Genomic DNA, 43,855 nt, shown 5'->3' on the forward strand with positions numbered 1-43,855 from the left:
GGCCGTCCCGGCCAGGGCGGCGCCGATCGCGACACCGTGCGGGGCGGCGTGGGCGGTGCCGTTGCCGTTGGTGGTGCCGTTGCCGGCGCCGTGGGTCGTGCCGTTGAGGGGGCCGGTGACGCCGTTGCCGCCGTTGGTGACGCCGTTCGCGGTGCCGTCGGCGCTGCCGGTGCCGTTCGGCGGGGCCGTGCCGGTGGTGCCGGTGACGCTGTTGGCGGTGGTGCCGAAGTCGAGGTCGGCGGGCTCGGACCCGGAGCCGTCCCCCGCCGAGGGGTGGCCGTCCGCCGGGGTGTCCAGCCCGTAGTAGCGGTAGAGCTGGAGCTCCTGGGCGGGCGACAGGTGCTGGCCCACGCCGAAGTCCGGTGAGTCCTTCACCAGCGACTTGTCGTACGGCACCCGCAGCTCCTCACCGGAGAACTCGCTCGTGGTCAGGGGGACGAAGGCGTCCCGGCCGAAGATGCCGGTCCGGACGGCGGCCCACTCGGGCCGGCCGGTGGCGTCGTCCAGGTACACCTCGTCGATGGTGCCGATCTTGTCCCCGTTTCGGTCGACCGCCTTGTGGCCGATGAGGTCCCGGGGGTCGATATCGGTCTGCACTCTTTCCTCCCGTGCGCTGATCCCTGTGTGATCCTGCGGAACCCCCAACGGAACTCCCACCGGACGGCGGCCGGACCGTCCGTCCGGTCGGCCACTTCATATGAAATGCCATGAACCGGACGCCCGGGAGCGGTACTGGGCCGGTCGAGCCCGAAGTTGCGCCGTCCGGGGCGCCGGTCCGGTCACGGGTGAAGCGGTCGAGTGACCTGACGCACCCGTGATCGGCGGGCCTCCCGCTGGTACCCTGGGCGCGACCGCCGAGCCCGCTCGGGAGAGTCCTCGGCAGCGGAAACCGCTGGTCGGGGCGCCGAAGGAGCAACTCCTCCCCGGAATCTCTCAGGCATCCGTACCGTGTGGGATAGGTCACTCTGGAAAGCAGGGCAGGACCGCGGGCGAGGGAGCCGGCGGACACCATCCTCACCGACGGTGCAAGCCGGCGGGGCGTCCCACGGCGCCCCGTGCGGGCGAAGCTCTCAGGTCCCGATGACAGAGGGGGAGGCCTGTCGGGTTCGTCCGACCGGGTCACTCCGCTGTTGTCCGCAGCGGCGAGTCCGGCGTGCGCACCCCCGCCGGTCCGTGACCAGGAGGCCTCGACCACCATGAACGCCCAGCCGAACTCGGGACGCCCCACCACCCCCGCGACCCTCACCGAGCTCGAACAGGCCAGCCCCTTCGAGAACCGGCACATCGGCCCCGACGCCGCCGCGCAGGAGAAGATGCTGGCCCAGGTCGGTTACGGCTCGCTGGACGAGCTGGCCACCGCCGCCGTTCCCGAGGCGATCCGCTCGATCACCGCGCTGGACCTGCCCGCCGGCCGCAGCGAGGCCGAGGTCCTCGCCGAGCTGCGCGAGCTGGCCGGCCGCAACACCGTGCTCCAGCCGATGATCGGCCTGGGCTACTACGGCACCTTCACCCCGCCGGTGATCCTGCGCAACGTCATGGAGAACCCGGCCTGGTACACCGCCTACACCCCGTACCAGCCGGAGATCTCGCAGGGCCGCCTGGAGGCGCTGCTCAACTTCCAGACCCTGGTCGCCGACCTGACCGGCCTGCCCACCTCCGGCTCGTCCCTGCTGGACGAGGGCACCGCGGCCGCCGAGGCGATGGCCCTGGCCCGCCGCGTCACCAAGGTCAAGGGCGGTGTCTTCCTGGTCGACGCCGAGACCCTGCCGCAGACCATCGCGGTGATCAACACCCGCGCCGTGCCGACCGGTGTCGAGGTCGTCGTCGCCGACCTGTCCGCGGGCATCCCGGCCGAGATCGCCGAGCGCGGCGTCTTCGGCGTGCTGCTCCAGTACCCCGGCGCCACCGGTGTGGTCCGCGACCTCGCCCCGGTGATCGAGCAGGCCCACGGCCTGGGCGCGATCGTCGCGGTCGCCGCCGACCTGCTCGCGCTCACCCTGCTGAAGTCCCCGGGCGCGCTCGGCGCCGACATCGCCTGCGGCACCTCGCAGCGCTTCGGCGTCCCGATGGGCTTCGGCGGCCCGCACGCCGGCTACCTCGCGGTGCGCGCCGAGTACGCCCGCTCGCTGCCCGGCCGTCTGGTCGGCGTCTCCGTCGACGCCGACGGCAACCGCGCCTACCGCCTGGCCCTGCAGACCCGCGAGCAGCACATCCGCCGCGAGAAGGCCACCAGCAACATCTGCACCGCCCAGGTGCTGCTCGCCGTGATGGCCTCGATGTACGCCGTCTACCACGGCCCGGACGGCCTGGCCGACATCGCCCGCCGCACCCACCGCTACGCCGCCGCGCTCGCCGAGGGCCTGAAGGCCGGCGGCGTCGAGCTGCTGCACGGCGAGTTCTTCGACACCGTCACCGCGGTCGTCCCCGGCCGCGCCGCGGAGATCGCCGCCGCCGCCCGCGCCAACGGCGTCAACGTGTACCAGGACGGCGCGGACCGGATCTCGGTCTCCGCCGACGAGACCACCACCCGCGAGCACCTGGCCGCCGTCTGGGCCGCGTTCGGCGTCGAGGGCGTCGAGGTGGCGGAGGGCGCCGACGCGCTGCCCGCCGCGCTGCTGCGCGAGGACGAGTACCTGACCCACCCGGTCTTCCACAGCCACCGCTCGGAGACCGCCATGCTGCGCTACCTGCGCCGCCTGTCGGACCGGGACTACGCGCTGGACCGCGGCATGATCCCGCTGGGCTCCTGCACCATGAAGCTCAACGCGACCACCGAGATGGAGTCGGTGACCTGGCCGGAGTTCGGCCAGCTGCACCCCTTCGCGCCGGTCGACCAGGCCGCGGGCTTCCTCACCCTGATCCGCGGGCTGGAGCAGCAGCTGGTCGAGGTGACCGGCTACGACGCGGTCTCCATCCAGCCGAACGCCGGTTCCCAGGGCGAGCTGGCCGGCCTGCTGGCCGTCCGCGCCTACCACCACGCCAACGGCGACACCCAGCGCGACGTCTGCCTGATCCCCTCCTCGGCGCACGGCACCAACGCCGCCTCCGCGGTGATGGCCGGCATGCGCGTGGTCGTGGTCAAGACCCTGGTCGACGGCGACGTCGACGTCGAGGACCTCAAGGCCAAGATCGAGCAGCACCGCGACAGCCTCTCGGTGCTGATGGTCACCTACCCGTCCACCCACGGTGTGTACGAGACCCAGATCACCGAGATCTGCGGCCTGGTGCACGAGGCCGGCGGCCAGGTGTACGTCGACGGCGCCAACCTGAACGCGCTGGTCGGCCTGGCCAAGCCGGGCAAGTTCGGTGCGGACGTCTCGCACCTGAACCTGCACAAGACCTTCTGCATCCCGCACGGCGGCGGCGGCCCGGGCGTCGGCCCGGTGGCGGTCCGCGCGCACCTCGCGCCGTACCTGCCGAACCACCCGCTGCAGGCGGAGGCCGGTCCGGCCACCGGTGTCGGCCCGATCTCGGCCGCACCGTGGGGCTCGGCGGGCATCCTGCCGATCTCCTGGTCGTACGTCCGACTGATGGGCGGCGAGGGCCTCAAGCGCGCCACCCAGGTCGCGGTGCTGAACGCCAACTACATCGCCAAGCGGCTGGCCCCGCACTTCCCGGTGCTCTACACCGGCCCCGGCGGCCTGGTGGCGCACGAGTGCATCATCGACCTGCGCCCGCTGACCAAGGACACCGGCGTCACGGTGGACGACATCGCCAAGCGCCTGATCGACTACGGCTTCCATGCCCCGACCATGTCCTTCCCGGTGGCCGGCACGCTGATGATCGAGCCGACCGAGTCCGAGGACCTGCACGAGATCGACCGCTTCTGCGACGCGATGATCGAGATCCGCGGCGAGATCGACAAGGTCGGCTCGGGCGAGTGGGCCGCCGAGGACAACCCGCTGCGCAACGCCCCGCACACCGCCGCCACCCTGGCCGGCGACTGGGCGCACGGCTACTCGCGGCAGGAGGCGGTCTTCCCGGCCGGCGTGAACCCGGCGGACAAGTACTGGCCGCCGGTCAGCCGGATCGACGGCGCGTACGGCGACCGCAACCTGGTCTGCTCCTGCCCGCCGCTGGACGAGTACGGCGTCTGAGCACATCCGTCCGCCTGAGCGCGGACACGGCAGGGCCCCGGCGGATCTCCCGCCGGGGCCCTGCCCGCTGTCGGTCCCCCGTGCGCGGCCGCGCGCCGCTCGGCGGGGGGTCAGACCGCGCTGACGGCCGGGCGGCGCGGGGCGATCACCCGGCCGTCGGGCAGCAGCTCTCCGGTGTCCTCGAACAGCAGGACGCCGTTGCAGAGCAGGCTCCACCCCTGCTCCGGGTGGCAGGCCACCGGGACGGCGGCCTCGCGGTCCTCGGACTCGGCCGACGGACACTCAGGACGGTGCTGGCACATGGGCGTACCCTCGCTTCGCTCTGCGATCCTCCCCGTGACGCGGTGCCGGCGGATGACCGTCGGGCGCCGCCGCGGTGGTCGGATTCTGCCCGGCGCCGGGCCAGGTGTGGTCCGGCGCTCAAGTGGGTAGGACAGGAGGTCCTTCCACGCTGGTTCCCAGTGTCGGCATCCGGGGACGCGTGCGCAGCGATTTCGTGACATGCGCCACAACCCCCGGGTAGAGATCACCCGTTCAGGTGGTCCGGGGCCGGAAACGGCACCGGACGGGTCATCCGGCGGACGGCCCGTTCGGGCCATGCCGGATGACCCGCCCGGGTGGCGGCCGGTCGGGCGGCGCGGGTTCGCGGTTCGGGAGCCGGGGGTCAGGGCTCGGAGGTCAGGACCCGGGCTCCGGGGCTCGCGGCCCGGCGATCAGGGGGAGCCGAGCAGCAGCGGGCGCGCGATCGGGGTCCGGGCCAGCACCGGCAGCAGCTCGGCGGCCGGGTGGGCGCGGTGCGCGGTGACCCCGAGCGGCGCCGGCGCCAGCGGGATCAGCAGGTCGCCGCCGGGTCCGCCGTCCGGGCTGTGCAGCCACAGGGCCGTCGCGTACTGGCCCGGGAAGGTCAGCAGCCGGGGCTGGCAGCGGGACCGGCTGGACTGGGCGAGCTGCCAGGCCTGGCGCAGTGCCCGGACCGTCGAGTCCAGGTAGGGCCCGGCGGTGAAGTGCGAGAAGGTGTGCCCCTCGGACCCCTGCACCACCTCGGCCGCGGCGGCCACCTCGGTGCCGTCCTTGACGAGGAAGCGCCAACCCGTCCGCCGGGCGGCGGCGAGGTCGGCCCGCGGCCCGTCCAGCACGTGGACGGCCAGCGGATGTGCGGGGAGCAGCGGCCCGGTCGGATGGCGCAGCGCGGCGGCGGCGGGCTGGCGCAGCGCGGTCTCCGAGTCGAGCGCGGCGAGGACCGCGCGCAGGGCACTGGGCGGGGGCTGGGGGGTCTGCAGAGTCATGGCAAGGTCGCCTCTCCGTGCGAGATCGGCGTGCGAGTGCGCGGCATACCGGCATGGCGTGGTGCGTCGGCGGTGACGGGACCTGGGCCTTGTCCGGTTGGGCAGGATCGCGGTGCCGGCGCGGCCTTCGTCGTCGTTGACGGTGGTCTCGCGGCGATGGCGGGCCGGGCCGTGGCGCAGTGCGAATTCTACTCGAACAGGTGCACAGGGTGACCTGTTTATCACAGGCGGTGGCGCCGGGCAAGTCGGCAGATGAGCTGAAACGGCATCAGTTTCCTTGCAATGCAAGCCGTTCGAAGCGTTCGGGTATCGATCTTCGGGGTGGGCATGATGCTTGCACGGTCGCTCGGCCGGGCGGCCGAGGAGGAGGGGACCATGGGCGAGAAGGTCGTGGCGACTCGGGCTGAGCTGTCGGACCGGCAGATGTACCGCCGCAAGCTCCAGTCCTGCCTGGACGCGCTCGGCCGGATGCTGCGGGAGGACCGCTTCGACCGTCCGAGGGCCGTGATGGGCCTGGAGATCGAGCTCAACCTGGCCGACGAGCAGGGCCTGCCGGTGATGAACAACGCACAGGTGCTCACCGCGATCGGCTCCAGCGACTTCCAGACCGAGCTCGGCCGGTTCAACATCGAGGTCAACATCGCGCCGCACCCGCTGCGCGGTCATGTCTTCGAGGACCTGCGCGAGGAGATCGACACCGGGCTGCGCTACGCCGACCGGCGGGCCGGCGAGGCCGGCGCGCGGATCGTGATGGTGGGCATCCTGCCGACCCTGGAGCACGACCACACCGGGCTCGACTCGATGTCCCACAACCAGCGCTACAGCCTGCTCAGCGACCAGATCCTGGCCGCCCGGGGCGAGGACATCGCGCTGGACATCGAGGGGGTGGAACACCTCCAGCTGGAGTCGGTCACCATGGTCGCCGAGGCCGCCGCGACCTCGCTCCAGCTGCACCTCCAGGTCACCCCCGAGCGGTTCTCCTCGGTCTGGAACGCCGCCCAGGCGATCTGCGGGCCGCAGCTGGCGCTCGGCGCCAACTCGCCGTTCCTGTTCGGACGGGAGCTGTGGCGGGAGACCCGGCCGGTGCTCTTCCAGCAGGCCTGTGACACCCGTTCGGCGGAGCTCAAGGCGCAGGGCGTGCGCCCGATCACCTGGTTCGGCGAGCGCTGGGTGGACTCGGCGTACGACCTGTTCGAGGAGAACCTGCGGTACTTCCCGGCGCTGCTGCCGATCTGCGACGACGAGGACCCGGCCAAGGTGCTGGCCTCCGGCGGGGTGCCGCGGCTCGCCGAGATGCGGCTGCACAACGGCACCATCTACCGCTGGAACCGGCCGGTCTACGACGTCAGCGGCGGGGTGCCGCACCTGCGGGTGGAGAACCGGGCGCTGCCGGCCGGGCCGACCGTCGCCGACACGCTGGCCAACGCGGCGTTCTACTACGGCGTGGTGCGGGTGCTGGCCGAGCAGTCCCGGCCGATCTGGACCAGGCTGCCGTTCGAGCGGGCCGACGAGAACTTCCGGCAGGCCGCCCGGTACGGCGTCGACGCGGTCTTCCAGTGGCCGCGGCACGGCCGGGCCGGGCGCGGCGGCGGGCTGGGCACGGTGTCCGCGGTCGACCTGGTCCTCAACGAGCTGCTGCCGATGGCCCACCAGGGGCTGGACGCGTGGGGCGTGGAGCCGGCCGACCGGGACCGCTACCTCGGCATCATCGAGCAGCGCTGTCTGCGCCGCACCAACGGCGCCGCCTGGCAGAGCGCCACCTTCCACCGGCTGCGCGAGCAGTACGGGATGGACCGGCCGGCCGCGCTCGCCGCGATGACCCGGCGGTACATGGAGTACTCGCGCGGCGGCGAGCCGGTGCACACCTGGCCGGTGGGGTAGCGCGCGCCCTGGGGGAGGGTGGGCGGCGGTCCTGTGACAGGATGACCGCTCCGCCCGCCCACCGTCCGTGCTGGAGCACCCCGTGAGCACCGTCCCGACCGCCCCGGAGACCGCGCGGCCGAGCCGCCGGCTGCTCGGGGTGGAGCTGCTGACCGTCCTCGGCCTGTCCCTCGGGGCGAGCGGCGTCGGCGCGCTGATCAGCTTCGCCGGCTCCCTCACCGAGCCGCTCAAGCTGGGCCAGCAGGTCGCCACCCTGAACGGCTCGCGCGCGCCCGGCCGGCCCTGGCTCGACCTGGTCTGGCAGCTCTACTACATCGGCCGCGGGCTGATGCCGGTCGTCCTGGTCGGCTACCTGCTGGTGCGCGAGGGCGTGGCGCTGCGGGTGCTCGGCTTCGACCTCGGGCAGAAGCTTCGCGACCTCGGCCGGGGCGCGGCCGTCGCGGCGGCGATCGGCGGCTCGGGGCTGGCGCTGTACCTGGCCTCGCAGGCGGCCGGCTACAACCTGACGGTCGCGCCGTCCGGGCTGCCGGACGTCTGGTGGCGGATCCCGGTGCTGCTCGCCTCGGCCTGGCAGAACGCGATCCTGGAGGAGGTGGTCGTCCTCGGCTACCTGCTGCGCCGGCTGGGGCAGCTGGGCTGGTCCTGGCCGGCGATGCTGGTGGCGAGCTCGCTGCTGCGCGGCTCGTACCACCTGTACCAGGGGGTCGGCGGACTGGTCGGGAACATCGTGATGGGCGCGGTGTTCTGCCTGCTGTACCGGCGGTGGGGGCGGGTGATGCCGCTGGTGGTGGCGCACGCGCTGATCGACACGGTGGCGTTCGTCGGGTACGCGCTGCTGGCCGGGCACGTCAGCTGGCTGCCCACCGGCTGAGCGAGGACACCGCGCTTGGGCGCGGCGGGCGGGCCAGCAGCCGGTCCACGTGGTGGCGTTCGAGGCCCTGGCCGGGGTCGATCGGCAGCAGCAGGCGGTCCCGGCGCCAGAGCGCGTTGCGTCGCAGCCGCGGGGTGATGACGTCGTCGACCCAGGCGAACGGCCGGCCGGCCGCGTACCGCAGCAGGGGCGCCCACTTGGCGGCCGAGAACAGTTCCATCAGCGGGACGCGCGGATCGCCGGGCTGGGGGACGTAGCCGGCGAACCGGACCACCGGCAGCTCGGGCAGGCCGATCGCCGGGGCGATGTGGGTGTTGGCGTCCGCTTCCCAGGTGGTCGCCCAGGTGAGTTCGTAGACCTCGGCGAGTTCGCGCAGCCAGTCGCCGTGGCGGGTGGAGAGCAGCACGGTGTAGCCGAGCAGGGTGTGGGTGTCGAAGTCGTCCCCGGGGCCGGGGCAGACCGGGTTGAGCACCCCGTCGACGTCCAGGAACAGCAGTGGCTTCGGCATTCGGGCGCTCCCCGGGTCTCACGCGTCGTCACCTGGTCGGACGAGCCGCGGCCGCCGGTGGTTGCCCACCGGAGGGCGCGGACCGGGGCGCGCGGGGGCGCCGGGGCGGGTGGCGGCGGTCCGGGCGCCGGGTCAGCCACGTCAGTCGTGTCCAGTCAGTTCAGCCGGTTCAGCCGGTCGCGGCGGGGGCTGGGAGGGCTGGGGCCGGGGCGTCGGCGGGGCGCCGGGCGAGCCGGCGGACCTGCGGTTCCAGCAGCACGGCGGCGCTGAGCAGCAGGGAGACCACCGCGCAGGACCAGAGCGCGCCGGAGAGGCCGAGCAGGTCGGCGGCCGGGCCGGCCAGCGCGGTGCCGAGCGGGGCGAGTGAGAGCGAGCCGAGCTCGTCGTAGGCGGCGACCCGGGAGAACGCCTCGGCCGGGATCTCCTGCTGCAGCGCGATCATCCAGTTGACGCCGAAGACGGTGACCCCGACGCCGGACAGGAACATCGCCGAGGCCAGCACCGGCAGCGGGGCGGCCACCGCCAGCGCCAGCGCGGGCACGCCGAACAGGAAGACGCCCCAGTTGCCGACCAGCAGGATCCGGCGCGGCTGCCAGCGGGCCATCAGCAGGCCGGTGACGACCAGGCCGACGCCGAAGGCCGCCATCGCGAGCCCCCAGTCACGGGCCCCGCCGAGCCGTTCCTTGGCGACGGCCGGCCCGTACACCGACTCGACCGCGCTGACGCAGGCGACCAGCACCGAGAACTGGAGCACGATCACCCAGAGCCAGCGCCGGGAGGCGAACTCCTGCCAGCCCTCGCGCAGGTCGCGCAGCATGCCGCCGCCCTTGGCGGCGGGGGCGGTCGGGTCCTGCGGCTGGGGAGCCTGCGGTTCCAGCAGGAAGCGCAGGGCGGCGGCGGCCAGGAAGCAGACCGAGTCCAGGGCGAGCACCCAGCCGGGGCCGAGCCCGGCGGTCAGCGCGCCGCCGAGCGCGGCGCCGCCGATCTGCGAGCCGTTCAGGCCCATCCGGTACACCGAGAAGGCGCGGGCCGCGTGCTCCGGGGTGACGCTCTCCAGGATCATGCCGCCGGAGGCGGGGGAGAAGAAGGCGTAGCCGGCGCCGGCGCCGGCCGAGAGCAGCATCAACTGCCAGAGCGACGGTTCGCCGGCCAGCACGACGGCGGCCAGGGCGGCCTGCGAGACGGCGCTGAACAGGTTGGCGGCGACCATGACGTGGTGGCGCGGCAGCCGGTCGGCGAGCGCGCCGCCGATCATCAGGAGCAGGATGGTGGGCAGCAGCCGGGCGGCGGTGACGTAGCCGACGTCGGCGGTGGAGCCGCCGCCGTCCAGGATGGCGAAGGCGGTGGCGATCGGGGCGCCGGCGTTGCCGAGGCCGCTGATCACGGTGGCGGCGGTCTGGATCCGGAAGTTGCGGCTCGCCCAGGCGAAGCGGCCGGTCGGCGGGGGTGGGGGTGGGCTCTGCACCCCGTGACTATGCCGGGGCAGGTGGCCGGTGTCCATCCGATAAACGGACCGTGGTGTGGGGTGGGGCCGGAGGTGTCCCCGGTTCAGCCGAGGTGCGCCCAGAGGAAGGCCAGGGTGCGCCGCCAGGCGATCTCGGCCTGCAGCGGGTCGTAGGTGCCGAGCAGGTCCTCCTCGTTCATGAAGGCGTGCCCGGCCGGGTAGAAGTGGATCTCCGGGCGGACGTCGGTGGCCTCGCCGATCCGGATCGCCGCCTCGTCCACGGCGGCCATCGGGATCCAGCGGTCGTCCTCGCCGTAGTGGCCGAGCACGTGGGCGGTCAGGCCCCGGTACTCGAAGTCCGGGTCGGACGGCAGACCGTAGAACGGCACCGCGGCGGCCACCCGGTCGCCCTCGGCGGCGGCCAGCAGCAGGGCGAAGCCGCCGCCCATGCAGAAGCCGACCACCCCGACCGCGTCGCCGACCACGCCCTCCAGGCCGAGCAGCAGGTCGACGGCGCCGCGCAGGTCCCGGACCGCCTGCTCGTCCGGCAGCTCGGCGCGCAGCCGGGCGCCCTCGGCGCTGTCGTGGGTGGTGACGCCGCCGAACAGGTCCGGCGCGAGGACGGTGAAGCCCTCGGCGGCGAACCGGTCCGCCACGCCGGCCAGGTACGGGGTCAGGCCCCACCACTCCTGGATCACCACCAGGCCGGGGCCGACGCCCTGCGGCGGGCGGGCCAGGTAGCCGTGGGCCTGCCGGCCGTTGCTCGGGAAGGTGACGTTCTGCCGGGAGCCGCCCTGGTCAGGCATGGCTTCCTCTCGGGGGACGGGCCGCGGGGCGCGGCGGCGGGGGCGTCGGGTGCGGGGGCGGCGGGTGCCGGGGCGTCAGGGTGGGGGAGTCGCGGGGGTCAGCCCATCTCTTCGAGGGCGCGGCCCTTGGTCTCCTTGATGCAGAGGGCCACGAACGGGATGGAGAGCAGCGCGAAGACGGTGTAGATGACGTAGGTCGCCGACAGGTTCCAGTCGGCGAGGTCGGGGAAGCTGACGGTGATCGCCCAGTTGGCGATCCACTGGGCGGAGGCGGCGACCGACAGGGCCAGCGCGCGGATCCGGTTCGGGAACATCTCGCCGAGCAGCACCCAGACCACCACGCCCCAGGAGAAGGCGAAGCAGAGCACGAAGACGTGCGCGGCGACCAGCGCGACCGTGGCGTGGGTGTCGTCCAGGGTCGCGGTGTCGCCGGTGCCGTGCCGGTAGGAGAACGCCCAGGCGGCGGTGGCCAGTGCGGCGGCCATCCCGACCGAGCCGGCCAGGGCCAGCGGCTTGCGGCCGATCCGGTCCACCAGGGACATCGCGATCACCGTGCCGACCACGTTGACGATCGAGGTGGAGAGGCTGATCAGCAGCGAGTTGGACTCGTTGATGCCGACCGACTGCCAGAGGAAGGAGGAGTAGTAGAAGATCACGTTGATGCCGACGAACTGCTGGAAGACCGAGGCGCCGATGCCGACCCAGACGATCGGCAGCAGACCGAACCGGCCGCCCAGCAGGTCCTTGAGCCGCGGCTTGTGCGCCGAGGCCAGCACGGCGCGGATCTCGGCCACCCGGGCGTCCAGGTCGACGTCCTCGCCCTCGACCTCGCGCAGCACCTTGCGGGCCTGCTCCTCCCGCCGGTCGGCGATCAGGTAGCGCGGCGACTCCGGGATGGCCAGCGCCATCAGCCCGTACACCAGGGCCGGGACGGCCTCCACGCCGAGCATCCACTGCCACGCCTGGACGCCGCCGAGGTGGCCGGTGGACTCGCCGCCGGCGGCCTGGTTGAGCGCCCAGTTGGCCAGCTGGGAGACGGTGATGCCGAGCACGATCGCCATCTGCTGGAAGGAGGCCAGCCGGCCCCGGTACGCGGTCGGGGCGACCTCGGCGATGTAGGTCGGCGCGATCACCGAGGCGATGCCGATCGCCACCCCGCCGACCACCCGCCAGGTGGCCAGCACCTGGATGTTCGGCGGGAACATCGAGCCGACGCCGCTGACCGCGAACAGGCCCGCGGCCAGCAGCATGGTGCGGACCCGGCCCAGGTGGTCGGCGAGCCGCCCGGCGGCGACCGCGCCCGCCGCCGAGCCGAGCAGCGCGATGGCGACCACGAAGGCGGTCTCGCCGTTGCCCACCCCGAAGTGCTTCTGGATGCCGGTCACCGCGCCGTTGATCACCGCGCTGTCGTAGCCGAACAGGAAGCCGCCCATCGCCGCGGCGGCCGAGATGAAGACGACGTGTCCGAGGTGCGCCTCTCCGGCGGCCGGGTGGGTCTGGGTTCTGGACACGCGCGCTCCCCGGGTGGACGGTCCCGCCCGCACGGCCGAGGGGGCAGGGTTCGCCTCACATTCGATCAGCGCCGTGGGCGATCCGCCCCGGTGGGCGGGCCGATCGGGTGAGCGCGCGTCAGGTCCGCGCGCCGCTCCCGGCTGCCGCGCGCCCGTCGGCTCCGGCTAGCGCGGGTCCGCCGGCCGCGGTGCGCGCCCCGGTTCCGGTGCGGTGCGCCGGGCGTGGCGGCGCAGCAGCTGGGTGCGTACCCCGGCGTCCAGGCCCTCGCCGCGCTCGGCGAGGCGGTCGGCCAGCGCGTACTGGTCGGCCGGCGCCTTCTTGTCGTCGTACTTGAACTTGGCGCGGACCTCGCGGACCGTCAGCCGCAGCCCGCGCAGGCCGGGGAGCAGCTTGCCGAACGCGCCCTCGCCGGCGCGCACCCGGACGTCGGGGGTCTCCGGCTGGAAGTGGGCCAGCTGGCGGTTGAGGATCGCCGCCTTGCCGGCCGCGTCCTCGACGATCTCGGCGGTGGCGTGGAACTGCACCGAGGCGTAGTAGCTGGTCGGGGTGCCGGGGGCGCCGCGCCAGTGGCCGGGGGCGAAGGCGTAGTCGTCGGTCACCGCGAGGGTCACCGCCGGGTCGGCCCGGACGGCGGCCAGCAGCGGGTTGGGCGCGGCGAGGTGGAGCAGGATCTCGCCGCGCTCGACGTCCAGCAGGAAGTGGGTGGGGACGAGGACGGGGCCCTGGCCCGGCCCGCCGTTGGCGGCGAGCAGGCCGAAGTCGCGGCCCTCGGCGAGCCAGGCCCGCCACTCGGCCTCGTCGCCGCGGTCCCAGGAACGGATCAGCATCGGGGGCTCCGGTTCAGGCGGTGCGGTCGGCGGCGGGGCCGGTCGCCGGCTCGGCGGTGGCGTCGGCGGGGCCGGCGGTGAGGGCGCGCAGGTTGGCGGGGAGCGGGACGGTGGTGGAGACGTCCGGGACCGGCGTGCCGTAGCCGCCGGTGACCGGGACGACGCCGGCCCAGTACGGCAGGTCGAGGTCCTCGGGCTCGTCCTCGGCGAGGTCGGCGCGGGTCTTGGCGGAGACCTCGTCCAGGTCGAGGCGGATCACCGCGGTGGCGGCGAGTTCCTTGGCGTTGGCCGGGCGGACCTCGGCGGAGCGGCCGGGCACGCACTGGTCGACCAGGGCGTCCAGCGCGACGGTCAGCTCCTCGGGGTCGGTGACCTGGTGGGCGGTGCCGTGGGCCACCACCGAGCGGAAGTTGACCGAGTGGTTGAACGCCGACTTGGTCAGCACCAGGGCGTCGACCAGGGTGACGGTGATGCAGACCGGCATCCCCTGCTCGCCCCTGGCGCCGCGCAGCGGCCGGCTGCCGGTGGAGCCGTGCACGTAGAGGCGGTCGCCGACCCGGGCGTGGATGGTGGGCAGCACGACCGGCGCGCCGTCGACGACGAAGCCGAGGTGGCAGAGGTAGGTGGCGTCGAGGACGGCGTGGATGGCCTCCCGCTCCCAGGTCGCGCGATCCTTGTAGCGGGTCGGCGTGGTGCGCGCGGTGCGGGGGTAGGACGTGCCGCCGTCCGGTATCGTCGACATGACAACCTCTATGTACTAGTGCATACTCTGTTTTGTGCTAGGAGACTATCGGATCACCGGTCGGCGTGCCAGCGAGATCGCGGCCGATGTCGAACAGGGGGTCAGCAGCGGGCGGCTCGCCCCCGGGACGCCGCTGCCCCCGCTGCGCGAGCTCGCCGGCGAACTCGGCGTCAACCCCAACACGGTGGCCGCCGCCTACCGGCTGCTCCGCGACCGCGGGGTGATCGAGACCGCCGGCCGCAAGGGCAGCCGGATCCGTCCGCGCCCCGCCCACACCCCGCGCGACCAGATCCGGCTGCCCGTCCCGCCGCACGCCCGCGACCTCTCGCACGGCAACCCCGACCCGGCCCAGCTGCCCGACCTCACCCCGGCGCTTGCCGCCGCCGCCGAGGCCGCCCGCCGCGACCCGGTCCAGTACGGGCGCCCCGCCGCCGACCCCGGGCTGCTCGCCCTGGCCGGCGCCGCCTTCGCCGCCGACGGCCTGCCCGCAGGCCCGATCGCCATCGCCTCCGGCTCGCTGGACACCATCGAACGGATCCTGGTCACCCGGCTGCGCCCGGGCGACGCCGTGGCCGTCGAGGACCCGGGCTGGGGCAGCCTGCTCGACCTGCTGCCGGCCCTCGGGCTGCGCACCGTGCCGGTCCCGCTGGACGACGCCGGCCCGCTGCCCGGGGCGCTCGCCGAGGCGCTGGCCGACGGGGTGCGGGCGCTGGTCGTCACCAACCGGGCGCAGAACCCGACCGGCGCCGCGCTCACCGCCGACCGGGCCGCCGAACTGCGCGCGGTGCTGGCCGGCCACCCGGACGTGCTGCTGATCGAGGACGACCACGGCCACGGCATCGTCGACCAGCCCTACCAGTCGCTGGTCGGGCCCGCCACGGCGCACTGGGCGGTGGTGCGCTCGGCGGCCAAGGCGTACGGGCCGGACCTGCGGCTGTCGGTCGCGGTCGGGGACCGGGACACCGTCGGGCGGGTGCTCGGGCGCCAGCGGCTCGGCGCGGGCTGGGTCAGCCATCTGCTCCAGCGCACGGTGGCCGAGCTGTGGCGCGCCGACGCGGCCCCGGCGGACCGGGTGGCGGCAGCCTACCGGGCGCGCCGGGAGGCGCTGATCGGCGAGCTGGCCGCGCGGGGGGTCGCGGCGTACGGGGCGAGCGGGCTGAACGTCTGGGTGCCGGTGCCGGACGAGACCACCGTGCTCGCCGCGCTGGTCCAGCGGGGCTGGGTCGCGGCGCCCGGCGCGCGGTACCGGCTGCAGTCGCCGCCCGGGCTGCGGATCACCGTCACCGGGCTCGACCCGGCCGACGCCCGGCGGCTGGCCGAGGACCTGGCGGCGGTGCTGGGGACGATGCCGGGGGCGGACGGCCCCGGCTCGCGGTTGGTCTGAGCGCCGGGTCGGGAGCCGGGGTGTGATCGCTTTGAAACGATGATCAGTTGAACCGATGAACTGAACCTGTCGGTAACAAAGCGAGAAATCCGCTGCAGATACCTAGCGGTAACAAGCGCGAGCATGTCATGTTCTTCGCGCCACCGGCCGGCGGCTCACCCTCACCTCCGCGTCTCCCCGTCCCCAAACATCACGGGCGAGACCGACCGCAGGAGTTCCGCCGTGCCCGAAAGCCGTTCGAGCATCACCCGCAGAACCACCTCCTGGAGCCGACGGCTGTTCGCCGCCGCCCTCGCACTGCCCCTGGCCGCGGCCGGGCTGGTCGCCGGCACCGCCGCACCGGCCCGGGCCGCCGCCCCCGCCGGGCCGACCGCCAGCGTCGCCCTCGGCGACAGCTACATCTCCGGCGAGGCCGGCCGCTGGAAGGGCAACTCCGTTGTCACCGGCGGGAACCGCGCCGGTACCGACCGGGCCTGGACCGGCAGCGCCTACGACCCGAGCCGGGTCTACGGCACCACCTACGCGAGCGGCTGCGACCGCTCCGACACGGCCGAGGTGCGCAGCGCGCCGACCGTGGCCCAGACCCAGATCAACCTGGCCTGCTCGGGAGCCGTCACCGCCAACGTCTTCCGCGCCGCCAACGGCGGCCAGTCGCTCAAGGGCGAGGCCCCGCAGGCCGACCAGCTCGCCGCCGTGGCCGGGCAGTACAACGTCAAGCTGATCACCCTGTCGATCGGCGGCAACGACCTCGGTTTCGGCGATGTGATCGAGACCTGTGTGAAGGACTACCTGATCTGGTACTCCTACTGCAACGATGACCAACAGTCCGCGGTGGACGCCCGGATGGCGGGCGCGATGGCCGGGGTCGGCAAGGCGCTGGACGAGATCCGCGCCGTGATGGCGGGCGCCGGGTACGCGGCCGGCGACTACCGGATCGTGCTGCAGTCCTACCCGTCGCCGATCCCGCGCGCCGCCGAGATGCGCTACCCGGAGAGCGGCTGGAGCCGCTCGGACACCGGCGGCTGTCCGTTCTGGGACGGTGACGCCACCTGGGCGCGGGACTCGCTGGTCCCGCAGATCTCCCGGTCGCTGGCCGGGGTCGCGGCCGCCAAGGGCGTACAGTTCCTGGACCTGAGCGACATGCTCCAGGGCCGCGAGGTCTGCTCGAAGGCGACCAGGCAGGCCACCTCGACCACCGCCCCGTCCGCCACCACCAGTGAGTGGGCGCGGTTCCTGGACGGCGGGCTCAACACCTCGCAGGGCACCGTGCAGGAGTCGATGCACCCCAACTACTACGCGCAGCTGGGGCTCGGGCGCTGCCTGACCCTGCTGTTCGGCAAGGCGAGCGGCGACTGGGCGTGCCGCAACACCGCCGGGCAGGACGCGAACGGGATGTACCTGACCGCGAAGTAGCCCGCGGCACACGGCCGGTGCCCCCTCCTCGGGGATCCCGAGGAGGGGGCACCGGCGGTCCGTCCGGGCCGGTCAGCCCTTCGCCAGCAGGGCCTGGGCGTGCTCCTTGACCTGATCCTTCGTCAGATACACGTCGGTGTACTCGAAGTCGCGCAGCCGGGCGGGCTGGCGGGCCAGGAAGCCGGTGCGGACGAAGTCGTCGCCGGCGGTCGCGTTCAGCAGCCAGTTGGCGCCGACCCGGAACTTGGCGGCGTTGGTGCGCATCGCCATCAGGTGGTAGCCGCGGGCCACCACCTGGGCCGGCACCCCGCGCAGCTCCACGCCGATCGGCTTGGACACCGCGTCCTTGCCGCCGAGGTCCACCACCAGGCCCAAGTCCTTGTGGTAGTAGGGCTCCAGGGGCTGGTTGCGGAGCGCGGCCATGACGTTGTCGGCCACCGCGCGGCCCTGGCGGGCGGAGTGCTGGGCGGTCGGCGGGCAGACCGCGCCGTCGCCCTTGGCGAGGTCCGGCACGGCGGCGGCGTCACCGAGCGCGAACACGCCCTCGAACTGGGGCACCCGCATCTCCGCCGTCACCGCGATCCGGCCGCGGACCGTCTCCGCGTCCAGGGTGCCGATCAGCGGGCTGGCCGCGACGCCCGCCGTCCAGATCAGCGTCCGGCAGGGCAGCACCCGGCCGTCGGTGAACTTGACCGACTCGGCGCCGACTTCGGCCACCGAGACGCCCAGCGAGACCTCGATGCCGCGGCCGCGCAGCACCTCCAGCGCGGCGGTGCCCAGGGCGTCGCCCAGCTCCGGCATCAGCTTCGGGGCGATGTCGATCAGGTGCCACTTGATCTGCTTGGCGTCCAGCCGCGGGTAGCGGAAGGCGGCCGCCGTGGTGAGCCGCTGCAGGCAGGCGGCGGTCTCGGTGCCCGCGTAGCCGCCGCCGACCACCACGAACTGCAGCCGGGACTCGCGCTCCTTCTGGTCCAGGGTGGCCGAGGCGAGGTCGAGTTGGGCGATCACGTGGTCGCGGACGTAGGTCGCCTCGGCGAGCGTCTTCATGCCGCGCGCGTAGTCCGTCAGACCCGGGATGTCGAAGGTGCGGGTGACGCTGCCGGGGGCCAGCACCAGGTAGTCGTAGCGCTGCGCCACCACCTCGTCGGTGATCTTGCGGACCACGCAGACCTTGGACTGCGGGTCCACGCCGATCGCGCCGCCGGGCACGATGTGGGTGCGGCGCAGCGTCCGGCGCAGCGAGACGGCCACCGACTGCGGGGTGAGCACGCCGGCCGCCACGTGCGGCAGCAGCGGCAGGTAGAGCTGGTAGCTGAACGGGGTGACCAGGGAGATCTCCGCCTCCGCGGGGGAGAGCTTGCGCTCCAGGCGGCGCGCGCACTCCAGCCCGGCGAAGCCGCCGCCCACGATCAGGATCCGGGGTCGTTCCATCGTGCGTCCCTCACAGTGCAGGTCGTTCCGTCACGGCGCAGGCGTATCGGTGCGGATGGTGGTGGGGCTCTGGCTACTGTCCGCCACACTCGCACGGAGCACCGGGTGCTGCCACCGGGACGACCCGGGCGGGCGAGCGGGGCCGACCGGCCCAGCGGGGGAGCGGGGCGACCGAGCGGGGCGACCGACACCCGCCCCGTGCATATGCCCGATAGGCTGTCGGCCGTGCTCCCCGAGGTGACGGCGGTCCGTTATGTGACCCCACTGCGAGAAGGCGGCTCGATGCCGGGCCTGGTCGAGGCCGACGACCGGCGGCTCTACGCGCTGAAGTGGGTCGGTGCCGCGCAGGGCCGCAAGGCGCTGGTCGCGGAGGTGCTGGCCGGTGAACTCGGCCGGCGGCTCGGCCTGCCGGTGCCCGAGCTGGTGACGGTCGACCTGGACCCGGTGCTGGCCCGCAGCGAGCCGGACCCGCAGATCCAGGACCAGATGCGCGCCAGCGGCGGGCTCAACCTGGGCATGGCCTTCGTCAGCGGCGCCCTCAACTTCGACCCGCTCTGCTTCGAGGTGGACGCCGGGCTGGCCGGGCAGGTGCTCTGGTTCGACGCGCTGATCGGCAACGTCGACCGCTCCTGGCGCAACCCCAACCTGCTGGTCGCCACCGGCGGGCTGCGGCTGATCGACCACGGCGCCAGCCTGATCTTCCACCACCACTGGGCCGGCGCGGCCGCCTGGGCCCGCCGCCCGTACGACGCCTCCGACCACGCGCTGCTGCGCGCCGAGCCGGACCTGGCCGCGGCAGACAAGCTGCTCGCCCCGCTGGCCGAGGCGGCGATCGGGGAGGCGGTGGCGCGGATCCCGGACGTCTGGCTGGCGGACGAGCCCGGGTTCGACTCGCCCGAGGCGGTGCGCGCCGCGTACCGCGCCCAGCTGACCGAGCGACTGGCCGGTCCGCGCGACTGGCTGCCGGAGGTGTCCGCATGACCGGGCCGTTCCGGTCGGCGCCGCCGACCGCCGAGCTGCACGACTACGAGTACGCGGTGATCCGGGCGGTGCCCCGGGTGGAGCGCGGCGAGTGCGTCAACGTCGGCGTGCTGCTGTACTGCCGGCAGAGCTCGCACCTGGCCGCGCGCACCCACCTGGACCAGGCGCGGCTGCTGGCGCTGGACCCGGTGGCCGACGTGGCCGGGGTGCGCCGGGCGCTGCACGGGATCGAGGCGGTGTGCCTGGGCGGGCCGCAGGCCGGTCCGGCGGCGGCGGACAGCCCGGGGCAGCGGTTCCGCTGGCTGACCGCGCCGCGCAGCGCGGTGGTCCAGCCGGGGCCGGTGCACACCGGGCTGACCGGGGACCCGGAGGCCGAGCTGCGGCGGCTCTTCGACCAGCTGGTGCTCTGACCGCTGCGGGGCGCGGACGGTCCGGCGGTCCGACCGATGACCCTTGCCGTGCTCAAAGCTTGAGTTACTGAAGCACCGGGTCGTACGCTGACCCCATGGGTTCGACAGCGACCACGACCGTACCGACCAACGCCGAGTTGATGGAGGCGCTGGCCGCCGTCGGCGCCGCGTACTTCCAGGACTTCGCGGCCGCCGCCGCCCGGCACGGTCTCTCCTCCTCGCAGGCCAAGGCGCTCGGCGCCGTCCAGGAGCCGGTGCCGATGCGCGCGCTGGCCGGCCGGCTCGGCTGTGACGCCTCCAACGTCACCGGGATCGTCGACCGGCTGGAGGCCCTGGGCCTCGCCCGCCGGGAGGCCTCGGCGGGCGACCGCCGGGTCAAGATCGTGGTGATCAGCGACCAGGGCCGGGAGATCCTGGGCCTGGTCCGCGGCGAGATGCACCGCACCCACCAGTCCTTCGAGGCCCTGGACGACGAGCAGCGCAGCGCCCTGCACTCGATCTGCGTCCAGGTCCTCCCGGTCCTCAGCGGGCGTCCGGTCTAGCTGCCGGGGGGATGGGGCTCCGGGGTCCTGCGCGTCGCGGTCCGGGGCGCCGCGGCCGGCGGCCCCGGGGCCGCCGCGTTCCGGCTGACCTCGGCTGTTAGGCTTGCGAAGCGTGAGCGCGAAGCCCCAGATCCCCAATGTCCTGGCCTCCCGGTACGCCTCGGCGACCCTGGCCCAGCTGTGGTCCCCCGAGCACAAGGTGGTCCTTGAGCGCCACCTGTGGCTCGCCGTCCTGAAGGCCCAGCAGGACCTCGGCGTCGAGGTGCCCGCCACCGCCGTCGCCGACTACGAGCGGGTGATCGACCAGGTCGACCTCGGCTCCATCGCCGCCCGTGAGCGGGTCACCCGGCACGACGTGAAGGCCCGCATCGAGGAGTTCAGCGACCTCGCCGGCCACGAGCAGATCCACAAGGGGATGACCTCCCGGGACCTGACCGAGAACGTCGAGCAGCTGCAGATCCGGCAGTCGCTGGAGCACGTGCGCGACCGTGTGGTGGCCGTGCTGGTCCGCCTGGGCCGGCTCTCCGCCGACCACGCCGAGCTGGTCATGGCCGGCCGGTCGCACAACGTGGCCGCGCAGGCCACCACCCTGGGCAAGCGCTTCGCGACCGTCGCGGACGAGCTGCTGGTCGCCTTCCACCGCCTGGAGGAGCTGATCGCCCGCTACCCGCTGCGCGGGGTGAAGGGCCCGGTCGGCACCGCCCAGGACATGCTCGACCTGCTGGGTGGCGACACCGACAAGCTCGCCGAGCTGGAGCGCCGGGTCGCCGCGCACCTCGGCTTCGAGAACGTGCTCACCAGCGTCGGCCAGGTCTACCCGCGCTCGCTGGACTTCGAGGTGTTGACCGCCCTCGTCCAGCTGTCCGCCGCGCCGTCCAGCCTGGCCAAGACCATCCGCCTGATGGCCGGCCACGAGCTGGTCACCGAGGGCTTCAAGGAGGGCCAGGTCGGCTCCTCCGCGATGCCGCACAAGATGAACACCCGCTCCTGCGAGCGCGTCAACGGCCTGGCCGTCATCCTGCGCGGTTACGCCTCGATGACCGCCGAGCTGGCCGGCGACCAGTGGAACGAGGGCGACGTCTCCTGCTCGGTGGTCCGCCGGGTCGCGCTGCCGGACGCCTTCTTCGCCTTCGACGGCCTGCTGGAGACCTTCCTGACCGTCCTCGACGAGTTCGGCGCCTTCCCGGCCGTGATCGAGGCCGAGCTGGACCGCTACCTGCCGTTCCTGGCCACCACCAAGGTGCTGATGGGCGCGGTGCGCGCGGGCGTCGGCCGGGAGACCGGGCACGAGGTCATCAAGGAGCACGCGGTCGCCTCCGCGCTCGCGATGCGGGCCGGCGCCCGGGAGAACGAGCTGCTGGACCGGCTCGCCGACGACGAGCGGATCCCGCTGGACCGGGCCGCGCTGGACGCGCTGCTGGCCGACCGGCTCTCCTTCACCGGTGCGGCCGGTGCCCAGGTCGCCGAGGTCGTCCGGCAGATCGAGGCCGTCGCGGCCGCCCACCCCGAGGCCGCCAAGTACGCCCCGGGCGACATCCTCTGACGGATCGTCGGTCGTGACGAGGGCCCCGCTGCCGGGAGGCGGCGGGGCCCTCGTCGTCGTCGGCGGGCGTGGGGCGGGGTGGGTCAGACGGCCGGGTGGCCCGGGTCGAGGGGCGGGGCGTTGGTGCCGCAGGAGTAGCGGGTGTCCGGCTCGGCCACCGGGTGGTCCGCCGGGGCCAGGACGTTGCCCCGGACGGTGGCCAGCGCGGTCAGCCCGCCGGCCGTCAGCAGCCCGGCGCAGATCAGCATCGCGGTCCGGAAGGCGGAGTCGACCGCGTCCGGCACCCGGTAGGCGTCGCCGCTCAGGCCGGCCAGCGCCGGCAGCGCGGCGACCGCGAGCAGGCCGGCCGCCCGGGCGGCGGCGTTGTTGACGCCGCTGGCGATGCCCGCGTGCCGGACCTCCACCGCCGCCAGCACGGTCGCGGTCAGCGGCGCGACCAGCAGCACCATCCCGCTGCCCATCACCGCGACGGCGGGCAGCACGTCCGTCCAGTACGAGGCGCCGGACCCGATCCGCAGCATCAGCAGCACGCCCGCCGCGCAGAGCAGCGGGCCGACGGTGAGCGGCAGCCGCGGCCCGATCCGCTTGCCCAGCCGGCCGGCCCGGGCGGACAGCGCCAGCATGATGACGGTGATCGGCACCAGGGCCAGCCCGGAGACCAGCGGGGAGAAGCCGGAGACGATCTGCAGCTGGACGACGAGCAGGAAGAAGACGCCGCTGAACGCCGCGTAGACGGCGAGCGTGACCAGGTTCACCGCGGTGAACAGCCGGGAGGAGAAGAGGCCGAGCGGCAGCATCGGCTCCGCGGTGCGGCGCTCGACCAGGACGAAGGCGACGCCGAGCGCGAGTCCGGCCGCCCCGGTCAGCCAGACCCCGGGGGAGAGGCCGTCCCCGGCGGCGGTCAGCGCGTAGGTGACCGCACCGAGCGAGAGCGCGGCCAGCACCGCGCCGAGCACGTCGAAGCGGCCGGTCGAGGACTCGTCGCGGCTCTCCGGGACGTGCCGGGCGGCCACCGCCAGCACCAGCGCGGCGAGCGGCACGTTCAGCAGGAAGATCCAGCGCCAGCCGGGCCCGTCCACCAGCCAGCCGCCGAGGAAGGGACCGACCGCCGCCGACACCCCGCCGAGCCCGGACCAGAGGCCGACCGCCGCCGAGCGGTCGTCGGGGTGGAAGACCGCCTGGAGCATCGCCAGCGACCCCGGGGTCAGCAGCGCCCCGCCGATGCCCTGCACGGCGCGCGCGGCGATCAGCACCTCGATGGTGGGCGCGGCGGCGCAGGCCGCCGAGGCGACGGCGAACCAGACCACGCCGAGCAGGAAGACCCGGCGCCGTCCGTACCGGTCGCCGAGTGCTCCGCCGAGCAGGATCAGGCCGGCCAGGGTGAGCAGGTAGGCGTTGAGCGTCCATTGCAGGGCGGCGAGTTGGGCGCCCAGATCGGTGCCGATCCGGGGCAGCGCGACGTTCACGACGGTCCCGTCGAGCATCGCCATGCTGGAGCCGAGCACCGTCGCCAGAAGTACCCGGCGACCCTGCGCGGTGCCCAACCGCAGGGTGCCGGCCTCGGAGGTGTCCACCGCCCGATGGTCCGCCCCCGGGGGCTACGTGACAAGGCTCACCGGGGGTGTGTCGGTGGATGCCTTTCCGTGAGTGATCGTGTGCGTACTGGTGGGGAAATCAGCGGAGGGGAGTGGATCACGTGCGCGCAGTGAATGGATTGTGTACGTACTGTGCATGCCTCTCATGCGGAGCGTCACGGCATTCCGGACTTTGGTCCCTGGTTCGGGAGATCGACATTGCTTCACCCGAACGGATGGGTTTTAGTTCAGCGACCGCCCGGCGTCAGCCCGGGTGGCCACCGGGTGGAACGCCTAGTCCTGCCGCTGCCCGGTGGTACGCAACGAACTCTGTACGGCAGGAGCGGGGGACCCACAGGTAAGTCGCCGGACCGGAATTCGCGGTCCGGCTTGGGGTGAAGCCGCCTTCATGCGGCCGGGCAACTCCAGCCCGAACCCGACAGCTCACCTCGCAGGCGTCGGAGAGGACATTTCCCATGCCCGCACAGGCTCGTCGTATCGCCCTGCCCCGCGCCGCCCGCATCGGCATCGCCACCGCCGTCACCGGCGCCGCGTTCGCCCTCCCGCTGGTCACCACCCTCACCGCCGCCCAGGCCCACGAGGGCCCGGCCGCCGGCCACTCGCAGCAGACCGGCACCTGGACCGGCGCCACCAGCGTCGACGCCGCCCCGGCCGCGACCCCGATCGCCGCCCCGGCCGTCGAGAGCTACAAGGTCATCGGCGGGGACACCCTGTCGAAGATCGCCGACGCGAAGAGCGTCGAGGGTGGCTGGGAGGCCCTGTACGGCTTCAACCGTGCCGTCGTCGGCGCCGACCCGAACCTGATCTACCCGGGTCAGCAGCTCGCGCTCGGCACCGAGGCCGCGAAGCCGGCTGCTCCGGCCGCGCCCGCCGCTCCGGCTGCTCCGGCCGCCCCGGCCGAGAAGCCGCAGGTCTCGCAGGACGCGGCGAAGCCCGCCGCTCCGGCCGCCCCCGCCGCTCCGGCCGAGAAGCCGGCCGCCCCGGCCACCAAGCCGGCCGCGCCCGCCGCGAAGCCCGCCGCCCCGGCCGCCAAGCCGTCGGCCCAGGCCGTCCAGGCCGTCCAGATCGCCAAGCCGGCCACCCCGGCGCCGACCCCGGTCGCCGCCGCCACCGGCTTCGTCGCCCCGCTGGCCAACCCCAAGATGGGCACCGCCTACGGCGTGGCCGGCTCGATGTGGGCCTCCGGTCACCACACCGGTGTCGACTTCGTCGCCTCCACCGGCACCCCGCTGCGCGCCGTCGGCGCCGGCACCGTGGTGAAGGCCGGCAACGGCGGCGCCTACGGCAACGAGGTCGAGATCAAGCTCGCCGACGGCAAGTACGCCGAGTACGCGCACCTGTCCTCGATCGGCGTGTCGGTCGGTCAGACCGTCACCGCCGGCCAGCAGATCGGCCTCTCCGGTGCGACCGGCAACGTGACCGGCCCGCACCTGCACTTCGAGATCCGCACCGGCTCGGAGTACGGCTCGGACGTCGACCCGATCGCCTACCTCCGGGCGCACGGCGTCGCGGTCTGACCTGCGGTTTGACCGTACGGTCGGCTCAACTGCCACCGCTGGGTGCGGGGCGAAGACGACCTCCCGGGATGGTCATGTCGGGTGACCGCTCGACCGGGTGGTGACCGCACCTCCAGTGGATCGACGGGCGCGGGACACGCCCGTCCGGCCGGCCCGGTTCGCGAGACCTCCTCTCGCGAGCCGGGCCGGCCGTTTGTCGTTGTCTGGGGGACCCGGGGTCCGCATTTCGCGGCCGTTTCCGTTCGAACGTGGCCGGTTTCCAACCGAACAGAGCGTCAACTTCCTGGGCTTGATGCCTGACGACCTGTCGGTTGCGGGCGTGATCACCGCGCCCCGATGCTGTCGGGCAGTCAACGCCCGACCGGTCCGGCGGGCGGCACAGTCACGGCAGGCGAAGGGGACCGGATGGCCATCCAGAGCGGGGACGCGGTCGGTGGGGGAGCAGGGAGAGCGGATGCGGTCGATCCGGCTGCGGAGGCCGGAGTCGGCGTCGACCGGCTGAAGGCGAACTCGGTCGGGTTGGTGGGCGTGGTCTTCATGGCGATCGCCACCGCGGCGCCGATCACCGCGATGACCGGCAACCTCCCGATCATCGTCGGCCAGGGCAACGGCGCGGGCGCGCCCGCCGCGTACGTCTTCGCGACCCTGGTGCTCACCGTCTTCTCGGTCGGCTACGTGGCGATGGCCCGTCACATCACCGCGGCGGGCGCGTTCTACGGCTACATCTCGCACGGGCTGGGCCGGGTCGCCGGCATGGCCTCGGGGCTGCTGGCGGTGCTCGCGTACATCGTCTTCGAGGCCTCGATCATCGGCTTCTTCGCGTACTCGCTGCGCGGGCTGGTCGCGGCGCAGCTGGGGCTGGAACTGGCCTGGGGCTGGTACGCGCTGTTCGGGCTGGTGGCGATCGCGCTGATGGCCTGGTTCGACCTGCACCTGACCGCGCGGGTGCTCGGGGTGGCGCTGGTGCTGGAGATCACCGTGCTGAGCGCGGTCTCGCTGGCGGTGCTGTTCACCGGCGGCGGCCCGGACGGGCTCGTCGGCGAGGCGCTCGACCCGCTGAACGCCTTCCGCGGCGTCGGCGGGGCGGGGGCGGCGGCCGCCGGACTCGGGCTGTTCTTCGCCTTCTGGTCCTGGGTCGGCTTCGAGTCGACCGCGATGTACGGCGAGGAGTCCCGGGACCCGAAGCGGGTGGTGCCGCGGGCGACGCTGATCTCGGTGGTCGGGGTCGGGCTGTTCTACGTCTTCGTCTCCTGGATGATCGTCTCCGGCAACGGGGTGCAGCACGCCGTGGACGTGGCCAACGGCCTGGTCCCCGGCAAGGACGGCAACAGTCTGTTCTTCGACCCGCTCGGCGCGCACCTCGGGGCGTGGGCGGTGAAGGTGTTCCAGTGGCTGGTGGTGACCGGCTCCTTCGCCTGTGCGATGGCCTTCCACCAGTGCGCGGCCCGGTACCTGTACGCGATCGGCCGGGAGGGCTTCATCCACCCGGCGCTCGGACGCACCCACCCGCGGCACGGTTCGCCGTACGTCGCCTCGCTGGTCCAGTCGGTGATCGCGGTGCTGCTGGTGGTCGCGTTCCTGCTGGCGGGGATGGACCCGTACGTGCACCTGTACACCCTGCTGGCGCTGCTCGGGACGATGGCGATCCTGATCGTGCAGACGCTCTGCTCGTTCGCGGTGGTCGGCTACTTCCACGTGCAGGGACGGCACCCGGAGACCAGGCACTGGTTCCGGACGCTGGTCGCGCCGCTGATCGGCGGGGTGGCGATGGCGGGGGTGGTGGTGCTGCTGGCGATCAACAAGGACACCGCCGCCGGGGCGGCCGCCGACACGCTGCTCTTCCGGCTGATCCCGTACCTGGTGATCGGCACCTTCCTGGGCGGGATCGGCCTGGCGCTCTACATGAAGAACCGCCGGCCGGACCGGTACGCCCGGATGGGGCGGGTGATCCTGGAGGACGCGGCGGAGCGGCCCGCCGCTGCCTGACCAGTCGTCAGGAAAGGTCGCCCGTCCGCCGGTTCAGAGCCGGTGGGCGGGCTGCGCCTGTCGGGCGGCGGTCAGCAGCTGGTGCATCCGGTGGCCGAACTCGTCGGCGTCGCGGGCCGGTTCGAGGAAGACCAGGCGGACGTCGCGGTGGCCGTGCGGGTGGTCGAGGCGGAGCACCAGGCCGTAGCGGTCGAGGGCGAGCGGCCGGACGTCGGGGTGCGTGGCGAGCAGTTCCGGGTCGAGCAGCCGGGTGAGCACGGCGAGCGCGTCCGGGTGGTCGTCGGCGAGGTGGGTAAGCAGGCCGGCCTCGAAGCGGGCGAGCGGGTCGGGGGCGGCGAGCGCGAGGTCGGCGCCGGTGATCGCGGTGGTGCCGTACGGGGTGGAGAGCACGGCGTGCGCGACGTCCAGCCGGAGGTGGACGCTGAGGCCGTCGTCGGCGAGGTGGGCGAGGCGGAGCCGGCCGGCCAGGGTGAGGCGGCCCCGGACCCGGTCGCGGACGGCCACCGGGGCGACGTCGGTGAGGTCGAGGACGACGGCGAGGCCGTCCTGCTCGTGGGTGACGGCGAGGGTGAGCGGCGCGTCGAGCGGGGCGCGCAGCCGCAGTCGGGAGCCGTGCACCGAGACGGGGGTGGCGAGTTCGTGCTGCTCGCCCCCGGCGCGGATGACCACGGAGGAGGTCGCGGTGAGCAGGCTGCCGATCCGTTCGGCGGCGGTGGGCTCGGGGATTTCGGCGCTCTGGCTCACGGTGACCTCCGACGGGCTGATAGTTAGGTGAGCCTAACCTAATGAGTCGGCGGTCGGAGGGCAAGACGATCGGCGGCGGGAGGGCAGCGGCGGGGCGGACGGCGGCGGGGCCCGGACGGAGAACGTCCGGGCCCCGCCGCGCAGGTGGGCGTGCGCCCGGTCAGCCGATGACGGCCTGGGCGTCGATCTCGACCAGCATCGGCTCCTGCGGCAGCTCGACGAAGATCGTGGTGCGGCACGGCTTCACGCCGCCCGGCTTGACGTTCTCCTCGATGAACTCGGCGTAGACCTCGTTCATCAGCGGAAAGTCGGCCCGCTTGGTGAGGTACACCCGGAACATCACCACGTCCTCGATGGTGGCGCCGCCGGCCTCGACGATCGCCTTGACGTTCTCCAGCGTCCGCCGGGTCTGCGCCTTCACGTCGCCGTGGTGGAGGTACTCGCCGGTGGCCGGGTCCTGCGGGCCCTGGCCGGAGACCTGGAGGATCGGGCCCTTGCGGACGCCCTGGGAGAACATCCAGGCCGGGGCGGGGGCGCCGTCTGTGCGGATCTCGGTCTTGTCGCTCATGCGGGTGTGGTCGCTTCCTGGTGGTCGGGGTGGTCGGGGTGGTGACGGTCGGGGCGGTGGCGTCGGCTCAGGGGTGGTGCGGGGGTCGGCCGCAGTCGGCGGAGATCGCCCGGGTGACGGCGAGGAGTTGCGGCAGCAGCTCCAGCACCTGCTCGTACGGGAGGACGACGTCCGGAACCGAGATCGAGGCGGCGGCGACCACCCGGCCGCTGGCGTCCCGGATCGGCGCGGCCACGCAGTTGATGAAGGCCTCGTGCTCGGCGTGGTCCTGCGCCCACCCCTGGGCGGCGACCTTCTCCAGCTCGGCGAGCAGCGCCTCGGGCGTGGCCAGGGTGCGCGGGGTGTGCGGGGTGAAGTCGATCTCGGCCACCACCCGGCGGCGTTCGGGCGCGGGCAGGTCGGCCAGCAGCACCTTGGAGACCGCGGCGCTGTGCAGCGCGGCGCGCAGGCCGATCCGCGAGTACATCCGCACCGGGTGGCGGGAGTCGTACTTGTCGATGTAGACCACCTCGCCGCCCTCGTACGCGGCGAGGTGCACGGTCTGGCCGGTGGCGGCGTTCAGTTCGGCGAGGTGCGGGGCGGCGATCCGGCGGACGCCGCGCTGTTCGAGGGCGAGACCGGAGAGGGCGAAGAGCCCGGCGCCCAAGTGGTAGCGGTAGGCCGCGTCCCGGTAGACGAACCGTTCCGCTTCGAGGCTCTGGAGCAGTCGCAGCACGGTCGTCTTGTGGACGCCGAGCACCTCGGCCAGCTGGTCCAGGGAGCGTTCGCCCTCGCCGAGTTCGGCGAGCAGGCGCAGGGCGCGGGTGACGGTCTGGCTCATCGGGCTCCTCGTGTTCCCAGGACCGGGGCGGTGGACGCGGTGGACGCGGTGAGGTGGGCGGGGCCGGGCAGCACGGGGGAGGTGATGCCGTCCGCCGCGACCCGGGTGGCGGCCCAGGCCGCGGGCGAGGCGTCGAGGAGCGCGCCGACCACCGGTCCGGGCGGCAGTTCGGCCTGGTCCCCGTGGGCGGTCAGCGCGCAGGCCGCGCTCAGGTGGCCCAGTCGCAGCCGGCGCCGCTGGTCGAGGCCGCGCACGGTGCCGGCCAGGTAGCCGGCGGCGAAGGCGTCCCCCGCGCCGGTGGCCTCCACCACCTCGACGGCCAGGGCCGGTTCGGCGACCGCCGTGCCGTCCCGCTCGACGGCGGTCACCAGCCGGGCGGCGTCCTTGACCACCAGGGTGGCGGGGGAGGGGAAGCGGCGGCGCAGTTCGCGCGGGTCGCCGGTGCCGAAGGCCGTCTCGGCCTCGTCGGCGCCGAGCAGCAGCAGGTCGGCGGCGTCCAGCAGCGGCGGCAGCACCGCCGGGTCGCGGTCGCGCCACAGGGCCGGCCGCCAGTTGAGGTCGAAGCTGACCAGCCGGCCCGGGCGGCGCTCGGCGAGCAGGGCGCGCAGCAGCGCCAGGCAGTCGTCCGAGAGGGCGGCGGTGATCCCCGACAGGTGCAGCAGCCGGGCGCCGGCCAGTAGCCGGGCGGCCGCCGGGTCGGCGAGCAGGGCCGGGGAGAGGGCGGCGGCGGCTGAGCCGCGCCGGTGGTAGTGGAGCCGGCTGCGGCCCGGACCGAGGTCGTGGCGGTCGCCGGTGGTGCCGCCGACCTCTTTGAGGTAGAGGCCGGTGGGCCGGTGCGGGTCGACGGCGACGGCGGAGACGTCCACCCCGCGGGCGGTCAGTTCGCCGAGCAGGCGGCGGCCGAAGCCGTCGTCACCCACCCGGCTGATCCAGGCGCTCGGCACGCCCAGCGCGGCCAGGGCGCCGGCCACGTTGGACTCGGCGCCGCCCACCCCCAGCCGGAAGGTCTCGACGGACTCCAGCGGGCCGGGCCGGTCGGGGAGCAGTACGGCCATCGACTCGCCCACGCAGACGGCGGTCGGCAGCGCGGTGGGGAGTGCGGTCGGCAGCGCGGCGGGGAGCGGGGTGGCCGCCGGTGATGCGGACGGGGGCGCCGTCGGGGTGCCGAGCGGTGGGGTGCCCGGGCTCGCGGCGGCGTCCTGGCGTGGCATCTGCTGGGCTCCTCGGGGTGCTGCGGCCGGCCGGGTGGGGACGGGGGGCGTGGGGGCGGTGGCGATCCGGGGTGGTCCACGTGCTGAGGACGGCTGTCGTCGACCTTCGTCCGTCGTTGACCTTCGTCCGGCGCCGATGCTAGAACCGTGCTGCCAGCATGTGCAACCCTCGTTGCACATGTTGCAACACGACGGATGGAGGAAGACGGTGGACCAGACCTTCGCGAGCAGCGGCGCCGCACCGGGCATCGACACCGACGCGGTGGCGGCCCTCGCCGACGAGGTGCTCGACTGGCGGTTCAAGGCACTGCCACCCGCCGCCGCGGGCCTGACCGTGCGCGACTACCTGGCCACCGGCCCGGCCCTCGCCGACCTCGGCACCCCGCTGCTCACCCTGGACGCCGGCGCGCTCGACCACAACCTGCGCACCATGGCCCGCTGGTGCGCCGACGCCGGCCTCGCGCTCGCCCCGCACGGCAAGACCACCATGGCGCCCGCGCTCTGGCAGGCCCAGCTGGCCGCCGGCAGCCACGGCATCACCCTCGCCAACCTGCCGCAGGTCCGGGTCGCGCGCGCCTTCGGCGTCCAGCGGGTGCTGCTCGCCAACACCCTGCTCGACCCGGCCGGCCTCGGCTGGCTGGCCGGCGAACTGGCCGCCGACCCCGGCTTCGCGTTCACCTCCTGGGTGGACTCCGCCGACAGCGTCCGGCTGATGGACGAGGCACTGCGCGCGGCCGGCGCCGAGCGCCCGGTCGAGGTGCTGGTCGAACTCGGCGGCCCGGGCGGCCGGACCGGGCTGCGCACCGTCGACGAGGCGGTCGAGGTCGCCGCCGCCGTCCGGCGCGCGCCGACCCTCCGGCTGGCCGGGATCGGCGGCTACGAGGGCGCGCTGGCGCACGACGCGACCGAGGCCGGCCTCGGCACCGTCCGCTCCTACCTGCACTGCCTCGCCGAACTGCACGGGCGGCTGGCGGGCCTGTACCCCGACGGTTCGGCGCCGGTGGTGACGGCCGGCGGCAGCGCCTACTTCGACCTGGTGGCCGAGGAGTTGGGCGCGCTGCCGGAGGCGTTCGTGGTGCTGCGCTCGGGCGCGTACCTCGCGCACGACGACGGCTTCTACCGGGGCATCTCGCCGCTCGCCCGGGGGGCCGCCCGCTCCGGCGAGCCGCTGCGCGGGGCGCTGCACGGCTGGGCCCGGGTGGTGTCCCGGCCGGAGCCGCAGCTGGCGCTGCTGGACGCGGGCAAGCGCGACCTGCCGTTCGACGAGGGCCTGCCGGAGCCGCAGCTCGTCCGGGGCGGCGCCGAGCTGACCGGGACGGCGGCCCGGATCACCGCGCTCAACGACCAGCACGCCTTCCTGCGCGACGCGGGCGACCTCGCCCCGGTCGGCGCGGTGCTGCGGCTCGGGGTCTCGCACCCGTGCACGGCCTTCGACAAGTGGACGCTGATCCCGGTGCTGGACGACGCCTCGGCCGCCGAGCCGAAGGTCACCGGGCTGGTCAGGACGTTCTTCTGATGAGCGCGCGGGGCGTGGTGTTCGAGGGCGCCACGGTCGTCGACGGCACCGGTGCCGAGCGGTACCGGGCCGACGTCCGGATCGCCGACGGGCTGATCGCCGAGATCGGCCCGCCGGGCCTCGGCGGTGCGGCGAGGGCCGGTGGGGCGGTGCGCGTGGTGGACGCCGACGGGCTGGTGCTGGCCCCCGGCTTCATCGACATGCACGCCCACTCCGACCTCGCGCTGCTGCTCGAACCCGAGCACCCGGCCAAGGTCACCCAGGGCGTGACCTGCGAGGTCCTCGGCCAGGACGGCCTCTCCTACGCGCCGGTCGACGACACCACGCTCCCCGCGCTCCGCCGCCAGATCGCCGGCTGGAACGGCGATCCGGGGGACGGGCCGGGTGACGGGGACGAGGTGGCGGGCTTCCGCTGGGACTGGCGGAGCGTCGGCGGCTACCTGGACCGGCTGGACCGGACCGGCCCCGCCGTCAACGCCTGCTACCTGGTGCCGCACGGCTCGCTGCGGATGCTCGCCATGGGGTGGGACAACCGCGCGCCGAGCGCCGCCGAACTCGACCGGATGCGCGAGCTGTTGGCGCGCGGCCTGGCCGAGGGCGCGGTCGGGATGTCCAGCGGCCTGACCTACCCGCCCGGGATGTACGCCGGAACGGACGAGCTGGTCGAGCTCTGCCGGGTGGTCGCCGCAGCCGGCGGATTCCACGCGCCGCACCAACGCTCCTACGGGGCGGGCGCGTTGGAGGGCTACGCGGAGATGGTCGAGATCGCCCGGCGGTCCGGCTGCCCGCTCCACCTCACCCACGCCACGATGAACTTCGGCGTCAACGAGGGCCGGGCCGGCGAGCTGCTCGCCCTCGTCGACCGGGCGCTCGACGACGGCGTGGACCTCACCCTCGACAGCTACCCCTACCTGCCCGGCTCCACCACCCTGGCCGCCCTGCTGCCCGGTTGGGCCACGGAGGGCGGTCCGCAGGCGACGCTGACGAGGCTCGGCGACCCGGCGGCGTGCGAGCGGATCCGCTACGAGGTGGAGGAGAAGGGCAGCGACGGCTGCCACGGCGTGGTCACCGACTGGGCCACCATCCAGCTCTCCGGCGTCCGCGCCCCCGAGCTCGCCGGGACGGTCGGCCGGACCGTCGCCGAACTCGCCGCCGAACAGGGCCGCACCGGTACCGAGGTCTTCCTCGACCTGCTGCGCCGGGACGAGCTGGCCACCACCATCCTGCAGCACGTCGGCCACGAGGAGAACGTGCGGACGATCATGCGCCACCGGGCGCACACCGTCGGCAGCGACGGCCTGCTCGTCGGTGCCCGGCCGCACCCGCGCGCCTGGGGCACCTTCCCGCGCTACCTGGCCCGCTACGTCCGTGAGTCGGGCGTGCTGACGCTGGAGGAGGCGGTCGCCCGGATGACCGGCCGCCCCGCCGCCCGGCTCCGGCTGGACCGCCGGGGCCGGATCGCCCCCGGCTTCCACGCCGACCTGGTCCTGTTCGACCCCGACCGGGTCCGGGACGCCGCCACCTTCGACCGGCCGCGGCAGCCCGCCGTCGGCATCGAGCACGTCTATGTGAACGGAACCGCCGTCGTCGCGCAGGGCCGCACCACGGGCGCGCGCCCAGGGCGGGCCCTGCGCCGTACCGAACGAGGAACCCGAGCCCTGTGAACCCGTTGAACCCTGTGAACCCGTCGAACCCCGTGCACGAGCCCTCCGTCGTCGAGGCGGCGCGGGCCGCGCTCGCCGCCGAGCCGGTGATCGCGGTGGTCCGCGCCCCCCGGATACCGGACGCCGTCGCGCTCTGCGCCGCGCTCGCGGCGGGCGGCATCACCTGGACCGAATTCACCTTCACCACACCGGATGTGACGACCCATCTGCGGAAGGCCGCGGAGGCCGGCCACCGGGTCGGCGTCGGCACCGTACTCACCGCCGAGGAGGCCGAGCGCGGCCTCGCCGCCGGGGCCTCGTTCCTGGTCACCCCCGGCCTGCGGCCCGAGGTGGCGGAGGCCGCGCACGCCGCCCGGGTCCCGGTGGTGCTCGGCGCGCTCACCGCGACCGAGGTCGCCCAGGCGGTGGACCTGGGCGCCGCCGCGGTCAAGATCTTCCCCGCCCGGGCGTTCGGCCCCGGCTACTTCAAGGACCTGCGCGGACCGTACCCGGACGTCCCGCTGGTCGCCTCGGGCGGTGTCAACGCGGGCAACGCGGCCGAGTTCCTGGCCCACGGCGCGCTCGCGGTCTGCGCCGGGACGGACGTGGTGGCGCCCGAGGCGGTCGCGGCCGGCGACTGGGCGGAGATCACCCGGCGGGCCAGGGCGTTCACGGAGGCCTGCACGACCCGCTGAGAGTGGGCGGCGTGGGGCGGGGCGGTTCGGGGGCGGAGAGGGGGCGCGGGAGGGGCGCCCGGGAGCAGCCCGGGGAGGAGCCCCGACCCGTCCCGTGCGCCCCTCCCGCGCCGCGAGTGGCCGAGGCGGACTGTTGGGGCGGCCGGGATTCGACGAGAATCGATAGCCCCCGGTACCCGGCAGGAGGATCCACCCATGACCTCGACCCGCCCCGGCCCCGACTGGCTGACCGACGCCGTGCTCTACCAGATCTACCCCCAGACCTTCGCCGACTCCGACGGCGACGGCATCGGCGACTTCGCGGGCATCACCGAGCACCTCGACCACCTCTCCTGGCTCGGCGTGGACACGGTCTGGCTCACCCCGTGCTTCGCCTCGCCGTTCCGCGACGCCGGGTACGACGTCAGCGACTACCTCGCGCCCGCCCCGCGCTACGGCAGCGCCGAGGACCTCGCCGCCCTGGTCGAGGCGGCGCGCCGCAAGGGCGTCCGGATCCTGCTGGACCTGGTCGCCGGCCACACCTCCGACCGGCACCCGTGGTTCCGGGCCGCCGCCGAGGACCCGTCCGACCACCGCTACATCTGGTCCGACCACCGGGTGGACGGCTTCGTGGCCTCCCCGGGCGGCCGCCCGGGCTGGTACCGGCCGAACTTCTTCGACTGTCAGCCGGCGCTCAACTTCGGCTACGCGCGGGAGAGTCCGGACGAGCCCTGGCGCCAGCCGGTGGACGCGGCGGGCCCGCGCGCCAACCGCGCCGCGCTGCGCGACATCATGGCCCACTGGCTCTCCCTCGGCGTGGCCGGCTTCCGGGTCGACATGGCGTCCTCGCTGGTCAAGGACGACCCCGGGTTCGTCGAGACCGGCAAGCTCTGGACCGAGCTGCGGGACTGGCTGGACCGGACCCACCCGCAGGCCGCCCTGTTCGCCGAGTGGGGCGACCCGGCCGCCGCCGTCGCCGCGGGCTTCCACGCCGACTTCTTCCTCCAGTTCGGCGGCCCGGACCAGGGGTTGCCGCTGCGCTCGCTCTGGAACAACAACGCCGGGACGGTCGAGGAGTACTGGAACCAGGGCTCCTGCTACTTCGACGCCGAGGGGCGCGGCACGCCGCAGGTGTTCCTCGACGCCTGGCGTTCGGCGGCCGAACTCACCGAGGGCGCCGGGCACATCGCGCTCCCGACCGCCAACCACGACTTCTCCCGGCTCGCCACCGGCCCGCGCACCGCCGATCAACTTGCCCCGGCCTTCGCCCTGTTGCTCACCTGGCCGACCCTGCCGGCGGTTTACTACGGCGACGAGATCGGCATGCGCTACCTGCCGGGCCTGCCGGACGTCGAGGGCAGCGTGCTTGGCCCGCGCTACAACCGGGCCGGCTCGCGCACCCCCATGCAGTGGGCACCCGGCCCGAACGCGGGCTTCTCGAAGGCGGCGGCGGACCGGCTCTACCTGCCGGTCGACCCGGACCCGCACCGGCCGGACGTCGCCACCCAGCGGGCCGACCCGACCTCGCTGCTGCACACCGTCCGGCGGCTGATCGCGCTGCGCCGGGCGCACCCGGACCTGGGGGCGCGGGGGTCGGTCGAGGTCCGGCACGCCGGGTACCCACTGGTGTACACGCGGGCCGGGCGGTACCTGGTGGCGGTCAACCCGCGGCGGGAGCCGGCGGTGGTGGCGCTCGACCGGTCGGCATCGGGCGGTACCGGCCGGGTGCGGGCGCTGGACGTGCAGGGCGTGACGGTCGTCGACGGCGAGCTGCGGGCGGACGGGTTCTCGTACGGGGTGTTCGAGCTGGGCTGACGGTCGGGGGCGGGCGGGGACGAGCGGGGGGAGGCCGGGGGGAGGCCGGGGGCGGGCTTCGGCCCGCCCCTGCTTTGGTTGTAGACTGCACCCAGATGGTTGCATTTGCCATCCTTTGCCGAACGGCTGACCGAAGGACGGACCGACCCCCCGATGAGCACACCCCAGCCTCCCGCCGCAGCGCCCGCCCCGGGCCACGCGCTCAAGCACCTCGCCGTCCACCTGCTGACCCCGCTGCTGATGTGCCTCGGCATGGCGCTCGCCTACCAGGGCGCCTTCCACCAGCCCGAGCCCAACCACCTGAAGGTCGCCGTCGTCGCGACCACCCCGCAGGCGCCCGCGCTCGCCGGGGCGGTCCAGGCCAAGGCCGGCGACGCGCTGGACGTCGCCGTGCTGCCCGACCGCGCGGCCGCCGAGCAGCGGCTGCTCGACCGCGAGCTGGTCGGCGCGTTCCTGCCGGACGGGCAGCACCCGGAGCTGCTGGTCGCCAAGGCCAACTCGGACACCTCGGCGATGGCCGCCGAGAAGGTGTTCCAGCGGGTGACCGCACAGCAGGGCGTGCCGCTGGCCGTCGCCGACCTCACCACCCCGAGCGAGGGCGACCCCACCGGCCAGGGCCTGTTCTTCCTGCTGGTCGCGCTCAGCATCGGCTCCTACGGGAGCGTCGCGGTGATCGGCGCGGCCGGGGCGGCGCTGGGCATGCGACTGCGGGTCCTGGTCGGACTGGCGGCCTCGCTCGCGGTGAGCGTGATCGGGATCGTCACCGCCGGGCCGGTGTTCCACGTCGTCGACCACGACCTGGCCGGCGTCTGGGCGCTCGGCTGGCTCTACTCGGCCGGGGTGGTCGGGGTCGGGATCGGCCTGCACACCTTCCTCAAGCGGTGGACCACGCTGGTGATGATGGTGCTGTTCGTGATGCTGAACTTCACCAGCTCGGGCGGTGTCTACCGGCCGGACCTGCAGAACGGTTTCTTCGGCGGGCTGCACTCCTTCTGGACCGGCGCGGGCTTCCTGGAGGGCGCCCGCAGCCTGCTGTACTTCGACGCCCGGGCCGGGTTCGCCGGGCACCTGCTGACGCTCGCGCTCTGGCTGGTGGGCGCGGGCGTGCTGGTGGCGGGCGCGGCGCTGTACGAGAAGCGCGGCCGGGTGAGCGCCGCGCCGACGGAGGCGGAGTCGGAGGAGGAGTCGGAGTCGGAGGAGGAGCTGGAGGAGTCGGCCGTCGCGGCCTGATCCCCTCGGGGCCGGGGGACCGACCGGGGGATCCTGTCCGCCGCCCGGCCCGGCGCCACCGGGGCGGCCGGGCCGGGCGTGCTGTGCTGGCAGTCGCCCCGTCCCGGCGCCTCCCACGCCGTCCGTCCAGCGAGGAGTTCCCCCGTGTCCCGATCGTCCCGTCCGGCCCGTCCAGCCTGTCCGTCCCGTCCGGCCCGTCCGTCGCGGCAGTTCCGCCGCTCGCGCCTCGCCCGCGCGCTGGGGGCCGCCCCGGCCGTCGGCCTCGCCCTGGCGCTGCTCGCCGCCACCCCGGCCGTCGCCGTCGCGCCGCCGCTCTCCCAGCCCCGGATCGTCGCCCACTTCGACTTCGCGCAGGGGCTCCAGCCCGAGAACATCGCCGTGGAGCCCGACGGCTCGGTCGACCTCACCTTCCTCTACTCCCACCAGGTCGGCCGGGTCGACCCCGACGGGAACCTCACCATCCTGGCCACCCTGCCCGTCCCCGCGAACCCGGCCACCCCGGGCGTCGGCGTCCCCGTCGTGACCGGCCTGGCCCGCGCCCACGACGGCACCCTCTACTTCGCCTACGCCACCGGCACCGCGGACCTCACCGGCATCTGGCGGCTCTGCCCGGGCGGCGAGCCCCAGCGGATCGCCGCGCTCCCGGTGGACAGCCTGCCCAACGGCCTCGCGCTCGACGAGCACGCGGGCGTGCTGTACTCCGCCGACTCCGTGCTCGGCCTGGTCCGGGTCGTGCCGCTGGACGGTGGCGCCCCGGCGGTCTGGTCGGACGACGCCCTGCTCAAGCCCGTCATGACCTTCGGCGCGAACGGCCTCAAGGTGCACGGCGGCGCCGTCTGGGTCGGCAACACCGAGCGGGGGACACTGCTGCGCATCCCGATCGGCGCGGACGGCGCGGCCGGGCCGGTGGAGACCAAGGTCACCGGCCTCGACGGCCTGGACGACTTCGCCTTCGTCGGCGTCGGCGACGAGCTGATCGCGGCGCTCAACCTGAGCAGCAAGGCCGTGTACATCGCCGCGGACGGCAGCCGCCACACCGTCCTCGACGCGGCGGACGGCCTCTCCAACCCGACCTCGGTGGCGGTCTGCGGCGACACGGTGTACGTGCCGAGCGCGGCCTTCTTCACCCGGACCGACCCGAACCTGTTGGCCGCGACGCTGGAGCGGTAGGCGGGGCGGACGGCCCCGGCTCGGTGGCCCCGGCTCGGTGGGTCGGTCGAGTCGGGGCCGGGCGCGGTGGGGCGGGGTGGGTGCGGTGGGCCCCCGTGGTCCGGTCAGCGGGTGGCGGGAGGCCGGCGGCGGGCGGGGCCGGCGGCGCGGGCGGCGAACGCGCGCCGGTAGTCGGTGGGGGAGATGCCCACCCGGGCCGTGAAGTGCCGGCGGAGGTTGGCCGCGCTGCCGAGGCCGCTGCGCTCGCCGACCTGCTCGACCGGCAGCTCGGTCGCCTCCAGCAGGGACTGGGCGAGCGCGAGCCGCTGGTGCAGCAGCCACTGGAGCGGGGTGGTGCCGGTGGCGGCCTGGAGCCGGCGGAAGAAGGTGCGCGGGCTCATCCGGGCGCGCCGGGCCAACTCCTCCACCGTGAGCGGTCGTTCGAGGTTGGCGGTGGCCCACTCCAGGACCGGCGCCAGACTGTCGTCGTCGGCGACGGGCACCGACAGGTCGACGAACTGGGCCTGCCCGCCCGGCCGGTGCGCGGGCACGACCAGGCGCCGGGCGAGCTGGTTGGCGACCTGGGCGCCGAGGTCGCGGCGCACGATGTGCAGGCAGAGGTCCAGCCCGGCGGCCACTCCCGCGCTGGTGAGCACGTCGCCGTCGTCGACGTAGAGGACGGAGTCGTCCACGGTGACCAGCGGATGGCGCTCGGCCAGGTCGGCGGTGTGCGACCAGTGCGCGGTGGCCCGGCGCCCGTCGAGGAGGCCGGCGGCCGCGAGGGCGAACGCGCCGGTGCAGAGCGAGACCATGCGCGCCCCCGCGGCGGCCGCGCGCCGGAGCTCCGCGACGAGCGCGGGCGGTATCTCCCGGTCCCCGGTGACGCAGGCGTCCGGAACCGAGGTGACGATGACGGTGTCCGCGTCGGCGAGCGCGTCCCAGCCGTGCGCGGCGCGGAGCGAGAAGCCGAAGCCGGGGCCGTCGGGGCCGGCGGTTGCGGGGGTGGGCGTCGCGGGGGCGGCGGGGTCGGGCCGTTCGGTGCAGAGGCGCAGGTCGTACCAGCGGGGCGCCAGATCGGGCTGCGGGATGCCGAACACCGCGCAGGCCATGCCGAGTTCGTAGAGGTCCCAGAGCGCGAGGTCGGCGTGGTCGAGGACGGCGATGGCCACGGTGCCGGGGAAGCCGGCCGACGGGGAGGGCGCGGAGGGCGGGGACGGCGCGGAGGGTGCGGAGGGTGCGAACGGGGTGACGGGTGGCGGTGACGCGGTCACGGTGAGGCCCCTCGCGACGGCTTGGCAGGAATGGTGCGGCAAAGGGCAATCCTGCCACTGTCGGGGTGTGCGACCCGCTGCGAGGGTGGGGCTTGTCGATCAAGACCCCTTCCCGCGAACCGTCTGAGCTGGAGAAATTCCGATGTCGCACACTTCTGCCCCCGAGGCCGTCGAACCCGCCGAGACCGCCGAGACCGCCGAGCCCGTCACTGTGCTCGGCCTCGGCGCGATGGGCACCGCGCTGGCCGGTGCCTTCCTGACGGCGGGCCACCCCACCACCGTCTGGAACCGGTCCGCGGCCAAGGCCGAGCCGCTGGCCGTCCGCGGGGCCGTCCCCGCCGCGACGCCGGGCGAGGCCGTCGCGGCGAGCGCGCTGCTCGTCGCCTGCGTGCTCGACTACGCCGCGCTGCGCGAGGTGCTGACCGGCCACGAGGCCGCGCTGGCCGGGCGGACGCTGGTCAACCTCACCTCCGGCTCGCCCGAGCAGGCCCGCGAGTTCGCCGAGTGGGCCGCCGGAATCGGCCTCGGCTACCTGGACGGGGCGATCATGATCACCCCGCCCGGCATCGGCGGCCCCGACGCGATGCTGCTCTACAGCGGCGACCGGGCCGCGCTAGCCCGGCACCGCGGCACCCTCGCCGCGCTGGGCGACCCCGTCGACCTCGGCCCGGACGCCGGCGTCGCCGGCCTCTACGACGCGGCGCTGCTCGGCCTCATGTGGTCGGCGCTCAGCGGCTGGCTGCACGCCGCCGCCCTGGTCGGCGCCGACGGCGTGCCGGCCGCCGATTTCACACCGGTCGCCAACCGCTGGCTGGCCGGCGCGGTCACCGGCTTCGTCTCCCGGTACGCGGCCCAGGTCGACACCGGCCGCTACCCCGGCGACGACGCCAGCCTCGACGTCCACCGCGCCGCGATGGCCCACCTGCTGCACGCCGGCCACGCCCGCGGCCTCGACAACGCGCTGCCCGAACTGCTCGCCGCCCAGGTCGACCGGGCGATCGCCGCCGGCCACGGGGCCGACAGCTACGCCCGCCTGGTGGAGGTGATCGGCAAGTGACGGCTCCGCTGGTTCCGCCGGCGCCGCCGGTCTCGGACGCGGACGGGGCGTCCGTCCCGGGCCCGTTGGACTGGCCCGCCCTGGTCACCGACACCGCCGCCGTCACCACCACCCTGCTGGCCGAGGCCGCCGGGGCGGACTGGACGCGCAGCCCGGAGGGCAGCGAGTGGACCTGCCGGGCCACCCTCGACCACCTCGCCCTCGGCGTCCTCGGCTACGCCGGGCTGCTCACCGCGCGGCCGACCGACCGGTACATCACGCTGTTCGGCTCGCTGGACCCGGCCGCACCCGTCGAACACTGCCTGGAGGGCGTCCGGATCGCCGCCGCCCTGCTGGCCGGCGCCGTACGCGAGGCCCCGGCGGACGCCCGGGCCTGGCACCCGTGGGGCCACTCGGACGGTCCCGGCTTCGCCGCGATGGGCATCACCGAACTCCTCGTCCACACCTGGGACTTGGCCGGTGCGTTCGGCCTCGACCGGACGCCCGACTGGGCCCTGCCCGAACGGCTGGCCGCACCCGCGCTGGCCCGCCTCTTCCCGGACGCGCCGACCGGCTTCGGTGCCGGGGCGACGTTGCTCTGGTGTACCGGGCGGGTCGCCCTGTCGGGGCTCGCCCGGAAGGCGGCCGGGCAGTGGCAGTGGGACGGGAGGGTCGGCGAGGCGGGTTCGCGATGACCGCTCCAGGGGGGCTGGTTCAGGCGGCTGCCCGGTCGGGCCCTGCCCGAACGGCCGGCCGTGCCCGTGCCGGCCCGCCTCTTCCCGGAGGCGCCGGCCGGTTTCGGTGCCGGGGCGGCGCTGCTTTGGTGTACCGGGCGGGTCGGCGAGGGGATTCGCGATGACCGGTGCGCAATGACCGCTCCACGGAGGCCGGTTCAGGCGGGCGTCCGGTCGGGCTCTGCCCGAACGGTCGGCCGCAGCCGTGCTGGCCCGTCTCTTTCCGGAGGCGCCGGCCGGTTTCGGCGTCGGGGCGGCGCTGCTTTGGTGTACCGGGCGGGTCGCCCTGCCGGGGCTCGCCCGGAAGGCGGCCGGGCGGGTCGGCGAGGCGGGCCTGTGACGACCGCTCCACGGCGCCCGGTTCAGGGTGAGCCGGGTGCGGCGGTCGCCTTCCGCCGGCCGCCGTCCGGGCGGCGTGGCGGCCGGGTGAAGCAGCAGTCGCCGCAGACGCCCGCCTGCGGGCCGACGCGGTAGTACAGGCAGCAACTGCTGCGCCGGAACGAGGCGCCGCTGAGGGTGCCGGTCCCGGTCAGGGGCGCGCGGTCGAGGAGGTCCGCGACGAGCGTCCGGGCGAACGCGCGCCCGCCCGCCGGGGCGGCGCCGGCCCGGGCGATGTGGGCGTCGAGCATCCGCAGGGCGCCGGTCAGGGCGGAGGCGGTGTTGCCCCGGAGCAACCCTTCGGAGAGCGGCACGACGGAGCGGACGGCCGCCGCCAGTTCCGCCAACGGCCCGTCGAGGAGGGCCCGGTGGAGGCGGTCGGCGAGCGGACCGTGATCCGTGGTCGCCGAGGAGGGCCGGTCCGGCACCCAGAGGTCGACCGGCCCCTGGGCGGGGACCCGGACCCAGGACCGGTCCCGGTCCAACTCCGGTACGTCGCCGAGCAGGACGGCCGAGCCGAGCAGCACCGAGCAGAACCGGGCGGCCAGCCCCAGGTGCAGGGTCGAGGCCGCCACCCGCGCCTCGGCGGTGCCGATCCGGCGGGCCACCGAGCGGACCCCGTCCGCCAACAGCCCGTCCGGGCCGTGGACGTAGAGCTCCCGCAGCGGCCGGAAGCCCGGAGGCGGGCCCTGGTCGGGGGTCTCGGCCGCGTCCAGGGCGAAGTACGGGCCGACGGCGGTGAGCGGACCGTAGTCGGGCATCGGGCTGGTCCTCCGGTTTGGTTCGGTACTCCTCGGCGCGGTGGCGACGGGCGCCGCACCCCTGGTGCCGGCGCCCGTCCCGGTACGGATGAACGGTACCGTGCCCCGGTGGTCCGGGCCTTAGGCTCGGGCGCATGCCTGCCGAACCGATGACCGATCGATCGTGGGACCGGTTCCGGAGCCGGTCCCGGTCCGCCGTCCTCCGGAGCGCGTCCGGAAGCCGTAGTGCTCCGCGGGCCCGCCGTGTGCTGGCGGTGGTGGGTGCGTCGTCGCTGCTCGTGCCGGTCGTACTGGCCCACTCGGGCGAGCACGCGGCCGCGTTGCTGATCGCCGCCGGGGCCGCCGTGGTGACCCTGGTGGCCGCCCTGCCGTGGCCGTGGCGACGGGTGACGCTCGCGGGTGCGGCCGGCGGGGCGGCGGCGCTCTCGTTGCTGCTCGACCTCGGTTATCAGGGGCCGTACCGGCTGCCGGCGTTCTGGCTGCCCTTCGAGTGGGCGGCGCTGGTGGTGCTGGCCGGACGGGTGGCCCGCCGGGCCCGCGGCCGGTGGGCCGGGGTGGCCGGGACGCTGGTGGTCGTGGCGGCGGTCGCGGTGCCGCTGCGCTTCACCGTCCGGACGCCGAACGCGGGTTGGACCGGCTCGCTGGTCGCCGTGCTGTCCTCGGTGGTGCCGCTGGCCGTGGTGCTCGGCGCAGGCCTCTACCTGCGCGCGCTGGACGCCCGGCGCGAGCGCGCGGTGGCCCGGGCCCGGCGTGAGCAGCGCCTGGAGGTGGCGCGCGGGCTGCACGACTTCGTCGCGCACGAGATCACCGGCATCGTGCTGGAGGCCCAGGCCGGCCAACTGCCGGGCGCGGGGCCGGAGGAGACGGCCGCGCTGCTGCGCCGGCTGGAGGAGTCCGGGCTGCGGGCGCTGGACTCGATGGACGCGATGGTGGGCGCGCTGCGGGAGCCGGGGGACGCCGTGGCCGTCGGTGGTGGCGGCGGTGGGGGTGCGACCGGTGCCACCAGGGTGTACGGGCTGGCGGACCTGCCGGAGCTGGTCGGCCGGTTCACCGGGTCCGGGGCGACCCGGGCCCGGCTGGAGGCGGCACCGGAGGCCGTCGGCCTGCTGTCGGGGGAGGCGGAGGCCGCCGCGTACGCGCTGGTGCTGGAGGCGCTGACCAATGTGCGGCGGCACGCGGCCGGCGCCGCCGAGGCGGTCGTCCGGGTGGAGGTCCGGCCCGGTGGCGCCGGATCGGGGGCCGCCGCGGTGCTCGTGTCGGTGAGCGACGCCGGCGGCGGTGTGCCCGGGAGCGGACGCGGCGTGAGGGGGCTGCTCCGGCGTCGTCCGGGCAGCGGCGGGACCGGGCTGGTGGCGCTCGCCGAACGGGTCGCCGTGCACGGCGGCAGCCTGGCGGCGGGGCCGCTGCGGCCGACGGGCTGGCGGACCGCCTGCGAACTGCCGGTCCGGTAGGGCGGATCGGCGCCGACGGCCACGAATTTTCCCGCGGCGGATCTGCCGAACGGCAGATGGCTGCGGCGCGGCGGGCGG

36 protein-coding genes, 1 pseudogene and 2 riboswitches are annotated in these 43,855 nt (G+C 74.6%); of the genes and pseudogenes, 20 read left to right on the top strand and 17 right to left on the bottom strand.

The window, feature by feature from the left end; translation table 11 throughout:
- Positions 1-291: 291 nt before the first annotated feature.
- A pseudogene (locus tag AB0N76_RS27390) lies at positions 292-597 on the bottom strand (PRC-barrel domain-containing protein); the annotation flags it as partial.
- Between the two features lie 258 nt (positions 598-855).
- Positions 856-959, top strand: a riboswitch (glycine riboswitch).
- Between the two features lie 237 nt (positions 960-1,196).
- On the opposite strand from AB0N76_RS27390, the gene gcvP reads away from it, so the two are divergent.
- Entirely contained in the window at positions 1,197-4,097 is a 2,901-nt protein-coding gene (gene gcvP, locus AB0N76_RS27395) for an aminomethyl-transferring glycine dehydrogenase (protein WP_363561400.1), read from the top strand.
- A gap of 110 nt (positions 4,098-4,207) precedes the next feature.
- Here gcvP and AB0N76_RS27400 read toward each other — a convergent pair whose 3' ends face one another.
- Together AB0N76_RS27400 and AB0N76_RS27405 are read right to left on the bottom strand one after the other, a co-directional pair.
- Positions 4,208-4,399, bottom strand: coding sequence for a DUF5999 family protein (locus AB0N76_RS27400; RefSeq protein ID WP_363561402.1), 192 nt, complete (start codon positions 4,397-4,399; stop codon positions 4,208-4,210).
- 411 nt (positions 4,400-4,810) lie between these two features.
- Positions 4,811-5,383 carry a hypothetical protein gene (locus AB0N76_RS27405; RefSeq protein WP_363561404.1) on the bottom strand — a complete coding sequence of 191 codons (573 nt, stop codon included), beginning with the start codon at positions 5,381-5,383 and terminating at the stop codon, positions 4,811-4,813.
- A gap of 375 nt (positions 5,384-5,758) precedes the next feature.
- On the opposite strand from AB0N76_RS27405, the gene AB0N76_RS27410 reads away from it, so the two are divergent.
- Both AB0N76_RS27410 and AB0N76_RS27415 read left to right on the top strand, forming a co-directional pair.
- The gene (locus AB0N76_RS27410; protein ID WP_363561467.1) at positions 5,759-7,264 is read left to right on the top strand and encodes a glutamate--cysteine ligase; all 1,506 of its coding nucleotides are present in this window, start codon (positions 5,759-5,761) and stop codon (positions 7,262-7,264) included.
- An 82-nt stretch (positions 7,265-7,346) separates the two neighbouring features.
- Positions 7,347-8,135, top strand: coding sequence for a CPBP family intramembrane glutamic endopeptidase (locus tag AB0N76_RS27415; RefSeq protein ID WP_363561406.1), 789 nt, complete (start codon positions 7,347-7,349; stop codon positions 8,133-8,135).
- On the opposite strand, the gene AB0N76_RS27420 is transcribed toward AB0N76_RS27415, so the two are convergent.
- The 6 genes from AB0N76_RS27420 to AB0N76_RS27445 form a co-directional block, all read right to left on the bottom strand.
- A complete protein-coding gene (locus tag AB0N76_RS27420; RefSeq protein ID WP_363561408.1) occupies positions 8,113-8,643 on the bottom strand; it encodes an HAD domain-containing protein in 531 nt (176 codons plus the stop codon). The genes AB0N76_RS27415 and AB0N76_RS27420 overlap by 23 nt on opposite strands.
- Before the next feature lie 169 nt (positions 8,644-8,812).
- Complete coding sequence (locus AB0N76_RS27425; protein WP_363561410.1) at positions 8,813-10,108, bottom strand: MFS transporter; 1,296 nt, start codon at positions 10,106-10,108, stop codon at positions 8,813-8,815.
- Positions 10,109-10,191: 83 nt separating this feature from the next.
- A complete protein-coding gene (locus tag AB0N76_RS27430) occupies positions 10,192-10,893 on the bottom strand; it encodes a dienelactone hydrolase family protein (protein ID WP_363561412.1) in 702 nt (233 codons plus the stop codon).
- 98 nt (positions 10,894-10,991) lie between these two features.
- Positions 10,992-12,404: a sugar porter family MFS transporter gene (locus tag AB0N76_RS27435; RefSeq protein WP_363561414.1), complete on the bottom strand. Its 1,413-nt coding sequence runs from the start codon at positions 12,402-12,404 to the stop codon at positions 10,992-10,994.
- A 165-nt stretch (positions 12,405-12,569) separates the two neighbouring features.
- A complete protein-coding gene (locus AB0N76_RS27440; RefSeq protein ID WP_363561416.1) occupies positions 12,570-13,232 on the bottom strand; it encodes an FMN-binding negative transcriptional regulator in 663 nt (220 codons plus the stop codon).
- A gap of 13 nt (positions 13,233-13,245) precedes the next feature.
- On the bottom strand, positions 13,246-13,974 hold the full coding sequence (locus AB0N76_RS27445; protein ID WP_363561418.1) for a pyridoxamine 5'-phosphate oxidase family protein: 729 nt from the start codon (positions 13,972-13,974) through the stop codon (positions 13,246-13,248).
- Between the two features lie 34 nt (positions 13,975-14,008).
- Here AB0N76_RS27445 and AB0N76_RS27450 point away from each other — a divergent pair, with 34 nt between their 5' ends.
- Together AB0N76_RS27450 and AB0N76_RS27455 are read left to right on the top strand one after the other, a co-directional pair.
- Positions 14,009-15,358, top strand: a complete 1,350-nt coding sequence (locus AB0N76_RS27450) for an aminotransferase class I/II-fold pyridoxal phosphate-dependent enzyme (RefSeq protein ID WP_363561420.1) — start codon at positions 14,009-14,011, stop codon at positions 15,356-15,358.
- A gap of 222 nt (positions 15,359-15,580) precedes the next feature.
- Entirely contained in the window at positions 15,581-16,771 is a 1,191-nt protein-coding gene (locus AB0N76_RS27455; protein ID WP_363561422.1) for a GDSL-type esterase/lipase family protein, read from the top strand.
- Between the two features lie 72 nt (positions 16,772-16,843).
- On the opposite strand, the gene AB0N76_RS27460 is transcribed toward AB0N76_RS27455, so the two are convergent.
- Positions 16,844-18,202 (bottom strand): NAD(P)/FAD-dependent oxidoreductase, encoded by a 1,359-nt coding sequence (locus AB0N76_RS27460; protein ID WP_363561424.1) that lies wholly within the window; start codon positions 18,200-18,202, stop codon positions 16,844-16,846.
- Positions 18,203-18,427: 225 nt separating this feature from the next.
- Here AB0N76_RS27460 and AB0N76_RS27465 point away from each other — a divergent pair, with 225 nt between their 5' ends.
- The 4 genes from AB0N76_RS27465 (at position 18,428) to purB (ending at position 21,678) form a co-directional block, all read left to right on the top strand.
- A complete protein-coding gene (locus tag AB0N76_RS27465) occupies positions 18,428-19,183 on the top strand; it encodes a HipA family kinase (RefSeq protein WP_363561426.1) in 756 nt (251 codons plus the stop codon).
- On the top strand, positions 19,180-19,593 hold the full coding sequence (locus tag AB0N76_RS27470) for a DUF3037 domain-containing protein (RefSeq protein WP_363561428.1): 414 nt from the start codon (positions 19,180-19,182) through the stop codon (positions 19,591-19,593). The genes AB0N76_RS27465 and AB0N76_RS27470 overlap by 4 nt, the downstream gene beginning before the upstream one ends.
- A 95-nt stretch (positions 19,594-19,688) precedes the next feature.
- On the top strand, positions 19,689-20,135 hold the full coding sequence (locus AB0N76_RS27475; RefSeq protein ID WP_363561430.1) for a MarR family transcriptional regulator: 447 nt from the start codon (positions 19,689-19,691) through the stop codon (positions 20,133-20,135).
- 112 nt (positions 20,136-20,247) lie between these two features.
- Positions 20,248-21,678 carry an adenylosuccinate lyase gene (gene purB / locus AB0N76_RS27480; protein WP_363561432.1) on the top strand — a complete coding sequence of 477 codons (1,431 nt, stop codon included), beginning with the start codon at positions 20,248-20,250 and terminating at the stop codon, positions 21,676-21,678.
- An 83-nt stretch (positions 21,679-21,761) separates the two neighbouring features.
- Here purB and AB0N76_RS27485 read toward each other — a convergent pair whose 3' ends face one another.
- Positions 21,762-23,252, bottom strand: a complete 1,491-nt coding sequence (locus AB0N76_RS27485) for an MFS transporter (protein WP_363561434.1) — start codon at positions 23,250-23,252, stop codon at positions 21,762-21,764.
- A gap of 311 nt (positions 23,253-23,563) precedes the next feature.
- A riboswitch (cyclic di-AMP (ydaO/yuaA leader) is annotated at positions 23,564-23,725 on the top strand.
- A gap of 3 nt (positions 23,726-23,728) precedes the next feature.
- Between AB0N76_RS27485 and AB0N76_RS27490 the strand changes: the two genes are divergently transcribed.
- Positions 23,729-24,790 (top strand): LysM peptidoglycan-binding domain-containing M23 family metallopeptidase, encoded by a 1,062-nt coding sequence (locus AB0N76_RS27490; protein WP_363561436.1) that lies wholly within the window; start codon positions 23,729-23,731, stop codon positions 24,788-24,790.
- A 537-nt stretch (positions 24,791-25,327) separates the two neighbouring features.
- Entirely contained in the window at positions 25,328-26,776 is a 1,449-nt protein-coding gene (locus AB0N76_RS27495; protein ID WP_363561469.1) for an APC family permease, read from the top strand.
- Positions 26,777-26,809: 33 nt separating this feature from the next.
- On the opposite strand, the gene AB0N76_RS27500 is transcribed toward AB0N76_RS27495, so the two are convergent.
- The 4 genes from AB0N76_RS27500 to AB0N76_RS27515 all read right to left on the bottom strand — a co-directional run bounded on the left by AB0N76_RS27500 (position 26,810) and on the right by AB0N76_RS27515 (position 30,119).
- Entirely contained in the window at positions 26,810-27,520 is a 711-nt protein-coding gene (locus AB0N76_RS27500; protein ID WP_363561438.1) for a DUF2470 domain-containing protein, read from the bottom strand.
- 160 nt (positions 27,521-27,680) lie between these two features.
- Complete coding sequence (locus AB0N76_RS27505) at positions 27,681-28,088, bottom strand: RidA family protein (RefSeq protein WP_363561441.1); 408 nt, start codon at positions 28,086-28,088, stop codon at positions 27,681-27,683.
- 67 nt (positions 28,089-28,155) lie between these two features.
- On the bottom strand, positions 28,156-28,908 hold the full coding sequence (locus AB0N76_RS27510) for an IclR family transcriptional regulator (RefSeq protein WP_363561443.1): 753 nt from the start codon (positions 28,906-28,908) through the stop codon (positions 28,156-28,158).
- Entirely contained in the window at positions 28,905-30,119 is a 1,215-nt protein-coding gene (locus tag AB0N76_RS27515) for a sugar kinase (protein ID WP_363561445.1), read from the bottom strand. The genes AB0N76_RS27510 and AB0N76_RS27515 overlap by 4 nt, the downstream gene beginning before the upstream one ends.
- Positions 30,120-30,327: 208 nt before the next feature.
- Between AB0N76_RS27515 and AB0N76_RS27520 the strand changes: the two genes are divergently transcribed.
- The 6 genes from AB0N76_RS27520 (at position 30,328) to AB0N76_RS27545 (ending at position 38,167) form a co-directional block, all read left to right on the top strand.
- A complete protein-coding gene (locus AB0N76_RS27520) occupies positions 30,328-31,635 on the top strand; it encodes an alanine racemase (protein ID WP_363561447.1) in 1,308 nt (435 codons plus the stop codon).
- Positions 31,635-33,299, top strand: a complete 1,665-nt coding sequence (locus tag AB0N76_RS27525; protein WP_363561449.1) for a D-aminoacylase — start codon at positions 31,635-31,637, stop codon at positions 33,297-33,299. Before AB0N76_RS27520 ends, AB0N76_RS27525 begins: the two co-directional genes overlap by 1 nt.
- A gap of 32 nt (positions 33,300-33,331) precedes the next feature.
- Complete coding sequence (locus AB0N76_RS27530) at positions 33,332-33,973, top strand: bifunctional 4-hydroxy-2-oxoglutarate aldolase/2-dehydro-3-deoxy-phosphogluconate aldolase (RefSeq protein ID WP_363561451.1); 642 nt, start codon at positions 33,332-33,334, stop codon at positions 33,971-33,973.
- A gap of 195 nt (positions 33,974-34,168) precedes the next feature.
- A complete protein-coding gene (locus AB0N76_RS27535) occupies positions 34,169-35,767 on the top strand; it encodes an alpha-amylase family glycosyl hydrolase (RefSeq protein ID WP_363561453.1) in 1,599 nt (532 codons plus the stop codon).
- Positions 35,768-35,920: 153 nt separating this feature from the next.
- A complete protein-coding gene (locus tag AB0N76_RS27540) occupies positions 35,921-36,997 on the top strand; it encodes a hypothetical protein (protein WP_363561455.1) in 1,077 nt (358 codons plus the stop codon).
- Between the two features lie 144 nt (positions 36,998-37,141).
- On the top strand, positions 37,142-38,167 hold the full coding sequence (locus tag AB0N76_RS27545) for a hypothetical protein (protein WP_363561457.1): 1,026 nt from the start codon (positions 37,142-37,144) through the stop codon (positions 38,165-38,167).
- Between the two features lie 104 nt (positions 38,168-38,271).
- Here the strand turns inward: AB0N76_RS27545 and AB0N76_RS27550 are convergent, their stop codons facing one another.
- The gene (locus AB0N76_RS27550; RefSeq protein WP_363561471.1) at positions 38,272-39,255 is read right to left on the bottom strand and encodes a helix-turn-helix domain-containing protein; all 984 of its coding nucleotides are present in this window, start codon (positions 39,253-39,255) and stop codon (positions 38,272-38,274) included.
- A 304-nt stretch (positions 39,256-39,559) separates the two neighbouring features.
- On the opposite strand from AB0N76_RS27550, the gene AB0N76_RS27555 reads away from it, so the two are divergent.
- Both AB0N76_RS27555 and AB0N76_RS27560 read left to right on the top strand, forming a co-directional pair.
- Complete coding sequence (locus AB0N76_RS27555) at positions 39,560-40,474, top strand: NAD(P)-binding domain-containing protein (protein ID WP_363561459.1); 915 nt, start codon at positions 39,560-39,562, stop codon at positions 40,472-40,474.
- Positions 40,471-41,148: a maleylpyruvate isomerase N-terminal domain-containing protein gene (locus tag AB0N76_RS27560; protein ID WP_363561461.1), complete on the top strand. Its 678-nt coding sequence runs from the start codon at positions 40,471-40,473 to the stop codon at positions 41,146-41,148. Before AB0N76_RS27555 ends, AB0N76_RS27560 begins: the two co-directional genes overlap by 4 nt.
- A gap of 401 nt (positions 41,149-41,549) precedes the next feature.
- Here the strand turns inward: AB0N76_RS27560 and AB0N76_RS27565 are convergent, their stop codons facing one another.
- Entirely contained in the window at positions 41,550-42,326 is a 777-nt protein-coding gene (locus AB0N76_RS27565; protein ID WP_363561463.1) for a (2Fe-2S)-binding protein, read from the bottom strand.
- Positions 42,327-42,583: 257 nt separating this feature from the next.
- Between AB0N76_RS27565 and AB0N76_RS27570 the strand changes: the two genes are divergently transcribed.
- Entirely contained in the window at positions 42,584-43,777 is a 1,194-nt protein-coding gene (locus AB0N76_RS27570) for a histidine kinase (protein WP_363561465.1), read from the top strand.
- Positions 43,778-43,855 lie beyond the last annotated feature (78 nt).

The organism is Kitasatospora sp. NPDC093806, from assembly GCF_040683335.1.
Taxonomy (GTDB): Bacteria; Actinomycetota; Actinomycetes; order Streptomycetales; family Streptomycetaceae; genus Kitasatospora.

Coding starts and splice junctions, on each gene's coding strand:
- gcvP (WP_363561400.1), top strand. CDS start 1,197: ATGAACGCCCAGCCGAACTCGGGACGCCCCACCACCCCCGCGACCCTC.
- AB0N76_RS27400 (WP_363561402.1), bottom strand. CDS start 4,399: ATGTGCCAGCACCGTCCTGAGTGTCCGTCGGCCGAGTCCGAGGACCGC.
- AB0N76_RS27405 (WP_363561404.1), bottom strand. CDS start 5,383: ATGACTCTGCAGACCCCCCAGCCCCCGCCCAGTGCCCTGCGCGCGGTC.
- AB0N76_RS27410 (WP_363561467.1), top strand. CDS start 5,759: ATGGGCGAGAAGGTCGTGGCGACTCGGGCTGAGCTGTCGGACCGGCAG.
- AB0N76_RS27420 (WP_363561408.1), bottom strand. CDS start 8,643: ATGCCGAAGCCACTGCTGTTCCTGGACGTCGACGGGGTGCTCAACCCG.
- AB0N76_RS27430 (WP_363561412.1), bottom strand. CDS start 10,893: ATGCCTGACCAGGGCGGCTCCCGGCAGAACGTCACCTTCCCGAGCAAC.
- AB0N76_RS27440 (WP_363561416.1), bottom strand. CDS start 13,232: ATGCTGATCCGTTCCTGGGACCGCGGCGACGAGGCCGAGTGGCGGGCC.
- AB0N76_RS27445 (WP_363561418.1), bottom strand. CDS start 13,974: ATGTCGACGATACCGGACGGCGGCACGTCCTACCCCCGCACCGCGCGC.
- AB0N76_RS27460 (WP_363561424.1), bottom strand. CDS start 18,202: ATGGAACGACCCCGGATCCTGATCGTGGGCGGCGGCTTCGCCGGGCTG.
- AB0N76_RS27470 (WP_363561428.1), top strand. CDS start 19,180: ATGACCGGGCCGTTCCGGTCGGCGCCGCCGACCGCCGAGCTGCACGAC.
- AB0N76_RS27475 (WP_363561430.1), top strand. CDS start 19,689: ATGGGTTCGACAGCGACCACGACCGTACCGACCAACGCCGAGTTGATG.
- AB0N76_RS27490 (WP_363561436.1), top strand. CDS start 23,729: ATGCCCGCACAGGCTCGTCGTATCGCCCTGCCCCGCGCCGCCCGCATC.
- AB0N76_RS27495 (WP_363561469.1), top strand. CDS start 25,328: ATGGCGATCGCCACCGCGGCGCCGATCACCGCGATGACCGGCAACCTC.
- AB0N76_RS27505 (WP_363561441.1), bottom strand. CDS start 28,088: ATGAGCGACAAGACCGAGATCCGCACAGACGGCGCCCCCGCCCCGGCC.
- AB0N76_RS27510 (WP_363561443.1), bottom strand. CDS start 28,908: ATGAGCCAGACCGTCACCCGCGCCCTGCGCCTGCTCGCCGAACTCGGC.
- AB0N76_RS27515 (WP_363561445.1), bottom strand. CDS start 30,119: ATGCCACGCCAGGACGCCGCCGCGAGCCCGGGCACCCCACCGCTCGGC.
- AB0N76_RS27525 (WP_363561449.1), top strand. CDS start 31,635: ATGAGCGCGCGGGGCGTGGTGTTCGAGGGCGCCACGGTCGTCGACGGC.
- AB0N76_RS27535 (WP_363561453.1), top strand. CDS start 34,169: ATGACCTCGACCCGCCCCGGCCCCGACTGGCTGACCGACGCCGTGCTC.
- AB0N76_RS27540 (WP_363561455.1), top strand. CDS start 35,921: ATGAGCACACCCCAGCCTCCCGCCGCAGCGCCCGCCCCGGGCCACGCG.
- AB0N76_RS27550 (WP_363561471.1), bottom strand. CDS start 39,255: ATGGCCTGCGCGGTGTTCGGCATCCCGCAGCCCGATCTGGCGCCCCGC.
- AB0N76_RS27555 (WP_363561459.1), top strand. CDS start 39,560: ATGTCGCACACTTCTGCCCCCGAGGCCGTCGAACCCGCCGAGACCGCC.
- AB0N76_RS27565 (WP_363561463.1), bottom strand. CDS start 42,326: ATGCCCGACTACGGTCCGCTCACCGCCGTCGGCCCGTACTTCGCCCTG.